The sequence below is a fragment of the Leifsonia sp. C5G2 genome (genome assembly GCF_013359685.1).
Taxonomy (GTDB): domain Bacteria; phylum Actinomycetota; class Actinomycetes; order Actinomycetales; family Microbacteriaceae; genus Leifsonia.
Genome location: NZ_JABFMV010000007.1, coordinates 57672 through 112464, shown reverse-complemented (window position 1 = coordinate 112464; position 54793 = coordinate 57672). Strand labels below are relative to the sequence as shown.

The 54793-nt window shown below is 71.3% G+C and carries 57 protein-coding genes and 1 pseudogene (2 of these 58 only partly in view); 27 read left to right on the top strand and 31 right to left on the bottom strand.

Annotated elements, in window-relative coordinates:
• Positions 1-125, top strand: the final stretch of a protein-coding gene (locus HNO83_RS11090) for a hypothetical protein (RefSeq protein WP_175337582.1). 337 nt of this gene lie to the left of the window's left edge; the window shows 125 of its 462 coding nt (coding positions 338-462); its start codon lies off the left edge, out of view; it ends in the stop codon at positions 123-125.
• Here the strand turns inward: HNO83_RS11090 and HNO83_RS11085 are convergent.
• On the bottom strand, positions 122-880 hold the full coding sequence (locus tag HNO83_RS11085; RefSeq protein WP_175337581.1) for a metalloregulator ArsR/SmtB family transcription factor: 759 nt from the start codon (positions 878-880) through the stop codon (positions 122-124). The genes HNO83_RS11090 and HNO83_RS11085 overlap by 4 nt on opposite strands.
• An 83-nt stretch (positions 881-963) precedes the next feature.
• On the opposite strand from HNO83_RS11085, the gene HNO83_RS11080 reads away from it, so the two are divergent.
• Positions 964-1422: an SRPBCC family protein gene (locus HNO83_RS11080; protein WP_175337580.1), complete on the top strand. Its 459-nt coding sequence runs from the start codon at positions 964-966 to the stop codon at positions 1420-1422.
• 22 nt (positions 1423-1444) lie between these two features.
• On the opposite strand, the gene HNO83_RS11075 is transcribed toward HNO83_RS11080, so the two are convergent.
• The 6 genes from HNO83_RS11075 to HNO83_RS11050 are packed head-to-tail and all read right to left on the bottom strand — an operon-like array spanning position 1445 to position 6790.
• Positions 1445-2074 (bottom strand): HAD-IA family hydrolase, encoded by a 630-nt coding sequence (locus HNO83_RS11075; protein WP_349627146.1) that lies wholly within the window; start codon positions 2072-2074, stop codon positions 1445-1447.
• A gap of 49 nt (positions 2075-2123) precedes the next feature.
• A complete protein-coding gene (locus tag HNO83_RS11070) occupies positions 2124-3299 on the bottom strand; it encodes an NAD(P)/FAD-dependent oxidoreductase (RefSeq protein WP_175337579.1) in 1176 nt (391 codons plus the stop codon).
• Between the two features lie 28 nt (positions 3300-3327).
• Positions 3328-4350 (bottom strand): Gfo/Idh/MocA family protein, encoded by a 1023-nt coding sequence (locus HNO83_RS11065; RefSeq protein WP_175337578.1) that lies wholly within the window; start codon positions 4348-4350, stop codon positions 3328-3330.
• Entirely contained in the window at positions 4347-5117 is a 771-nt protein-coding gene (locus HNO83_RS11060; protein WP_283810086.1) for an amino acid ABC transporter ATP-binding protein, read from the bottom strand. The genes HNO83_RS11065 and HNO83_RS11060 overlap by 4 nt, the downstream gene beginning before the upstream one ends.
• Positions 5114-5902 carry an amino acid ABC transporter permease gene (locus HNO83_RS11055; protein WP_020075997.1) on the bottom strand — a complete coding sequence of 263 codons (789 nt, stop codon included), beginning with the start codon at positions 5900-5902 and terminating at the stop codon, positions 5114-5116. Before HNO83_RS11055 ends, HNO83_RS11060 begins: the two co-directional genes overlap by 4 nt.
• A gap of 21 nt (positions 5903-5923) precedes the next feature.
• Positions 5924-6790, bottom strand: coding sequence for an ABC transporter substrate-binding protein (locus HNO83_RS11050; protein ID WP_175337577.1), 867 nt, complete (start codon positions 6788-6790; stop codon positions 5924-5926).
• A gap of 188 nt (positions 6791-6978) precedes the next feature.
• Between HNO83_RS11050 and HNO83_RS11045 the strand changes: the two genes are divergently transcribed.
• A complete protein-coding gene (locus HNO83_RS11045) occupies positions 6979-8061 on the top strand; it encodes a LacI family DNA-binding transcriptional regulator (protein WP_175337576.1) in 1083 nt (360 codons plus the stop codon).
• A 162-nt stretch (positions 8062-8223) separates the two neighbouring features.
• Here HNO83_RS11045 and HNO83_RS11040 read toward each other — a convergent pair whose 3' ends face one another.
• On the bottom strand, positions 8224-8439 hold the full coding sequence (locus tag HNO83_RS11040; protein ID WP_217498937.1) for a hypothetical protein: 216 nt from the start codon (positions 8437-8439) through the stop codon (positions 8224-8226).
• An 86-nt stretch (positions 8440-8525) separates the two neighbouring features.
• Between HNO83_RS11040 and HNO83_RS11035 the strand changes: the two genes are divergently transcribed.
• Positions 8526-9476 carry a GlxA family transcriptional regulator gene (locus HNO83_RS11035; protein WP_175337575.1) on the top strand — a complete coding sequence of 317 codons (951 nt, stop codon included), beginning with the start codon at positions 8526-8528 and terminating at the stop codon, positions 9474-9476.
• On the opposite strand, the gene HNO83_RS11030 is transcribed toward HNO83_RS11035, so the two are convergent.
• Positions 9449-9778 carry a hypothetical protein gene (locus HNO83_RS11030; protein ID WP_249776671.1) on the bottom strand — a complete coding sequence of 110 codons (330 nt, stop codon included), beginning with the start codon at positions 9776-9778 and terminating at the stop codon, positions 9449-9451. The two genes, HNO83_RS11035 and HNO83_RS11030, sit on opposite strands and share 28 nt — an antisense overlap.
• A 140-nt stretch (positions 9779-9918) precedes the next feature.
• The gene (locus tag HNO83_RS11025) at positions 9919-10092 is read right to left on the bottom strand and encodes a CsbD family protein (protein ID WP_115695598.1); all 174 of its coding nucleotides are present in this window, start codon (positions 10090-10092) and stop codon (positions 9919-9921) included.
• 173 nt (positions 10093-10265) lie between these two features.
• Between HNO83_RS11025 and treY the strand changes: the two genes are divergently transcribed.
• Genes treY through HNO83_RS11010 form a run of 3 tightly spaced genes read left to right on the top strand, consistent with a single transcriptional unit; the run spans position 10266 to position 14470 of the window.
• A complete protein-coding gene (treY, locus tag HNO83_RS11020; protein WP_175337574.1) occupies positions 10266-12521 on the top strand; it encodes a malto-oligosyltrehalose synthase in 2256 nt (751 codons plus the stop codon).
• Positions 12518-14218: a malto-oligosyltrehalose trehalohydrolase gene (treZ, locus tag HNO83_RS11015; protein ID WP_175337573.1), complete on the top strand. Its 1701-nt coding sequence runs from the start codon at positions 12518-12520 to the stop codon at positions 14216-14218. The genes treY and treZ overlap by 4 nt, the downstream gene beginning before the upstream one ends.
• Positions 14219-14266: 48 nt before the next feature.
• Entirely contained in the window at positions 14267-14470 is a 204-nt protein-coding gene (locus HNO83_RS11010; RefSeq protein ID WP_175337572.1) for a hypothetical protein, read from the top strand.
• Positions 14471-14580: 110 nt separating this feature from the next.
• On the opposite strand, the gene HNO83_RS11005 is transcribed toward HNO83_RS11010, so the two are convergent.
• The gene (locus HNO83_RS11005) at positions 14581-14907 is read right to left on the bottom strand and encodes a type II toxin-antitoxin system HicB family antitoxin (protein WP_175337571.1); all 327 of its coding nucleotides are present in this window, start codon (positions 14905-14907) and stop codon (positions 14581-14583) included.
• A 468-nt stretch (positions 14908-15375) separates the two neighbouring features.
• Between HNO83_RS11005 and glgX the strand changes: the two genes are divergently transcribed.
• Genes glgX through HNO83_RS10990 form a run of 3 tightly spaced genes read left to right on the top strand, consistent with a single transcriptional unit; the run spans position 15376 to position 20044 of the window.
• Positions 15376-17409: a glycogen debranching protein GlgX gene (gene glgX / locus HNO83_RS11000; protein WP_175337570.1), complete on the top strand. Its 2034-nt coding sequence runs from the start codon at positions 15376-15378 to the stop codon at positions 17407-17409.
• Positions 17409-18266 (top strand): serine/threonine-protein kinase, encoded by an 858-nt coding sequence (locus tag HNO83_RS10995; RefSeq protein ID WP_175337569.1) that lies wholly within the window; start codon positions 17409-17411, stop codon positions 18264-18266. Before glgX ends, HNO83_RS10995 begins: the two co-directional genes overlap by 1 nt.
• On the top strand, positions 18263-20044 hold the full coding sequence (locus HNO83_RS10990; RefSeq protein ID WP_175337568.1) for a glycoside hydrolase family 15 protein: 1782 nt from the start codon (positions 18263-18265) through the stop codon (positions 20042-20044). The genes HNO83_RS10995 and HNO83_RS10990 overlap by 4 nt, the downstream gene beginning before the upstream one ends.
• Before the next feature lie 78 nt (positions 20045-20122).
• Here HNO83_RS10990 and acs read toward each other — a convergent pair whose 3' ends face one another.
• From acs to HNO83_RS10975, 3 genes are all read right to left on the bottom strand, one after another.
• Entirely contained in the window at positions 20123-22102 is a 1980-nt protein-coding gene (gene acs / locus HNO83_RS10985; RefSeq protein ID WP_175337567.1) for an acetate--CoA ligase, read from the bottom strand.
• A gap of 138 nt (positions 22103-22240) precedes the next feature.
• The gene (locus HNO83_RS10980; protein ID WP_175337566.1) at positions 22241-24583 is read right to left on the bottom strand and encodes an ATP-binding cassette domain-containing protein; all 2343 of its coding nucleotides are present in this window, start codon (positions 24581-24583) and stop codon (positions 22241-22243) included.
• A 35-nt stretch (positions 24584-24618) separates the two neighbouring features.
• Positions 24619-25188 (bottom strand): dihydrofolate reductase family protein, encoded by a 570-nt coding sequence (locus HNO83_RS10975; RefSeq protein ID WP_175337565.1) that lies wholly within the window; start codon positions 25186-25188, stop codon positions 24619-24621.
• Positions 25189-25236: 48 nt separating this feature from the next.
• Here HNO83_RS10975 and HNO83_RS10970 point away from each other — a divergent pair, with 48 nt between their 5' ends.
• Positions 25237-26247 (top strand): PHP domain-containing protein, encoded by a 1011-nt coding sequence (locus tag HNO83_RS10970; RefSeq protein ID WP_175337564.1) that lies wholly within the window; start codon positions 25237-25239, stop codon positions 26245-26247.
• A 64-nt stretch (positions 26248-26311) separates the two neighbouring features.
• Here the strand turns inward: HNO83_RS10970 and HNO83_RS10965 are convergent, their stop codons facing one another.
• From HNO83_RS10965 to HNO83_RS10955, 3 genes are all read right to left on the bottom strand, one after another.
• Positions 26312-26929, bottom strand: a complete 618-nt coding sequence (locus HNO83_RS10965; protein ID WP_175337563.1) for a hypothetical protein — start codon at positions 26927-26929, stop codon at positions 26312-26314.
• Positions 26930-27118: 189 nt separating this feature from the next.
• Positions 27119-27610, bottom strand: a complete 492-nt coding sequence (locus HNO83_RS10960; protein ID WP_249776670.1) for a MarR family winged helix-turn-helix transcriptional regulator — start codon at positions 27608-27610, stop codon at positions 27119-27121.
• A 23-nt stretch (positions 27611-27633) separates the two neighbouring features.
• Positions 27634-29313: an MDR family MFS transporter gene (locus tag HNO83_RS10955; RefSeq protein ID WP_175337673.1), complete on the bottom strand. Its 1680-nt coding sequence runs from the start codon at positions 29311-29313 to the stop codon at positions 27634-27636.
• 135 nt (positions 29314-29448) lie between these two features.
• On the opposite strand from HNO83_RS10955, the gene HNO83_RS10950 reads away from it, so the two are divergent.
• The 4 genes from HNO83_RS10950 to HNO83_RS10935 all read left to right on the top strand — a co-directional run bounded on the left by HNO83_RS10950 (position 29449) and on the right by HNO83_RS10935 (position 33655).
• Entirely contained in the window at positions 29449-30099 is a 651-nt protein-coding gene (locus HNO83_RS10950) for a TetR/AcrR family transcriptional regulator (protein ID WP_175337561.1), read from the top strand.
• Between the two features lie 66 nt (positions 30100-30165).
• The gene (locus HNO83_RS10945; protein ID WP_175337560.1) at positions 30166-30837 is read left to right on the top strand and encodes a phosphatase PAP2 family protein; all 672 of its coding nucleotides are present in this window, start codon (positions 30166-30168) and stop codon (positions 30835-30837) included.
• A 217-nt stretch (positions 30838-31054) separates the two neighbouring features.
• On the top strand, positions 31055-33157 hold the full coding sequence (locus tag HNO83_RS20600; protein ID WP_175337559.1) for a sigma-70 family RNA polymerase sigma factor: 2103 nt from the start codon (positions 31055-31057) through the stop codon (positions 33155-33157).
• Positions 33158-33373: 216 nt separating this feature from the next.
• A complete protein-coding gene (locus HNO83_RS10935; protein WP_175337558.1) occupies positions 33374-33655 on the top strand; it encodes a hypothetical protein in 282 nt (93 codons plus the stop codon).
• On the opposite strand, the gene HNO83_RS10930 is transcribed toward HNO83_RS10935, so the two are convergent.
• On the bottom strand, positions 33656-34714 hold the full coding sequence (locus HNO83_RS10930; protein ID WP_349627145.1) for a S1C family serine protease: 1059 nt from the start codon (positions 34712-34714) through the stop codon (positions 33656-33658).
• A gap of 212 nt (positions 34715-34926) precedes the next feature.
• On the opposite strand from HNO83_RS10930, the gene HNO83_RS10925 reads away from it, so the two are divergent.
• From HNO83_RS10925 to HNO83_RS10915, 3 genes are all read left to right on the top strand, one after another.
• On the top strand, positions 34927-35136 hold the full coding sequence (locus HNO83_RS10925) for a hypothetical protein (RefSeq protein WP_249776668.1): 210 nt from the start codon (positions 34927-34929) through the stop codon (positions 35134-35136).
• 103 nt (positions 35137-35239) lie between these two features.
• On the top strand, positions 35240-35404 hold the full coding sequence (locus HNO83_RS10920) for a hypothetical protein (protein ID WP_175337556.1): 165 nt from the start codon (positions 35240-35242) through the stop codon (positions 35402-35404).
• A gap of 279 nt (positions 35405-35683) precedes the next feature.
• Complete coding sequence (locus HNO83_RS10915; RefSeq protein ID WP_175337555.1) at positions 35684-37990, top strand: ATP-binding protein; 2307 nt, start codon at positions 35684-35686, stop codon at positions 37988-37990.
• 24 nt (positions 37991-38014) lie between these two features.
• Here HNO83_RS10915 and HNO83_RS10910 read toward each other — a convergent pair whose 3' ends face one another.
• From HNO83_RS10910 to HNO83_RS20595, 3 genes and pseudogenes are all read right to left on the bottom strand, one after another.
• Complete coding sequence (locus tag HNO83_RS10910) at positions 38015-38572, bottom strand: RNA polymerase sigma factor (protein ID WP_175337554.1); 558 nt, start codon at positions 38570-38572, stop codon at positions 38015-38017.
• A gap of 66 nt (positions 38573-38638) precedes the next feature.
• A complete protein-coding gene (locus tag HNO83_RS20345) occupies positions 38639-39175 on the bottom strand; it encodes a UDP-N-acetylglucosamine 2-epimerase (RefSeq protein ID WP_249776667.1) in 537 nt (178 codons plus the stop codon).
• A pseudogene (locus HNO83_RS20595) lies at positions 39117-39632 on the bottom strand (UDP-N-acetylglucosamine 2-epimerase); the annotation flags it as partial. The pseudogene HNO83_RS20595 and the gene HNO83_RS20345, both read right to left, overlap by 59 nt.
• A gap of 148 nt (positions 39633-39780) precedes the next feature.
• Here HNO83_RS20595 and HNO83_RS10900 point away from each other — a divergent pair.
• Positions 39781-40065, top strand: coding sequence for a GNAT family N-acetyltransferase (locus HNO83_RS10900; RefSeq protein ID WP_175337553.1), 285 nt, complete (start codon positions 39781-39783; stop codon positions 40063-40065).
• On the opposite strand, the gene HNO83_RS10895 is transcribed toward HNO83_RS10900, so the two are convergent.
• From HNO83_RS10895 to HNO83_RS10880, 4 genes are all read right to left on the bottom strand, one after another.
• Entirely contained in the window at positions 40025-40396 is a 372-nt protein-coding gene (locus HNO83_RS10895) for a hypothetical protein (RefSeq protein ID WP_249776666.1), read from the bottom strand. The genes HNO83_RS10900 and HNO83_RS10895 overlap by 41 nt on opposite strands.
• A 61-nt stretch (positions 40397-40457) precedes the next feature.
• A complete protein-coding gene (gene lplAB, locus HNO83_RS10890; RefSeq protein WP_175337552.1) occupies positions 40458-41507 on the bottom strand; it encodes a lipoate-protein ligase LplAB in 1050 nt (349 codons plus the stop codon).
• A gap of 34 nt (positions 41508-41541) precedes the next feature.
• On the bottom strand, positions 41542-41757 hold the full coding sequence (locus HNO83_RS10885; RefSeq protein ID WP_175337551.1) for a hypothetical protein: 216 nt from the start codon (positions 41755-41757) through the stop codon (positions 41542-41544).
• Between the two features lie 148 nt (positions 41758-41905).
• Entirely contained in the window at positions 41906-42781 is an 876-nt protein-coding gene (locus tag HNO83_RS10880; RefSeq protein WP_175337550.1) for an alpha/beta fold hydrolase, read from the bottom strand.
• 73 nt (positions 42782-42854) lie between these two features.
• Here HNO83_RS10880 and HNO83_RS10875 point away from each other — a divergent pair, with 73 nt between their 5' ends.
• The 6 genes from HNO83_RS10875 to HNO83_RS10850 all read left to right on the top strand — a co-directional run bounded on the left by HNO83_RS10875 (position 42855) and on the right by HNO83_RS10850 (position 48062).
• Positions 42855-43286 carry a MarR family winged helix-turn-helix transcriptional regulator gene (locus tag HNO83_RS10875; protein WP_175337549.1) on the top strand — a complete coding sequence of 144 codons (432 nt, stop codon included), beginning with the start codon at positions 42855-42857 and terminating at the stop codon, positions 43284-43286.
• A 5-nt stretch (positions 43287-43291) separates the two neighbouring features.
• Positions 43292-44590: an MFS transporter gene (locus HNO83_RS10870; protein ID WP_175337670.1), complete on the top strand. Its 1299-nt coding sequence runs from the start codon at positions 43292-43294 to the stop codon at positions 44588-44590.
• A gap of 85 nt (positions 44591-44675) precedes the next feature.
• On the top strand, positions 44676-46100 hold the full coding sequence (locus tag HNO83_RS10865; RefSeq protein WP_175337548.1) for an amino acid permease: 1425 nt from the start codon (positions 44676-44678) through the stop codon (positions 46098-46100).
• A gap of 70 nt (positions 46101-46170) precedes the next feature.
• Positions 46171-47133, top strand: a complete 963-nt coding sequence (gene pip, locus HNO83_RS10860) for a prolyl aminopeptidase (protein WP_217498935.1) — start codon at positions 46171-46173, stop codon at positions 47131-47133.
• Positions 47121-47795 (top strand): nucleoside/nucleotide kinase family protein, encoded by a 675-nt coding sequence (locus tag HNO83_RS10855; RefSeq protein ID WP_175337546.1) that lies wholly within the window; start codon positions 47121-47123, stop codon positions 47793-47795. Before pip ends, HNO83_RS10855 begins: the two co-directional genes overlap by 13 nt.
• A 9-nt stretch (positions 47796-47804) precedes the next feature.
• A complete protein-coding gene (locus HNO83_RS10850; protein WP_175337545.1) occupies positions 47805-48062 on the top strand; it encodes a glutaredoxin family protein in 258 nt (85 codons plus the stop codon).
• Between the two features lie 3 nt (positions 48063-48065).
• Here the strand turns inward: HNO83_RS10850 and HNO83_RS10845 are convergent, their stop codons facing one another.
• A complete protein-coding gene (locus HNO83_RS10845; protein WP_175337544.1) occupies positions 48066-48692 on the bottom strand; it encodes an MBL fold metallo-hydrolase in 627 nt (208 codons plus the stop codon).
• A 121-nt stretch (positions 48693-48813) separates the two neighbouring features.
• Here HNO83_RS10845 and HNO83_RS10840 point away from each other — a divergent pair, with 121 nt between their 5' ends.
• Positions 48814-49785 (top strand): aldo/keto reductase, encoded by a 972-nt coding sequence (locus HNO83_RS10840; RefSeq protein ID WP_175337543.1) that lies wholly within the window; start codon positions 48814-48816, stop codon positions 49783-49785.
• A gap of 31 nt (positions 49786-49816) precedes the next feature.
• Positions 49817-50677, top strand: a complete 861-nt coding sequence (locus HNO83_RS10835; RefSeq protein ID WP_175337542.1) for an aldo/keto reductase — start codon at positions 49817-49819, stop codon at positions 50675-50677.
• Between the two features lie 72 nt (positions 50678-50749).
• On the opposite strand, the gene HNO83_RS10830 is transcribed toward HNO83_RS10835, so the two are convergent.
• The 5 genes in view from HNO83_RS10830 to HNO83_RS10810 are tightly spaced (at most 54 nt apart) and all read right to left on the bottom strand, a layout consistent with a single transcriptional unit that may run on beyond the window.
• Positions 50750-51628 carry a LysR family transcriptional regulator gene (locus tag HNO83_RS10830; protein WP_175337541.1) on the bottom strand — a complete coding sequence of 293 codons (879 nt, stop codon included), beginning with the start codon at positions 51626-51628 and terminating at the stop codon, positions 50750-50752.
• A gap of 47 nt (positions 51629-51675) precedes the next feature.
• On the bottom strand, positions 51676-52386 hold the full coding sequence (locus tag HNO83_RS10825; RefSeq protein WP_175337540.1) for a winged helix-turn-helix transcriptional regulator: 711 nt from the start codon (positions 52384-52386) through the stop codon (positions 51676-51678).
• A gap of 4 nt (positions 52387-52390) precedes the next feature.
• Positions 52391-52846 carry a VOC family protein gene (locus HNO83_RS10820; RefSeq protein WP_175337539.1) on the bottom strand — a complete coding sequence of 152 codons (456 nt, stop codon included), beginning with the start codon at positions 52844-52846 and terminating at the stop codon, positions 52391-52393.
• Between the two features lie 54 nt (positions 52847-52900).
• Positions 52901-53560 (bottom strand): MOSC domain-containing protein, encoded by a 660-nt coding sequence (locus HNO83_RS10815; protein WP_175337538.1) that lies wholly within the window; start codon positions 53558-53560, stop codon positions 52901-52903.
• Positions 53561-53572: 12 nt separating this feature from the next.
• On the bottom strand, positions 53573-54793 hold the 3' portion of the coding sequence (locus HNO83_RS10810) for a peptide MFS transporter (protein WP_175337537.1). Its footprint extends 264 nt past the window's final position; the window shows 1221 of its 1485 coding nt (coding positions 265-1485); its start codon lies beyond the right edge, outside the window — the gene reads right to left on this strand; it ends in the stop codon at positions 53573-53575.

Below are 54793 nucleotides of genomic sequence, written 5' to 3'. Positions count from 1 at the left end.
CGCTCGACTTCGTGCGGCTGATCCGCTCGGGCGAGCTCGCACCCGCCGACGCGGAGGCCTGGGTGCGGTCGACGATCTGCGGCGGCGGCACGGCGACGCCACCGACGCTGCGCGGTAGGGACTAGCCGACCAGCTCCCCCAGGCGATCGAGCTGCTGGCTCCAGCCGGGCTCGAGTCCCGCGAGCATCGGCGCCATGTCGGCGTCGGCCCCCTCCGCGGTGATGCGCAGGCGCAGCGACGTGCCGTCGCCCACGGGCTCGATGGCGACATCCACGACCACCTCGAAGTAGGGTCTGCCGCTCGCGTCGACCGGCGACAGGTCGAAGACGATACGTCGCCCCGGCTCGACGTAGCGCACGACCCCGGCCGACGCGTACTCCGCACCGTCGCCCTCCCGCAGCACCAGCTCGACCAGCGCGCCGGGGTGCGGCGCGATCGAGCAGCGGACGACCTCGAAGTGCCGGGGAGCCCACCAGCGCACCGCCTCTCGCTCGTCGGTCCACGCCCGCCACACGGCTTCCTGCGGCGCGGCGAGGGCGCGTTCCAGCTGGATGCCTGCCATAGACCCGGCGGAGCGGACGGCGGCCGCGTACTGGCGAAGCGCGACGTCGTCGGGAGTGGCGGCGGCGAGGCCGCCCAGCCAGCCGGAGAGCTCGCCCAGCGCCTCCCGGTCGAGCCGGGCGAGGCGACGGCGGCCCAGGCGCTCGATGCTGACGACCCCGACGGTCTCGAGCAGTTGCAGATGCTTCGTGGTCTGCGGTTGCAGTGCGCCGATCGCGGCGGCTACCTCACCGACCGTCCGCGGTCCGGCGGCGAGCAGACTCAGGATGCGGAACCGCGTCGGCTCCCCGATCGCGGCCAGCGCCTGCTGAACATCCATCGCGACTCCCTCTTGACACATTCGTCACCACGAATATAACGTCTCGCTCGTACTGGACGCAAACCGAACGAAAGGACACAACCATGAAGACCATCGAGCGCACCATCCCCGCCCCGCCCGAGACCGTGTGGGAGCTCTGGACCACCGCCGACGGCATCTCACGCTGGTGGGCCCCGGACGGCTTCCGCACCGATGTCGCCAGCATCGACCTGCGCCCGGACGGCGAGCTCGTCTACACCATGACCGCCGAAGACCCGGCCCAGGTCGCCTTCCTGGAGCAGAACGGCCTGCCGCTGAGCACCCAGGCCAGGAAAGTCTTCACCGAGCTCCGGCGGCCTGCGCGGATCGCCTATCGGTCGGTCATCGACTTCGTGCCGGACCACGAGCCGTACGAGCAGCTCACGGTCGTCGACCTGGAACCGGCCGGCGACGGCACCCGCGTGGTGATGCAGGTGGAGGAGCTGCACGACGACGTCTGGACCGAGCGGCTCCTCACCGGCCGCGCCAACGAGCTCGACAATCTCGCACGACTGGTTTCCTGACGGCCGGGCGAGCCGCGTCGGATCAGCGCAGCAGCGCCCGGAATCCGGTGTAGTCCGCGAGCCGCGCCAGCCCGTCGGTCGTCGGCGACGCGTGACCGCCCACGACGACGGCCCGGGCGCCGGAGGCGACGGCGGCGGCGAGTCCGGCCTCCGCGTCCTCGAACACGACGCACTCCCCGATCGGGACGCCGAGCAGCTCGGCCGCGCGGCGGTACCCTTCGGGGTCGGGCTTGCCGCGGGTGACGTCCTCCGCCGCCACCAGAACCTCGGGCACCGGGACGCCGGCCGCGCGCAGCCGCGCGACCGCGAGTTCGCGGGACGCACTCGTCACGACGGCCACGGGCGCCCCGTCGGCGATGAGCCCCTCCAGCAGCCCGACGGCCCCGGGGATCTGCACGATGCCGTCGGTCCTCGTCACCTCCTCGGCGAGCAGGGCGGCGGCGAGCTCCCCGCGCTCGGCCTCGCCCAGCTCGGGGAGGAAATGCGCGATCGTGTCGACGGCCTGCCGTCCGTGCGCGTGGGCCAGCAGCGTCGCCGGGTCGATGCCGTGCCGCTCGCCGAACGACGTCCACACGGCCTCCACGACTGGGGTGGAGTCGACGAGCGTGCCGTCCATGTCGAACAGGAAACCGGCCGCCTCGATACTCTCCACGCTCCGAGCTTAGGAGACGGGAGGGGACGAGACGGCCGGCTCGGCGTGCCTACTGCTCGGCGACCGGCGCCCACGCCCCCGTCGGCACGGCCTCGGCCGCGGCCTCGGTCTCGAAGCGCTCGAGGCGGAAGGCCTCCAGCACCGGCGACGGGGAGCCGGTGACGATCTCCTCGGCCGCCAGCTCACCGAGCGCGAGCCCGAGCGTCGCACCCGAGTGGGTGAACAGGGCGTAGAGGCCCTCGATCGACGGCACGGGACCGGCGACCGGGTCGCCGTCGCCCGGGATGGGCTTCAGGCCGGCGCCGATGCAGTCGGCCTCCAGCCGCGGGTTGCCCGCGAGCACCTTCGAGGCCTCGTCGAGCAGACCCTGCACCGACGCCTCGGGCACGGTGATGGTGCCGTCGTCGGCGATCTGCACCGACTGCTCCGCCCAGTCGGCGTCGAGCACGAGCCGCCCGTCCGGCGTCGGCCGCACCGCGACCCGCGGGGTGTTGAGCACGGTCCTGTGCTCGACGTCCACCGGCTTGGTGAACACGACGAAGGCGGCGGGCGTCGCGTCGGGGACGGTGACACCGAGTCGCGCCAGCTGCGCGGGAACCGACGGACCGGTCGCCAGCACGACGGCGTCGGCCGCCAGGCGGGTGCCGTCGCCCAGCACGACGCCGACGGCCACGCCGCTCTGCACATCCACTGTCGCCTCGCCGGCGTGCTCGACGACCTTCGCGCCGGCGGCGGTCGCCTCCGCGATCAGGTCGGTGATGAGGTCCGGGAGGCTGACCCAGCCCTCCCCCGCGTTGAAGATGGCGCCCTCCTCGGCCACGGCGGAGGCGTCGACGTCCGGGGCGATCCGGGCGACGTCGGCACGGTCGACCCAGACGCTGTCGTAGCCTTTGGCGCGCTCGAACTCGAACGTGCGACGGAAGCTCTCGCCCTCGGCGGCCCACTTCAGCGCGCCGTCGAAGCGCAGGTAGTCGCGGCTGCCCGGGTGCTGCTCGCGCCAGGTGCGGTAGCGGTCCAGCGCCACCAGGCGCAGGTAGTGGTAGGCCGCGCTGCGATCGCCGGACGAGTTCAGCCACGCGATGGAGCGGCCGGAGGCGCCGTCCGCGAGGGCGCCCGCGGTCACCAGGGTGACCTCCACGCCCTGCCGGGCGAGCTGCGCCGTGGTGGAGGCGCCGAGGATGCCGCCGCCGAGGACGACGACATGGGTGGGTCGGGAGTGGGACATGGTGGTGCTTCCTTCTTTCCTAGTTCGTTCAGTGCGCCGCGGCGTACGCCCGGGCCGACCCGATCAGGTCGAGCACGGCGAGCGGCCCGGCCGGGTCGACGGGCAGCGGCGCCCGGCCGCGCAGTGCGGCGGCGAGCTGCCGGTAGAAGCCGGCGTAGTCGCCGGGAGCGAGCGGGAGCTCGCCGGGGTGGGCGTCGGTCCCGACCCGTGCGGGATGCTCGGCGCGGCCGAGGCGCGGATCGCCCGGGCGCATGCCGCCCAAGAGCTGCCCCTCCTGCGGGTCGAGGCCCCACGAGACGAACCCGCCCTCCGAGCCGAGCGCACGGAAGCGCGGGCCGACGAGGGGCGCGACCGCGCTCATCCAGAGCTCGCTCGTCGTGCCGGAGGCGTGCTCGAGGACGACCAGCGCGTCATCGTCCGCGCCCCCGCCGCGGCGGTTGCGCACCTCGGCATGGCTCACACTCGCCGGGCCGAACAGCAGCAGGGCCTGGTCGATGAGGTGGGCGCCCAGGTCGAACAGGATGCCTCCTCCCTCCTCCGCGCCGGTGGTCGACTTCCAGGAGTCGTCGACCGAGGGCTTCCACCACTCGAATCGCGACTCGAACCGCCGGACGTCGCCGAGCGAGCCGTCGGCGACCAGCTGCTGCAGCGTCAGGAAGTCGCCGTCCCAGCGCCGGTTCTGGAAGACCGTGAACGGCACGCCTGCGGCTCGGGCCCGCTCGACCAGGGCGCGACCGGATGCCACGTCCGGTGCGAACGGCTTGTCGACGACCGTCGCGACCCCCGCATCGATCGCCGCCTCGGCGTGCGCGACGTGCAGCAGGGTGGGCGAGGCGACGACCACCAGCTCGAGTCCGGGATGCGCGAGCAGCGCATCCACATCGTCCACCGCTGTCGCGTCCGGATGGTCGGCGGCCAGCCGGTCGGCCTGCGAGGTGACGACCGCGGCGAGTTCGAACGCCGGGTCCGCCGCGAGGAACGGCGCGTGGAACACCCGCCCGGCGACGCCGTACCCGATCAGGCCGACACGGATCGCGCGCTCGTCGCTCACAGCACCTCCGACAGGAAGCGCTGCAGCCGCGGGCTCTGCGGCCGGTCGAACAGGTCGTCCGGACGCCCGGCCTCCACGACCCGGCCCTCGTCCATGAAGACGACCTGGTCGGCCACCTTGCGGGCGAAGTTCATCTCGTGGGTGACGACGACCATCGTCATCCCGCGACGGCCCAGGTCGGCCATGAGGTTGAGCACACCCTTCACGAGCTCGGGGTCGAGCGCGCTGGTGACCTCGTCGAAGAGCATCACCTCCGGCTCCATCGCGAGGGCGCGGGCGATCGCGACGCGCTGCTGCTGGCCGCCGGAGAGGTCGCGCGGGCGGTGGTCCATCCGCTCGCCGAGCCCGACCTCGATCAGTCGCTCCTCGGCGATCCGCTTCGCCTCGGCCTTCGGCATCCGCTTGACGCTGCGCAGCGCGAGCATGACGTTCTGGAGCGCGGTGTGGTCCGGGAACAGGTTGAAGTGCTGGAAGACCAGGCCGATGCGCCGGCGGAGCACGTCGGGCTTCGTGCCCAGGATGCTCTCGCCGTCGAGCCGGACGTCGCCGCCCTTCGGCTCGTGCAGCCGGTTGACGCCGCGGAGCAACGTCGACTTGCCCGAGCCGGACGGCCCGATCACGCAGGTGGTGGTGCCCGGCGCGACCGAGATCGACACACCGCGGAGCACATCGATGTCGCCGTACGCCATCGTCAGGTCGACGAGGTCGAGGGCGGAGCCGCGGAAGTCGGGCGTCTGCTGGGCGGGGAGGGGCGAGGTGTACGTCATGTGTTGCTCCCGAGGGTGATCGGCGCGGGAGGCTGGACCTCGTCCAGCTCGTCCAGGCCGCTCTTCGGCGGCGCCGGCTTCCGGCGTCCGGTGCGGAAACGGTTGTCGAAGTAGTTGACCAGGTGGGTCAGCGGGACAGTGATGACCAGGTAGAACAGACCGGCCAGCACCAGCGGCGACAGGTTGCCGGTGAGCACCGCGGCGTCCTGACCGACGCGGAACAGCTCCCGCTCGCCGACCAGCAGGCCGAGGAAGTACACCAGGCTGGAGTCCTTCACGATCGCGATGAACTGGTTGACCAGCGCCGGCAGCACGCGGCGGATGCCCTGCGGCACCACGACGAGCGCCATCGCCTTGGCGTAGCTGAGGCCGAGCGCGCGGCACGCCTCCAGCTGCCCGCGGTCGACGCTCTGGATGCCTGCCCGGAAGATCTCGCCGATGTACGCGGCGGCGATCAGGGACAGGGCGAGGATGCCGAGGGGGTACGGCGACGGCCCGAAGATCGACTGCGAGAACCGTGCGAAGCCCTGCCCGATGAGCAGGATGGTGAGGATCGCCGGCAGGCCGCGGAACACGTCCGTGTAGATGCGGGCGGGGATGCGCAGCCAGCGGGAGGTGGAGATCCCCATGACGGCGACCACCATGCCGAGCACGACGCCGATGACGGTCGCCGCGATCGAGATGATCAGCGTGTTGACGAGTCCGACGCCCAGCAGCTGCGGGAAGACCTGCAGCATCGAGGGGATGTCGAAGAAGGTGTGCGTGATGGTGGTGAGCCAGTCCATGGGGATCTCCCTGCGGGTCTCCTACTTCGAGGGGGTCGGCGTCGAGGACTGCTCCGCCTTGGGCAGGTACTGCTTCGGCATCGGCGAGCCCGGGAACCACTTCTGGTAGAGCTTCTTCCAGGTGCCGTCCTCCATCGCCTCGTGCAGTCCCTTGTTCAGGGCGTTCTTGAGGGCCGGGTTGCCCTTGGCGATGGCGAAGCCGGCGGGGGCGTCGAACGACGGGATGTCCTCGGCGTCCTTGAGCGCCGGGTACTGCGTCACGTAGCTCTTCGCCGCCTCGTAGTCGAGGAAGTGCGCATCCACCGAGCCGCTGTTGAGGGCGGAGACGGCGGCGTTGTTGTCGGGGAAGCGGACGAGGCTCGCCTTCGGGAAGTTCTTGACCGCGTACGCCTCCTGGAGCGTGCCCTGCACGACGCCGAGGCGCTTGCCGTCGAGGCCCTTGACGTCGTCGATGCCGCTGGTCTTGGTGGTGAGGACGGTCAGGTAGCCGGCGAGGTAGCCGTCGGAGAAGTCGACCGTCTTCTTGCGCTCGGCGGTGATGCCGATGGCCGCGACGCCGACGTCGAACTGGTGGTTGGCGACCGCGGCGAGCAGGCCGGAGAAGTCCTGGCCCGTGAAGACCGGCTTGCCGATGCCCGCGCGCTTGGCGACGTCGGTGAAGAGCTCGACGTCGAAGCCGGTGAACGTGCCGCTCGCGTCGGTGAAGGTGTAGGGCTTGGAGTCGCCCAGGCTCGCCACGCGGACGGTTCCGGCCTCGATGAGACCGTACGGGTTGTCCTTGGTGGCCGAACCGGAGGCGCCGCCTGCGCTGCAGGCCGCGAGGACCAGGGCGGCGGAGGCCGCGGCGGCCAGCAGTGCTGCCGGCCGGAGGAGGGTGCGTCGTTTCACTGCGGGTGTCCAATCGTGTGGGGGCTGGTCGGCGAGAAACAGGACGTGCGATCCTCGTCGATCTCTTGGTTGCTGAGACCGGTCTCTGACGATTACGCTGAGACCGGTCTCAGTTGGTTTTCTGGGACGCTACAACACCTCTCCCGGATTCGTCAACACGGGATGTGCGAAACAGGAAGGGCTCACGGATGTCCCCACGCCCCGCATCGCGGCGCGCCGTCACCGTCGCCGACATCGCCCGCGCGGCGAAGGTCTCCAAGGCGACGGCGGCCCGCGCACTCGGCGACTACGGCCAGGTGAGCGACGCGGTGCGCTCACGCGTGCTCGCCGCCGCGGAGGAGCTCAACTACCGCCCGAACGCGCTGGCCCGCTCGATGAACACGGGCCGGTCGAACACGATCGGCGTGGTGGTCGGCGACATCGAGAACCCGTTCTTCGCGCACGCGATGCGCGGCATCTCCGATGTCGCGAGCGCCGCAGGCTATGACGTCATCCTCACCAACTCGGACGAGGACGTGGACGCGGAGGAAGCGGCCGTCGACGTGCTCCTCGACAAGCAGGTGGATGCGCTCATCGTCGCGCCCGCATCCTCCGCCCACGTCTCGCACCTCGCGACCGTCGCCGCGGCCGGCCGCCCCCTGGTGCTGCTGGACCGCCGCGCGGACGGCCACCGCTACGACTCGGTCACGGTCGACAACCGCACCGCTGCGGCCCGCGCCACCGCCGAGCTGCTCGCGGAGGGGCACCGTAGGATCGCGTTCGTCTCGACGCAGCCCTACCCGGAGCCGGCCTACGTCCCCGGCGGGACGATCACCATGTCCAGCGTGGCCGACCGCGTCGACGGCGTGATGCAGGCGCTCACCGATGCGGGCGTCCCGTCGCCGGAGCGCGGCATCCGGCTCGACGCCAGGCGGCGGGGCGTGGATGTGGTCACCCGCGAGCTGCTACTGGGCGACGAACCCGCGACGGCGATCATCGCATCGGACAGCCTCATCGCCATGACGGTGTTCCAGACCATCCGCACGCTCGGCCTGCGCATCCCCGAGGACGTCTCCCTGATCGCCTTCGACAACGCGGACTGGACCGGCATCACCACGCCGCCGCTGACGGTCGTCGAGCAGCCGATCTACGAGCTCGGCGCCGCTGCCGCGCGGCTCGCGCTGCAGCGCATCCACGGCGAGCGCGTCGACGACGAGTCCGTCGTCTTCGACGCCGCCCTCATCCGTCGCGCCTCCGTCGCCGCCCCGACCCCTATCCCCGCCGATTCGTGACGAACGGGCGCCATTCGTCACGAACAGGTCCCATTCGTGACGAGCCGCAGCCCCACGATGCGAGAAGGAGGCGCCGGAAGTCGGGCGTGGGCTCCGCCGATTCGTGACGAACGGCGACCGTTCGCGACGAACGGCGCCGATTCGTCACGAATCGTGGAGCGGTCAGCGGCCGGTCTCGCGGGCGGACTGCGCCGCGCGCAGGTCGCTCAGCGCGCGGTCGCTCTCGCGGGTGACGGATCCGCCGCGGGCGAGGATCGCCGACGGCAGCCACTCGCTGAGGAGGAAGCGCCGCTTGGCGACCGGCCGGCCGCCGTTCGTGCGGGCCGGGCGAGCCACCCAGCCGTGGTCGATGCCCTGTGTCCACGTCGTGTTTGCCATGACCTTTACGTTACGGGCGTAAAGATTCGGACACGAGCTGGCTTTCGGTCTACCTTCGCAAACATTCGGCCACTACACTGGCGGCCATGATCCGATCCGTCGCGGTCCCCCTGATCGACGACTTCGCCATGTTCGAGTTCGGCGTCGTCTGCGAGGTCTTCGGACTCGACCGCAGCTATGCCGGGCTCGAGCCGTTCGACTTCCGGGTGTGCACCATCGATCCGCAGACTCCTGTGCTGAGCCCGACCGGCGTGACCCTCACCGCCCCCTACGGCCTCGAGGCCATGGAGGATGCCGACCTGATCGCGGTCCCCGCGGCGACCGTGCGCGACGAGTACCCGCCGGAGTTCCTGGATGCGCTCCGCCGCGCCTACGACCGCGGCGCCATCCTGCTCAGCGTCTGCTCCGGCGCCTTCGCCCTCGGCGCCGCCGGCCTCCTCGACGGCCGCGACGTCACCACGCACTGGCGTTACGCCGACGAACTGCAGCGCCGCTTCCCCGAGGCCCGCGTCGACCCCGACGTGCTCTTCGTCGACGACGGCCGCATCATCACCAGCGCCGGAACCTCCGCCGGCATCGACGCCAGCCTCCACCTGGTCCGCCGCGAGCTGGGCAGCGCCGTCGCCAACACGATCGCGCGCAACATGGTCGTCCCGCCGCAGCGCGACGGCGGCCAGCGGCAGTACATCGACAAGCCGGTCAGCGACTGCGAGGACGACACCTTCAGCGAACTGCTGGACCAGCTGACCGACCGGCTCGATGAGGCGCACACGGTGAGCAGCCTGGCCGAACGCGTCCACATGTCGACCCGCAGCTTCTCCCGCCGGTTCGTCGCCGAGACCGGGGTGCCGCCGATGCAGTGGCTCACGACGCAGCGCATCCTGCACGCCCGCCTGCTGCTGGAGACCACCGACCTGCCCATCGACGAGGTCGCCCGCCGCTGCGGCTTCGGCAGCGCGACCCTGTTGCGCCATCACTTCGACGCGGAGGTCGGGGTCCCGCCGACGCGCTACCGGGCGGCCTTCGCGCGCACCTGAGCGCCCGCCGCCGAATGATGCAGCCGCGCGGACACGCGTCTACCCGCGCCGAGCCGCGCTCGCCCGGGCGCCAGATCCTCGCCGCGGTAGTGCCGCAGCAGGCGGCGGTTGCGCACGGTCAGCTGCGCGCAGACCTCCACCGTGACGAGCCCGCACACGATGACGCCCCAGGCGCGCGGGTTCTCCCCCTGCGTCGGGATCGCGATGCACAGCGCGACGGTGGCGGCCAGGGCGAGGGCGGTCAGCGCGCCGCCGATCCACACCCTCCGCCACGCCCGTGCGCGGTCCGCTCGGTCTCCCATGACCGGGAAGTTACTCCGCGCGGGCGGTGAACGATAGACGAATCTCCGATGAACGGGCGGTGAAGCCGGTCGCGGAGCGCTCCGCGCACGAAGAAGCCCCCGCCCGGCGGTCCGGACGGGGGCGGCTTCGATCCCGCGCGTCAGTGCTTGAAGGCGTCCTTGATCTTCTCGCCGGCCTGCTTCACGTCGGCCTTGACCTGGTCGCCCTTGCCTTCGGCCTCCAGGCGCTCGTCGCCGGTCGCCTTGCCGGTGGCCTCCTTGGCGTTGCCCCCGAGCTTCTCGCCCGCGTTCTCGATCTTGTCGTCGAGTCCCATGACGTCCCCTTTCGTGGTCCGGTTGTCTCCGACGCTCCCACCGAGTCCGGCACCCGTCTACCCCGTCCCATCCGGCCGAGATGTCAACCCGGGACCGCCGGGCCGCCAGTAGTGGGCTCGGCTCGCTATTTCAAGGCCTACACGCGCCCCATCGTCTCCCGGACAATGAGACGGTGAGCACCTACCGCCTCCAGATCTCCCCTGCCTTCACTCTCCGCGATGCCGCCCAGGTGCTCGACCACCTCCAGCGCCTCGGCGCCGACTGGGTGTACCTGTCGCCCCTTCTGGAGGCCGAGCCCGGCTCAACCCACGGCTACGACGTCGTCGACCACAGCCGGGTCGACGAGTCGCGCGGCGGGCCGGAGGCGCTGCGCGAGTTCTCCGAGGCCGCCCACGCCCGCGGGCTGAGGGTGCTCGTGGACATCGTGCCGAACCACATGGGCGTCGCCACCCCGGCCGTGAACGCCTGGTGGTGGGATGTGCTGCAGAACGGCCAGGAGTCGCGCTTCGCCTCCTTCTTCGACATCGACTGGGAGTTCGGCCGCGGCCGGCTGCGGCTGCCGGTCCTCGGCGACGGCCCGGACGAGGAGGACGCCCTCCGCGTCGAGGACGGCGAGCTGCGCTACTACGACCACCGGTTCCCGATCGCGCCGGGCACCGAGGGCGGCAGGCCGCGCGAGGTGCATGCGCGCCAGCACTACGAACTCATGTCGTGGCGCCGCGCCGACGCCGAGCTCAACTACCGGCGCTTCTTCGCGGTGACCACCCTTGCGGGCCTGCGCGTCGAGGACCAGCCGGTGTTCGACGACACCCATCGCGAGATCGGCCGCTGGCTGCACGAGGGCCTGGTGGACGGGCTGCGCGTCGACCATCCGGACGGACTGCGCGACCCCGCGCAGTACCTCGAACGGCTTCGCGCCCTGGCCGGCGACGCGCCGATCTGGGTCGAGAAGATCATCGAGGGCGACGAGCGGATGCCCGACTGGCCCGTGCAGGGCACGACCGGGTACGACGCGCTCGCGGTCGTGGACCGCGTCTTCGTGGACGCGTCCGGCGAGGGCCCGCTGACCGCGCTGGCGGGCGAGATCGACGAACGCGAGGAGAGCCAGGACTGGACCGAGCTGACGCACCGCCGCAAGCGGGCCGTCGCCGACGGCATCCTCCGCTCCGAGGTGCTGCGGGTCGTGCGCGAGCTGGGCGAGGGGACCGACGAGGAGACGGCCGACGCCGTCGCCGAGCTCGCCGCCTGGTTCCCGGTGTACCGCAGCTACCTCCCCTTCGGCGCGGAGTACCTGGAGGAGGCGCGCCTGGCCGCCGCCGAGTCCCGGCCCGATCTCGTCGAGGTCATCGCCCGCATCACCGACCGCCTCGGCGAGCGGTTCGAGCAGACGACCGGCGCCGTGATGGCGAAGGGCGTCGAGGACAACTCCTTCTACCGCTTCACCCGCCTGGTGTCGCTGACCGAGGTCGGCGGCGACCCGTCCGAGTTCGCGATCTCACCGGAGGAGTTCCACCGCAGGCAGGTCGACCGGCAGCGCCGCCTGCCCGAGTCGATGACCGTGCTGTCGACCCACGACACCAAGCGCGGGGAGGACACGCGGGCCCGCATCCACGTCCTCGCCGAGCTGCCCGGCCGTTGGGAGCGGTTCCTGCGCACGGTCCGCGAGCGGGTCGGCTTCGGCGACGGCTCGCTCGAGAACCTGCTCTGGCAGTCGATCGTCGGCGCCTGGCCGGCATCGCGCGAGCGGCTTCAGGACTACGCCATCAAGGCGGCGCGCGAGGCCGGCGCCTCGACCGCGTGGACCGATCCCGATGCGGACTTCGAGGCGCGCATGGCCGCCGCCGTCGATGCCGCCTTCGACGACGACCGGGTGCGGGCCGAGGTGGAGGCGATGTCCGCCGTGATCGACGGTCCCGGCGCGAGCAACGGTCTGGGCGCGAAGCTGCTGCAGCTCGCCGCCCCGGGCATCCCGGACGTCTACCAGGGCTCCGAGCGCTGGGAGCGGTCGCTGGTCGACCCGGACAACCGGCGTCCCGTCGAGTTCGACGTGTCGGCCGGGCTGCTCGCCCACATCGACGAGGGATGGCTCCCGGACATCGACTCCTCCGGCGCCGCCAAGGTGCTGGTCACGGCGAAGGCGCTGCGCCTGCGCCGCGACCGGCCGGAGCTGTTCACCGGCTACCGCCCGGTCTACGCGGAGGGCTCGCGCGCCGGGCACCTGGTCGGCTTCGACCGCGGCGGCGCGATCGCGCTGGCCACCCGCCTGCCCGTCGGGCTGTCCGCGACCGGCGGCTGGGCCGAGACGACGCTCGACCTCGGGGAGGAGCCGATGCGCGACGAGCTGACGGGCCGCGAGTTCCGTGGCCGGGTCGCCGTCGCGTCCGTCTTCGAGCGGTACCCGGTCGCCCTGCTGGCGGTCGTCCGATGAGGGCGCGCGATCGCCGGTTCGGCGTCTGGGCTCCGAACGCCAGGACAGTGGATGTGGTGCTCGGCGACCTCGGTACGTTCCCACTGACCCCGGTCCCGGCCTCCGCTTCCGCCCCGGCCGGCGGCTGGTGGGAGCTGGCCGAGTCCCCCGTCCTGCCCGACGCGCCGCTCGACTACGGCTACGTCGTCGACGGCGAGGGCCCGTTCCCCGACCCGCGCTCGCTCCGCCAGCCGGCCGGCGTGCACGAGCTCAGCCGCGAGTTCGACCCCCGGGAGCACGCGTGGACGGACGGTGCCTGGGAGGGCCGCGACCTGGCCGGCGCGCTCATCTACGAGCTCCACATCGGCACCTTCACACCGGAGGGAACGCTCGACTCGGCGATCGGCCGGCTCGACCACCTGGTGGAGCTGGGGGTCGAGGCCGTCGAGGTGCTGCCCGTGAACGCGTTCAACGGCACGCACAACTGGGGCTACGACGGCGTGCTCTGGTACGCCGTGCAGGAGCAGTACGGGGGTCCGGCCGCGTACCAGCGGTTCGTGGAGGCCTGCCACGCCCGCGGGCTGGCCGTGATCCAGGACGTCGTCTACAACCACCTGGGCCCGAGCGGCAACTACCTGCCGAAGTTCGGCCCGTACCTGGGCCAGGGCGCGAGCACGTGGGGCGTCAACGTGAACCTCGACGGGCCGCTCTCCGACGAGGTGCGCCGCTACGTCCTCGACAACGCGGAGTACTGGCTGCGCGAGCAGCACGTCGACGGCCTGCGGCTGGACGCGGTGCACGCCCTGCAGGACCACGGCGCCACCCACCTGCTGGAGGCACTCGCCGTGCTCGCCGACGAACTGGCCGGAGAGACCGGGCGCCCGCGCACGCTGATCGCGGAGAGCGACCTGAACGACCCGAAGCTGATCCGGGCCCGATCCCACCACGGCTACGGGCTGCACGCCCAGTGGGACGACGACGTACACCACAGCATCCACGCCAACCTGACCGGCGAGGACACCGGTTACTACGCCGACTTCGCCGACCCGGATGCCCTGGTGAAGGTGTTCCGGCGCGGCTTCTTCCACGACGGCACCTGGTCGAGCTTCCGTGAGCGGTTCCACGGCCGGCCGCTCGACCCCGACATCCCGTTCACCCGCCTCGTGGTCTTCAGCCAGGACCACGATCAGATCGGCAATCGCGCCGTCGGCGACCGCCTGACCGCCACGCTCGACCCGGGCCGGCTCGCCGTCGCCGCGGCGCTCACCCTCCTCGGCCCGTTCACGCCGATGCTGTTCATGGGCGAGGAGTGGGCGGCCTCGACGCCCTGGCAGTTCTTCACCTCGCACCCGGAGCCGGAGCTCGGCAAGGCGACGGCGGAGGGCCGCATCGCCGAGTTCGCGAGGATGGGCTGGGACCCCGCGGTCGTTCCCGACCCGCAGGACCCGGAGACGTTCCTGCGCTCGAAGCTCGACTGGTCGGAGCTCGACCGCCCCGAAAGCGCCCGGATGCTGGACTGGTACCGCACCCTGACCGGCGTGCGGCGGACGATCCCCGCCGATGTCCCGGCGACGGAGGTCGCCTACGCCGAGGGGGTCTTCCGGTTCCGCCGCGGCGACCTGCTCGTCGAGGCGAGCCTGTCGGGCACCGGGCTCGGCGAGGCGCCGGCGGGCGCCGTCGCGGCCTTCGACAAAGCGGTGCGGGTGAGCCGAGACTAGGTGCCACATGGTACGGTCAGGTACCACCTGGTACTAGGAGGCTGGAAGATGGCGATGAACCTGCGGTTGGACACTGCTCATGAGGAGCTGCTCGAGGCGCTTGCGCAGCAGGAGCACCGCACCAAGACAGAGGTCGTGAAGCTCGCTCTCGAAGAGCGGGCTGCTCGACTCGACAAGAGCGCGCGCACTCGAGCGATCATGGACCGCATCCTCGAAGAGGACGCGGCGCTCCTCGACGCCCTCTCCCAGTGACCGAATACCCGCAGAACTCCGCTCAGACCACGATCGACCGCATCGTCGAAGAGAACTCGGGGCTCCTCGACCGCCTTCGGGATGCGTGAGGCCGGCTCAGCGGACCCACCTCACGATGCGAGCCGCGCGCTCACCAGCCGATTGAGGCTGACATGCTCCTCCGCCGCCTGGATGGCGAGGCTGCGGTGCAACTCCGGGGGGATGCGCACCTTGAACTCACCGCTGTAGCGCCGCTCGGAGAAGGGCTCGGGTACGGGCTCGCCCGCACGCTCCATCTCTTCGATGACGTCCTCTACGAGGTTGACCACGCCCTGCAATGCGTCGGCCTGGGTCGACGCGAGCCAGGAGAGGGAGGGGAACTCTGCGACCTGACCGACGAACTCGCCGTCCTCCGCCGACCAGATCACTCGATATGTGTAGTGCGTGAAATCGCTCATTGTCCTTCACTCTCCCATCGCTCGATCGCCATCAGCACCTGTACGACCTGGTAACGCTTCGCGTGGCCGTGGTCGTTCTGAATATTCACCCGAGGGTCACCCCTCCACGGCATCGAGAACACCATGTGGCTCGTTCCCCGTTGTCTCGGCTGGCCGAAGTACGCGGTGCAAACGCGAACCAGGTCGTCGAAGCGGACGTTTCCCGGACTCTGCCTCATGCGCGTGAGGAGCTTCGCAACATTCGGCACAGTTAATGGTGTCACTATTGACACCACTGCGCAAGCGATGTGTCCCGAATCAGCCTCCTTCGCCCCGCGCCTAACGGCCGCGCCCCTCCGTGTCAATGCCTGGAGGGGCGCGCCGGATCACAGGTATCGTGGCGGTCTACCCGATCGGAGACACCGTGTCCCTGCCCTGTCCCCCTCTCCGCTGCCCGCGCAGCAGCTCCGCCGCCGAGGGAGTGGACCGATGACCGCCTCGACGCCGTATCCGCTCGGCCTGACGCTGAAGGAGGGCGGCGCCAACGTCGCCGTCTACAGCGAGAACGCCGACCGGGTGATCGTCAGCATGTTCGACGGCCGCGGGCGTGAGACGCAGACGGCCCTTCCCGAGCGCACGGGTCACGTCTTCCACGGTTTCGTCCCCGGCCTCGTGCCTGGCGTCCGCTACGGTCTGCGGGTCGACGGCCCGTGGGACCCGGCGAACGGCCTCCGCTTCTCGCCGGCGAAGGTGCTGCTGCCGCCGCAGGCGCGCGCCGTCACCGGCTCCTGGGACAACACGCAGGCCGTCTTCGGCCACCAGCTCGGCCGCCCGAAGCGGCGCAGCGATACGAACGGCGCACGTCACGTCGCCCTCGGCGTCGTCATCGACCGCCGCGACTTCGACTGGGGCGACCACGAGCGCCCCCGCACGCCGCTGAGCGAGACGATCATCTACGAGCTCCACGTGAAGGGCTTCACGAAACTCATGGAGTGGGTGCCGGAGGAGTTCCGGGGCACGTATGCGGGCCTCGCCCACCCCGCGGCCATCGAGTACCTCAAGAACCTCGGCGTGACCGCGGTCGAGCTGCTGCCCATCCACCAGTTCGTCCAGGATGCGCACCTGCTCGAGAAGGGGCTGCGCAACTACTGGGGCTACAACTCGATCGGCTTCTTCGCGCCCCACAACGAGTACGCGGCCACCGGTGACACCGGGCACCAGGTCGACGAGTTCAAGGGCATGGTGAAGGCGCTCCACGCCGCCGGCATCGAGGTCATCCTCGACGTGGTCTACAACCACACCGCCGAGGGCAACGACCTCGGCCCCACCTACAGCTTCAAGGGCATCGACAACCCGTCGTATTACCGGCTGGTGGAGGGGGACGCCGCCCACTACTTCGACACCACGGGGACAGGCAACAGCTGGAACGTCAGCCATCCGGCGGCCCTGCAGGTCATCATGGACTCGCTGCGCTACTGGGTCGAGGACTTCCACATCGACGGCTTCCGGTTCGACCTGGCGACCACGCTGACCCGGCAAGGCGGCGACGCCAGCCTGCACAGCGCATTCCTCACCCTCATCCAGCAGGACCCGATGCTCGCGCAGGTGAAGATGATCGCCGAGCCGTGGGATGTCGCCGGCTACCAGCTGGGCGGCTTCCCGGCGGACTGGTCGGAGTGGAACGGCAAGTTCCGCGACGACGTGCGCGATTTCTGGCGCGGCGAGCCCGGGGTGCTGTCGACGCTGTCGCAGCGCGTGCTCGGCAGCCCCGACATCTACGAGGACTCGCGGCGCGCCCCGCTGTCGAGCGTCAACTTCGTCACCGCGCACGACGGCTTCACCCTGGCCGACCTCACCAGCTACAACGAGAAGCACAACGAGGCGAACGGCGAGGACAACCGCGACGGGGAGTCCGACAACCGCTCCAGCAACTACGGCGTCGAGGGCCCGACCGACGACGAGGGGATCAACGCCTTCCGCACCCGGCAGCGCAAGAACTTCCTCGCCACGGTGCTCCTCTCGGCCGGCGTGCCGATGATCCTCGGCGGCGACGAGATCGGCCGCACCCAGCAGGGCAACAACAACGCGTACTGCCAGGACAACGAGATCTCCTGGTTCGACTGGCAGAACGCCGACTGGGAACTGCACGAGTTCACGTCCAAGCTCATCCGGCTGCGGCGCAGCGAGCCGGCCCTCCGCCCGGAGTGGTACCGGCACGCGCCCGACGTCGGCGGCCCCGACGTGGTGTGCATCGTCCGCGCCGACGGCGAGCCCTTCGCCGACGAGGACTGGTCCGACCCGGAGGCGCGCTCCATCGCGTTCGAGCTGCGGCATGAGGGCGCGGACTCGTTCCTGCTCATGCTGAACGCCGCGGGCAACGGCGTCGAGTTCGTCCTGCCCGACGCCCCCGGCGGCGACTGGGAGCTGGAGCTCTCCAGCGACCCCGGGCTCGCTCTCGGCGACGGCGCGCGCGTCATCCTCGGCGAGTCCGCCTTCGCGCTGCTGCGGTCGCGGAACGGCTGATGCCCGAGTCCACCATCCCGGCGCTGCTCGGACGTTACCGGCCGCAGCACGTCATCGGTCGCGGCGGGGAGGCCAGCATCTTCCGCGCGACCGACGAGCTGCTCGGCCGGGAGGTCGCGATCAAGCTCTACCGCTCCGGCGGTGAGGAGGAGATGGCGCAGTACCGCACCGAGCAGGCCGCGCTCGCCAAGCTCAGCCACCACGGGATCGTGTCTCTCATCGACGCCGGCATCGACTACACGTCCCCGAAGGACCCGCGGCCGTTCCTCATCATGGAGCTCGTCTCCGGCACCGACCTCGCGGCCACCCTGGCGCAACGGGAGCTGTCCCTGGAGGAGATCGCCGAGATCGCCTACGACATCTCCGAGGCACTGGAGTACGTGCACGCGAACGGCGTCGTGCACCGGGACATCAAGCCGTCGAACATCATGCTGGTCTCCTACGGCACGACCACCTTCCGCGCCAGGGCGCGGCTGACGGACTTCGGCATCGCCAGCGGCATCGCCTCGGTCCCGTCGCAGCCGGACGAGGGCAAGACGACCGGCACGGCGGCCTACCTCTCCCCCGAGCAGGCGATGCGGCAGCCCGCGACGTCGGCGAGCGACATCTACTCGCTCGGGCTGGTGCTGCTGGAGTGCTTCACCCGGACGGTGGCCTTCCCGGGCGCGGCGGTCGAGTCCGCGATGGCGCGCCTGGAGCACGAGCCGCCGGTGCCGGACGGGCTCCCCGACGAGTGGACGGGCATCCTCCACGCCATGACCTCGAGCGACCCCGCCGCGCGGCCGACGGCGGCGCAGCTGACCCCGGTGTTCCGGGAGGCGGTCATCTCGGCGGCCGGCCTGCAGCAGAGGGTGTGACGACGAGCGAGACGCCGAGCGCCGAGGGGGCCGCGATCGAGGATCACGCCGCCCTGGGCGACGGGCGTACGGTCGCGCTGATCGACCGGTCGGGCACGGTGGACTGGCTCCCCATCCCGAGCCTCGACTCCCCTCCCGTGTTCGCCACCCTGCTCGATTCGCAGAGGGGCGGGCGGATGGTGCTGCGGCCCGTCGCCGACTTCACCACGCGCCGGCGCTACCTGCCGGGCACGAACGTCCTGGAGACCACCTTCACCACCGCGAACGGCGCCGTCCGGGTCACGGATGCGCTCGTGACCGGCGTCGCCGGCCGCCTGCCGTGGCTGGAGCTCGCCCGGCGCATCGAGGGCGTCTCCGGCACCGTGGTCATGGACTGGTCGGTCGAGCCGGGCACGGTGCTCGGAACCTCGAGCCCGTGGGCCCAGCACATCGACGGCAGCCGCATCCTGCGCATCGGGACCGTCAACATCGGCGTCACCGGTCTCGCGGACGCGGAGGAGGACGCCGATGCGCCCCGGTTCGGCGGCCGCATCCGCGTCGCCGAGGGCAGCAGGCGCACCCTCACCGTGGTCGCGACCGACGACGAGCCGCTGCACCTCCCGCAGCCGGACAACGTCGACATCGGCATCGACCGGACGGTGGGCAACTGGGAGCTCTGGTCGCGCACGTTCTCGTACGACGGCCCGTGGGCGGACGCCGTGCAGCGCAGCGCGCTCGCGCTCAAGCTCCTGCTCTACGCGCCGACCGGCGCGATCGCCGCGGCCGCGACGACCTCGCTGCCCGAGACGCCGCGCGGCGGCAAGAACTGGGACTACCGCTTCGCCTGGGTGCGCGACACCGCGTACACGCTGCGCTCCCTCGCGCGGTTCGGGCTGCGCGAGGAAACGCACGCGGCGATCTCCTGGCTGCTGCGCGCGGTGAAAGGCGACCCCGGTGGCCCGCGCGTCCTCTACGGGCTGCGGGATGCATCGTCGGCCGAGCCGCAGACGCACGACGTGCCCGGCTGGCACGGCATCGGGCCGGTGGTGACCGGCAACCGTGCCGCCGGGCAGCTGCAGCTGGGCGTCTACGGCGACCTGCTCAGCGTCGCCCTCGCCTACGCGTCGGCGGGCAACGTGCTCGACGTACCGACCCGGCGCCTGGTGTCGGACGTCGCCGACCACGTGTGCGACGTCTGGCGGCAGCCGGACTCCGGGATGTGGGAGCTCACCGAGCTGCGCCACCACACCTCGTCGAAGATGGGATGCTGGCAGGCGCTCCAGGCGGCGCAGCAGCTCGCCGCGCTCGGCCAGGCCGACGGCAACCCGGCGCGCTGGCGGCGGGAGGCGGACTTCATCCACGACTGGGTGGACGAGCACTGCTGGTCGGAGCGCCTGGGCGCCTACACGACGGTGGCCGGCGAGGACGAGCTGGACGTGTCGGTGCTGCTGCACGCACCGAGCGGCTTCGACCGCGGCGAGCGGATGCGGTCGACGATCGACGCGCTGCGGCGGGAGCTCGGCAGCGGCCCGCTGCTGTATCGCTTCACGGGCGCGGAGGCCGAGGGCGAGCGTCCATTCGTCGCGTGCTCGTTCTGGCTGGCGTCGGCGCTCGCGTGCATCGGCGACATCCCTGCCGCCACAGAGCTGATGGACGACCTGGTCGCCCGGGCCAACGACGTCGGGCTCTACGCCGAGATGATGGGCGGCGACGGCACCTTCTGGGGCAACTTCCCGCAGGCGCTCTCGCACCTCGGCCTCATCGACGCCGCCCTGACGATCGCCGACCTCCGCCGCTGACCCTGCTGCCCCCGAGATTCGTGCCGAATGCGCGCTATCGCCGTCTCAAAGCGAACATTCGTGCCGAATGTACGCCGGTCAGCGGGAGCGCGTCGCGAGCGTCGCGGCGATGGCGTGCGGCACGGTCTCGTCCTGCAGGGAGGTCGTGTCGCCGAGCGGACGGCCGTCGAACAGGTCGACCAGCAGGCGGCGCATGATCTTGCCCGAGCGCGTCTTCGGGAGGTCGCCCACCACCACGACGTGCCGCGGCTTCGCGATCGCCCCGATCTCGCGCGTGACCTGCTCGCGCAGCTCCGCCTCCCCCGGCGCCGCGCCCGACGGCACGACGAACGCCGCCACCGCCTGCCCGGTGGTCGCGTCGCCCACGCCGACCACGGCCGCCTCGGAGACACGGGGATGCGCCACCAGCGCCGACTCGATCTCGATCGTCGAGAGGCGGTGGCCCGAGACGTTGATCACGTCGTCGAGGCGGCCGAGCAGCCAGAGATAGCCGTCCTCGTCCACGGCCGCGCCGTCGCCGGCGAGGAAGTATCCGCGGTCGGCGAACGGCTGCCAGTACGAGTCTCGGTAGCGCTCGGGGTCACCCCACACCGTGCGCGACATGGCCGGCCACGTCCCGTCGATCACGATGGAGCCGCCGGACCCGCGCGGCACGTCGTCGCCGCGCTCGTCGACCACCCGCACCGTCACGCCCGGGATGGCGTTGGTCGCGGAGCCCGGCTTCAGCGCGGTCACGCCCGGCAGCGGCGCGACGATGGCGGCGCCCGACTCCGACTGCCACCAGGTGTCGACCACCGGCGCGCGTCCGGCCCCCAGCTGCTCCCGGAACCAGACCCACGCCTCCGGGTTGATCGCCTCGCCGACGGTGCCGAGCAGGCGGATGCTGGACAGGTCCCACCCGTCGCCCACACCCTCCGGGAACCAGGTCATCAGCGTCCGGATCAGGGTCGGCGCGGTGTAGTACGTCGTCACCCCGTAGCGCTCGATGATCTCGAAGTGCCGGCCGGTGTGCGGGGTGTTCGGGGTCCCCTCGTAGATGACCGAAGTGGCGCCGTTCGAGAGCGGGCCGTACAGCACGTAGGTGTGCGCGGTCACCCACGCGAGGTCGGCGGTGCACCAGTAGACGTCGTCGTCCTTCGCGTCGAACAGCGCCCAGTGGCTCCACGACGCCTGCGTCAGGTAGCCGCCGGTCGTGTGGACGACGCCCTTCGGGCGGCCGGTCGTACCCGAGGTGTAGATGATGAACAGCGGCGTCTCGGCGTCGAAGAACTCGGGGTCGTGGACGCTGGAGGCGGTGTCCACCACGTCATGCCACCAGACGTCGCGGCCGGGCGTCCAGGGGATGTCGGGGGTCAGCTCGCCGGTGCGCCGCACCACCAGCACGTGCTCGATGGCGTTGTCTCCGGCGACGGCCGCATCCGCGTTCGCCTTCACCGGGACGGCGGCGCCACGACGGAACTGCCCGTCGGAGGTGACCAGCAGTTTCGCGCCGGTGTCCTCGACGCGGAAGCGCAGTGCCTCCGCCGAGAAGCCACCGAAGACGAGCGAGTGGATGGCGCCGACGCGCGCGATTGCGAGGGTGATGACGACGGTCTCCGGGATGACGGGCAGGTACACGACGACGCGGTCGCCCTTGCCGATCCCGAGCGCCGTGAGCGCGTTCGCCGCGCGCGCCACCCGCCGCTGGAGGTCGGCGTAGGTGATCGTCTCGCGGTCGCCCGGCTCGCCCTCGAAGTGCAGGACCACCCGGTCGCCGCGACCGGCGGCGACGTGGCGGTCGACGCAGTTCACGGCGGCGTTCAGCTTTCCACCCGCGAACCACTCGGCGCGAGGGATGCTGAGCTCGCCGTCCGCGCCGACGGTCGCCGGTTCCCACGTGTGGGCGGTGTGCCACGGTTCGGCCCAGTCCAGCCGCGCCGCCTGCCGCTCCCAGAACGCCACCGGGTCGGCGGCCGCCTCGGCGTACACCGACGCATCGACGTTCGCCTGCGCGGCGAACTCGGCCGGTGGCGCGTACAGCCGGTTCTCGCGGCCGAGGTTCTGGATGGGCGTGCTCACCCTCCGACGCTACCCAGCCTCCCGCGCGCGCTCCTCCCGTCGCGCAACGATCCGTAACCCAGCCATCAGCTCCTGAGTTATTCGAGTCGAACGAGCCGAAATGCTCGAGAAACTCAGGAGCTGACGGTGGCGGGGAGCTCAGGCGCCGACGTAGCGGGCGAGGTGCTCACCGGTGAGGGTGGAGCGTGCGGCGACGAGGTCGGCCGGCGTGCCCTCGAAGACGATGCGGCCGCCGTCGTGACCGGCGCCGGGGCCGAGGTCGATGATCCAGTCGGCATGAGCCATCACGGCCTGGTGGTGCTCGATGACGATCACCGACTTGCCGGAGTCGACCAGGCGGTCGAGCAGCCCGAGCAGCTGCTCGACATCGGCGAGGTGCAGGCCGGTCGTCGGCTCGTCGAGCACGTAGACGCCGCCCTTCTCGGCCATGTGCGTCGCCAGCTTGAGCCGCTGCCGCTCGCCGCCGGACAGCGTGGTGAGCGGCTGGCCGATCGTCAGGTAGCCGAGCCCGACATCCGACAGCCGCTCCAGGATGGCGTGCGCGGCCGGCAGCTTCGCCTCCCCGGCGGCGAAGAACTCGACCGCCTCGGAGACCGGCATGGCCAGCACCTGGCTGATGTCGCGGCCGCCGAGCGTGTACTCCAGCACCGAGTCGTCGAAGCGGCGCCCCTCGCACACCTCGCACACGGTCGAGACGCCGGCCATCACACCGAGGTCGGTGTAGATCACGCCCGCACCGTTGCAGTTCGGGCAGGCGCCCTCCGAGTTCGCGCTGAACAGGGCCGGCTTCACGCCGTTGACCTTCGCGAACGCCTTGCGGATCGGCTCCAGCATGCCGGTGTACGTCGCCGGGTTGCTGCGCCGCGACCCGCGGATCGCGGCCTGGTCGACGGCGACGACGCCCTCGCGCGGTGCGACGGAACCGTGGATGAGCGAGCTCTTGCCCGACCCGGCCACCCCGGTGACCACCACCAGCACGCCGAGCGGGATGTCGACATCCACCCCCTGCAGGTTGTGCTCGTCGGCGCCCCGGACCTCGAGAGCGCCGGTCGGAGTCCGCACCCCGTCCTTCACGCGCGCGCGGTCGTCGAGGTGCCGACCCGTGAGGGTGCCGCTCGCGCGCAGCCCGTCGACCGTCCCCTGGAAGACGACCTCTCCACCGCCTGCGCCCGCCCGCGGCCCGAGGTCGACCACGTGGTCCGCGATCGCGATCGCCTCCGGCTTGTGCTCGACGACCAGCACGGTGTTGCCCTTGTCGCGCAGCTGCTGCAGCAGTCCGTTCATCCGCTGGATGTCGTGCGGGTGCAGCCCGACCGTCGGCTCGTCGAACACGTAGGTGATGTCGGTGAGCGACGACCCGAGGTGGCGGATCATCTTGGTGCGCTGCGCCTCGCCGCCCGACAGCGTGCCGGAGGGCCGGTCGAGCGACAGGTAGCCGAGCCCGATCTCGACGAACGAGTCGAGCAGGTGCTGCAGGTTGCGCAGCAGCGGGGCCACGGACGGCTCGTCGAGCGACCGCACCCAGTCGGAAAGGTCGGTGATCTGCATGGCGCACGCGTCCGCGATACTGACGCCGCCGATCTTCGACGAGCGCGCGGCCTCGCTGAGCCGCGTTCCTCCGCACTCCGGGCAGGCCGTGAAGGTGACGGCCCTCTCGACGAAGGCGCGGATGTGCGGCTGCATCGCATCCACGTCCTTCGACAACATCGACTTCTGCACCTTGGGCACCAGGCCCTCGTAGGTCAGGTTGATGCCGTTGATCTTCACCTTCACCGGCTCGCGGTAGAGGAAGTCGTGCCGCTCGGTCTCGGAGAACTCCCGGATCGGCTTGTCGGCGGGCAGGAAGCCGGACTCCGAGAACATCCGCACGGACCAGCCGTCGGCGGTGTAGCCCGGGATGGTGATGGCCCCCTCGGTCAGCGACTTGCTGTCGTCGAACAGCTGAGCGAGGTCGATGTCGCTCACCGTGCCCATGCCCTCGCAGCGCGGGCACATGCCGCCCAGCTGGGAGAACTCCCTCTTCTCCGTCTTGCCGCCGACGGTGATCGCACCGGCCCCGGTGACCGACGGGATGTTGAACGAGAAGGCCTGCGGCGAGCCGATGTGCGGCTGCCCCAGGCGGCTGAACAGGATGCGCAGCATCGCGTTCGCGTCGGTCACCGTGCCGACCGTGGAGCGCGCATTGGCGCCCATCCGCTCCTGGTCGACGATGATGGCGGTCGTCAGCCCCTCCAGTACGTCGACGTCGGGCCGCGCCAGCGAGGGCATGAACCCCTGCACGAACGCGCTGTACGTCTCGTTGATCATGCGCTGCGACTCGGCCGCGATGGTGCTGAACACGAGCGAGCTCTTGCCCGACCCCGAGACACCGGTGAACACGGTGAGCCGCCGCTTCGGCAGCTCGACGCTCACGTTCTTCAGGTTGTTCTCGCGCGCCCCCTCGACGCGGATCAGGTCGTGGCTGTCGGCTGCTGAAGTCATGTCGATTCCCTCCGTCGAGCGCTGCCCACGCTATCTCAGGAGGATGCCGCTGCGGGGCGGACGCTGTACCGCAGCCGCGCGAACTGCCCGACCGCCGAGGCCGCCTCGAGCCGGAGCCGGTCGGACTCGACCCGTCGAGGGAACAGCGGAGCGCCCGCCGTGAGCGCAACGGGCGCGATGGAGATCGCCAGCTCGTCCAGAGCGCCCGCATCGAGGAACTGGCCCGCCAGATCGCCGCCGCCGACCACCCAGATGTCGCCGTCGCCCGCCGCCTCACGGATGGCCGGAAGGCTGTCCGCAACCGAGCGGGACACGAACCGGATGTCCGCGCCCTCCGGCGCCGGCAGCTCCCGGTGAGTGAAGACGAACGTCGGCCGGTCGCCGTGGAACTCCCGCCACTTCTCCGGCTGCTCCAGGATGCCGGTCTCACGCAGCACCCACTCGTAGGTCGTGCGCCCCTCCACCATCACCGACGCGTTCGCCGGGACCAGCCCCTCGGCCGGCTCCTCGCCTCCCTCCACCGCGAACAGCCAGGCGAGCGAGTTGTGCTCGTCCGCGATGAATCCGTTGATGGTCGCCGCCGTGTCGAAGATGATCCGCCCCATGCCAGGGACGGTACCGGCCACCACCGACACGGTGGGAGCATGGGGCGCATGGATGCCGTCGACGCCCTGAACGAGATCGCCTTCTGGCTGGAGCGGGAGCTCGCGCCGAGCTTCAAGGTGCAGGCCTTCCGCCGCGCCGCCGCCACCATCGACGGCCTCGGCCAGGAGGAGCTCGCCGCCCGCGTCGCCGACGGCCGCCTCAAGCGCACGAAGGGGATCGGCGACCGCACCTTCCAGGTGATCGCGCAGGCCGTCGACGGCGAGGTCCCGGGCTACCTCGCCGACCTCCGCGAACGCAACGCCGCGCCGCTCGACACCGGCGGCACGGAACTGCTCGCCCTTCTGCGCGGCGACCTGCACAGCCACACGGAGTGGTCGGACGGCACGGTGCCGATCGAGGTGATGGCCGCGGCAGCCGCCACTCTCGGCCGCGAGTACCAGGCGATCACCGACCACTCCCCCACGCTCACGGTCGCGAGCGGCCTCAGCGCCGAGCGGCTGGAGCAGCAGCTGGATGTCGTCGCGGGCCTCGACACCGGCGAGCTGACCCTGCTCACGGGCATCGAGGTGGACATCCTGGAGGACGGAACGCTCGATCAGACGCCGGAGCTGCTCGACCGGCTCGACGTCGTCGTGGGCAGCGTCCACTCGAAGCTCCGCTCCGACCGCCGCACGATGACCACGCGAATGCTCGGCGGCATCCGCGACCCGCACACCAACGTGCTCGGGCACTGCACCGGCCGTCTGGTGCAGGGATCGCGGGGCACCCGCCCGCCGTCCGAGTTCGACGCGGACGCCGTCTTCGCCGCGTGCGTCGAGAACCAGGTCGCCGTCGAGATCAACTCGCGGCCGGAGCGGCAGGACCCGCCGGACGACCTCATCCAGCGCGCCCTCGACGCCGGATGCTTCTTCTCGATCGACACGGACGCGCACGCCCCCGGCCAGCTCGACTTCCTGGCCTACGGCGCCGCACGGGCCGCCGCCAACGGCGTCCCCGCCGACCGCATCATCACCACCTTCCCCCTCCCCCGCCTCCGAACCTGGCTAGCCAAGGGCTGAGGTGCTCGCAGATGCTCGCGACACGCCGGGCGCGCGCGCAACCGCGAGCACCTCAGCGGAGGGGTCAGAAGCCCCAGGCGGAGGCGGGCGCCTGCACGATCTCGACCGGGCGCGTGCTCCAGTGGGTTCCGTTGCCGTAGTGGCTCGTCGCCCAGGGGCTCGCCCAGATGGCCGCGGCGGTGGTGTCGGCGGAGGTGCCCGCCTGCAGGCCGGCGACGATGCCCGGGTAGCCGCGCTGCAGGTTCTTGGCGCAGTACTCCGCGGCCGTGATCAGGTCCGGGTAGCTGCCGAGGCCGGCGCCACCACCCGATCCGTAGCCGTTGTTCAGGGGGTTGTTGCGGTTCCACCAGTCGGGCGGACCGTTCTCCTGCCGCATCCAGCGCAGCATCACAGTCACGTTCGCGTCGGTCTGCGGCCAGCCGCCGAACTTCAGAACGAGCTTGGCCCAGGACTCGTTCGTCCCGACCCGGGCGAGAGACTGGATCCCGTCCGTCGCCCCGATGCTCTCCCGGCTCACGACGGGCGCGGCGATCGTCGCGTCCACCAGCAGGTGCTGGTCGGGCGGTGCGACCTCCGCGGGTGCGACCGTCGTCGACGGGGCGACCAGCAGCGTCGAGGCGAGCGCCTCGTCCGTCGGCACGATCGAGAAGCCGCACACCAGCCCGATGACGGCGAGGGTCACACCGACCCGGTGATGCAGCGGCAGCAACGGCCGTCGGGGCCGCCGCGGCAACCGGATCCGCACCCGCTGCGTCGGCACAGCGGCACGACGGCCTGCCGAGCGGCGGCCGCGGGGGCGGAGGGGGGCGGATGCGGGCTGCATACCCGACGAAGGGTACCAGCGTCCCGCTGAATCGCCACCCTGAGCGGGCTAGCCGGCGACCTCGTTCAGCCGCTCCAGCAGCTCGGCGAGCCGCCGGACGTCGTCCTCGCCCCAACGCCGCAGGCTGCGGTACAGGTTGGCCTGGTCGGCCGCGCGCACCTCGTTCACGCGCTCGATCGCCTCCGGCGTCGCCGCGAGGAAGCTCGCCCGCCGGTCGGCCGGGTCCGCCCTCCGCTCGACGAAGCCCATGTCTTCGAGGATCTTCACCTGCCGGCTGATCACGCTCTTGTCCGTGTACAGCATCGCGGCGAGCGCACCGGCGTGGATGGGGCCGCTGCGCACGATCGTGCTGAGCAGCTTGTACCCGACCGGCTGCAGGTCGGGGTGGATGCGCGACGCTCGCTCCCGCATCGAGGTGCCCACCTGGTTGAACAGCCGGGTGAACTGCTCCTCCACCTCGGCGATGGCCGCGTCGGTGCCCGCACCCGCGGGCGGAAGGGTGGCGGCGTCGCCCGCCGCCACCCGTCCCGTGTTCTCCATGGCCGCGATCATAACGCGGTCCGCTATCGGCGGTTCTCAGGGGCGGTCACGTCGCCGCCCGCCCGGATCGCGGCGACCGAGCCGGTCGCGGGTGCGCCGATCAGCGCCTCGGCGACCTCGACCGCGTTCTCCTCCGCGGCCTCCAGCCGGCCCTCGCCCGCCTCCTTCTCCTTCATCCGCTCGATCGCGGTCTTCGTGCCGAGCTTCACGTTCGGCAGGAAGACGATGGCGACGATGCTGACGATCGCGAGCGGAACGGCGATCAGGAAGATGTCCGCGACCGCCTGGCCGTACACCGACTCGACGATGGTGCGGATGCCGGCCGGCAGGTGGTTCACCTGGGGCAGCTGGCCGCTCTGCAGCGACTTGAGCGCCTCGATCCCCTTCGTGCCGTATTTGGCCGCGGCGGCGAGCAGGTCGCCCTTGCGGTCGCCCATCGAGTTCACAACGGTCGTGCCGAGCACGCTGCCCATCACGGAGACGCCGATGGTGCCGCCGAGGCTGCGGAAGAAGGCGACGTTGGAGCTGGCCGCGCCGAGCTGCTCGGGCTGGACCGTGTTCTGCACGATCAGCACGAGGTTCTGCATGACCATGCCGACGCCCGCGCCGAGGATCAGCATGTAGACGGAGACGAGGACGTAGTTCGTGTCGAACTCGATCGTGCTCATCAGGTACAGGCCGACGGCCAGCAGCACCGAGCCGGCGATCATGTAGCCCTTCCACCGGCCGAACCGGCTGATCAGGTTACCGACCACCATCGACGACAGCAGCAGCCCGAAGATCATCGGGAGCGTCAGCAGGCCCGACTCGGTCGGGGTCGCTCCGCGCGCCAGCTGCATGTACTGGCCGAGGTAGACCGACGTGCCGAACATCGCGACACCCACCGAGATGGAGGCGATCACCGCGAGCGTGAAGGTGCGGTTCTTGAACATCCCGAGCGGGATGATCGGCTCCTTCGCCACGAGCTCGGTGATGACCATGCCGATCAGCAGCGCGACGGCGATGCCGACCATCCAGAACGTCTGCGCGCTCCACCAGTCGAAGTCCTTGCCCGCGAGCGACACCCAGATGAGCAGCAGCGAGACGCCGCCGGCCAGCAGGACTGCGCCGAGGTAGTCGATGCGGACCGTGCGCGCCGGGCGCTTGGGCAGCTTCAGGGTGAACTGGAGCAGGATGATCGCGACGATCGCGACGGGGACGCCGACGAAGAAGTTCCAGCGCCAGCCGATCGAGTCGGTGAGCAGACCGCCGATGAGCGGGCCGCCGACCGTTCCGACCGCCATGATGCCGCCGAAGAGGCCCATGTAGCGACCGCGCTCCCGCGGGCTGATGATGTCGGCCATGATGATCTGGCTGAGCGCCGTCAGCCCTCCGGCCCCGAGACCCTGGACCACACGGAAGCCGATGAGCATGTTGGTGTCCTGCGAGAAGCCGGCCAGCGCCGATCCGAGCACGAAGAGCACGAGGGCGAGTTGGATGAGCAGCTTGCGGTTGAACAGGTCGGCGAGCTTGCCCCAGATCGGGGTGGACACGGTGGTGGCGAGCAGCGTGCTCGTCACCACCCAGGTGTAGGCGGTCTGGTCGCCGTGCAGTTCGGAGATGATCCGCGGCATCGAGGTCGAGACGACCGTGCCCGCGAGGATCGAGACGAACATGCCGAGCAGCAGCCCGGAGAGGGATTCGAGCACCTGGCGATGCGACATCGCCGTGGGTGCTTCGTCTCTGGTGAGAGTGGTGGACATGTGGATCCTTCGCGCAATTGGTTGACGACGATCAACCATATATAATTAGATGACCATAGTCAACTAACAGAGTGCGTCGCTGCAAAATTTCCGATCATGCAAAAGTTTCTCTCCCCGTCCGAAGGCCTCCGCGAGCGCAAGAAGGCACAGGTCAGAGCCGACCTCGAACGCGCCGCGCTGGAGCTCGCCCTCGAGCGCGACCTCGACGAGGTGACCGTCGACGAGATCTGCGCGCGCATCCCGGTCTCGCACCGCACCTTCTTCAACTACTTCGACACCAAGGAGGACGCGCTCTTCGACGTCCGCCGCGCCTGGGGCGACCCGGAGTGGTTCGCCCGGCGCCTGGACGAGGCGTATGAGGGGAGCGTCGTCGGCGCCGTCGTCGCCGCGCTGTTCCCCGAGGAGGAGGCGGGAGGCGACCAGGGGATGCGCGAGGCGCGCATGCTCATCGCCGCACGCCATCCCGGGCTGATCCGGCGGAAGGCGCGCCGGCTCGACGAGCTGCGCGCCGGCCTCGTCGCGGCGGTCGCCGCGTTCGTCACCGAGCGCGATCCCGCCTCGGCGGAGGCCGCATCCACTCTTGGCATCGACCCCGACGCCCAGGCGGAGCTGCTCGTCGTCGCGTGCGTCGGCGCCGTCCGCATCGCGGTGCGCGAGTGGGCGGAGCAGGGCGCCTGCGGCTCGGAGGCGGAGGTCAAGGCCCGGGCGGTGGCGGTCGCCCGCGCACTCGCCCCGGTGCTGGGCTGAGCGTCCTCACACCCGAAACGGGTTCATCTCCAGGCTGACGGGGCCCGCATTCCGTACTCTCGGAGCATGCAGACCCGTCGTGACCGAGCCTGGGCACTCAGCCGACCCGTCCACTGGATCGTCTGGACCGTCGTGCTCTTCGCACTGACGATCGCCCTCGGGTTCGCGGCGAAGGCCCTGCCGGCGCTCCGCTTCGCCGGCCTCGACGCCGCGGTGAACCGGGTCAACTCCCCCCTGCTCGACACCGGGGCCCTCGTGCTCGACCGGCTCGACCACCCCGTCGTGGTCGCCGTCATCCTGGTGGTCGTGTTCGTCGTGCTGCTGCCGCTGGCGGGCTGGCGCAGGGCGCTCGGGGTGTGCGTCGTCACCGGCGCCGCCTGGCTCACCACCCTCGTCATCAAGTACGTCGTGGCGCAGCCGCGGCCGTCGACGGGCGACCTGACCCACCTGCTCCACGTCTCCCCCGCCACGCTGAGCTACCCGAGCGGTCACGTCGTCTTCGCGACCGCTCTCGTCGCCGCGCTGGCGACGGTGTGCCGGACGACCACCGCGCGGACGCTCGTGCTCGTGATCGGCGGCCTCCTCGTCGTGGCGGTCGCGTGGTCACGGCTCTACGTCGGCGTGCACTACGGCACGGACGTCGTGGGTGGCGTGCTGAACGGCGCGGCGGGAGCCGTGCTCATGGTCGGGCTCTGGGACCTGGCCACGCGGCGCCTGGCGCCGCGACGCGTCTCTTAACGGGCACCGGCGGTCTCCGCCGGCAGGTGCGGGACGGGATCGCCTGCGCACGCGATCCCCTGAGGTGCAGCGCGTCCGGGTAGGCCCGTCAGGTCGGGCTGCGCAGTGCGGTCTCTGCGGATGACGTCGTTCTTTCTCCGGAATGCGTCATGAACCCGCGACGACGGTCGTCCACGTAGTTAAGACGCCCGCACTGCCCGTAAGGACCCGAAACCTTATGAACCGTCGATTCGACGACCTCTCCGACGCCGAACTCCTCGCCCTGGCGCGCGAGGGGGACGGCCCCGCCTACGGAATCCTGTTCAAGCGCCATTGGCACGCAGGCCGCGGCATGGCCGCCTCCGTCACCAGCCGGTTCGAGGCCGACGACCTCGCCTCCGAGGCCTTCGCCCGCATCCTCAAGGCGGTCGAGAAGGGCAACGGACCGAAGACCGGCTTCCGCTCGTACCTCGCCACGACCATCCGCAATGTCGCCATCGACTGGTCGCGCCGCAAGAGCACGCCCAACATCGAGGACGCCGATGTGATCGAGGACTGGACGTACAGCGAGGTCACCGCCCTCGAGCGCATCGAGCGCGAGACGATGGCGAAGGCCTTCTACGACCTGCCGGACAGCTGGCAGGAGGTGCTCTGGTACACCGAGGTCGAAGACATGGCGCCGCGCGAGGTCGCCCCGCTGCTCGGTCTCACGCCCAACGCCGTCTCCGCGCTGGCCGTCCGTGCGCGCGAGGGCCTCCGGCAGTCGTGGATCAACGCCCACCTCGCGGAGGTCCCCGCCGACGAGCCCGAGCACGCGTGGGTGCTCTCCAAGATGGGTCCGCACGTGCGCGGCAGGCTCTCCCGCACCGACCGCGCAAAGGTGGAGGAGCACCTCGACGCGTGCCCCTCCTGCGCCGACGCAGCGAAGGAGGCCGGCCGGGTCGGCTCGCGGCTCGCCATGGGCATCCTGCCGCTGTTCCTGGGGATCGCCGGGGCGGCCGCCTACACCGGGTGGACGAGCGAGTCCTCCGGGGCCGCGGTGGCGGCGACGCTCTCCGGCACGCAGGCCGTCCACGTTCCCGCGACGACAGCGCCCGCGGCCAGTGCCGTGCCGTCCGGCGCGATCCACTCGGTCCGCGTTGTCGCTCGATTCCGCGACCTCGTGAGCGCGGGAGCCTCGGCGTCGGGCACCGGTGCCGCCGCCGTCGTCGCGGTCGTCGCCGCGGCGGCCCTGACGACCGGCGCTGTCATCGCCGCGCCGCAGTCGAGCATCGCCGACGGGTCCACGACGAGTCAGCCGGCATCCCTGGCGGACGATCGCTGCCCCGACAAGCAGCGGAGCTCCGACGGCCCCGAGACGCCGTTCGCGCTGGAGGTATCCACCTCCGAGGAGAACCGGCCCGGCACCGCTACCGCTTCACCGTCTCCGGTCCTGGCGGAGACGGCAGACAGCCCGGCCTCCCCCGCTCCGCCGCCGGCGACGCCGCCACGCGCCGGCGTCCAGCCCGGCACCGAGCCGGAGCCGACCGTCCCGCCGGAGCCGCGCGCGGATCCCGAGGCGCCCGTCCCGCCGGAGTCGCCCGTCGAGCCCGAGTCGCCCGATGCCCCCGCCGGGCCCGAGCCGCCGGGCACCCCGGTGAACCCGGAGGAGCCGGTCGACCCGCCCACCGAGCCGCCGGCCCCTCCGACACCGCAGGAGGAATCGTGCGACGCGATGATCCGGCTGGTGCCCGCCGATCAGACGGTGTTCGGGTACCGGCTCGACGATCCTGCGGGCTCCACGTCGGCCACCGACCTCGTCCACGGCCGCACGGGCCGCTACGCGGGCACACCGGATCAGCCGGGCTGGACTCTTGCGGACTCGACTCTGCGTCCGTCGACCGACGAGTTCTCCGTTCAGATCCGGTTCAAGACGTCCATCGGCGGCGGTCGCCTGATCGGGTTCAGCTCGGCGATGGAGGCGGACTCGCAAGACTTCGACCGGCACCTGTTCCTGACCGACGACGGCCGGGTGGCGTTCGGGGTCTGGCCCGGGACCGTCCGCGTCATCTCGTCGCCGCAGACGTATCTCGACGACGCCTGGCACCAGGCGACGGCGACGCTGTCGGCCGACGGCATGAAGCTCTACGTCGACGGCGCCTTGGTGGCACACGATCCGTCGGTGACCCGGGGTCAGTCCTTCTCCGGGTTCTGGCGCATCGGCTACGAGAGCATGCACAACTGGGGGCCATTGCAGCCGGCGAACTGGACCTTCGGCGGAACACTCGCGTACGCCGCCGTCTACAGCACCGCACTGACTCCCGAGCAGATCGCGGCGCAGTGGCGGTACTGCTCCGGTTGACCGGCTGCGCCGTCCCGATCGCGTCATAGCGACGGCTCCGCCTCGTCTACCTCGGTAGGGACGCATTTTCGGGTTTCGCGTTTCCCCGGAGCAACTCCTTTCGCATGTTGTCTCCCGAGTGGCCCGGCCGGCTCGTCCACATCCAGCCGCCGGGTCACTCCCTCCCCCATAGCCGTCGTGGTGGCGGCTGCCGCATCCGACGATCGAGAGGACGAGATGAGGGCCACCTGGAATCCCCGCGAACGCGCGATCGGGCTCGTCAGCGCGACCACCGACGGATGGCGCGGCGAGCTCGTCACCCCCCTGATCCCCCGCGACCCCTCCTCCCCTCTGAGGTCGGCCCTCCTCAACGAGCGGGCGGAGCGTCTCGGCGAGCTCCGCGCGCTCGACTTCCGCGTCTACGACACCGTGCGCATCGAGGAACTGGGCTCCGGCGACACCTACCGGATCATCGACCGCTTCAAGGCGGCCGCGGAGATGGCGGACCGCTCGGCCTGATCAGCCGCTCCCCAGCGTGACCGTGGTCCTGTCCGTCTTGCCGTCGCGCACGTAGGTGACCTTCACCTCGTCGCCCGGCTTGCTGGTGAGTTGCTTCGCCGTCAGGTCGTCGACGCTCCCCACCGGTGCGCCGTCGACCCGGGTGATGATGTCGCCCGGCTCCAGCCCCGCCTGGTCGGCCGGACCACCCGGCACCACGGCCTGCACGTAGAGCCCCGGCTCCCCCTCGCCGTTCGCACCGGGAACGACGGGGCTCACCGAGAGCCCGAATGTCGGGTAGACCACCTTGCCGGTCTCTATGATCTGCTGCGCGATGGGCATCGCCACGGCCTGCGGAACGGCGAACCCGATGCCGACGCTTCCGCCGCCGGCGGCCCCCGACTCCCCCGGCACGGTCGCGATGGCCGAGTTGACGCCGACGAGGCGGCCGTCGCAGTCCACCAGTGCACCGCCCGAATTGCCGGGGTTGATGGAGGCGTCGGTCTGGATCGCGTCGGCGAGCACGGCGTTGCGATCGCTGTCGCTCTGGACGGGCACCGTACGCCCGAGCGCGCTCACCACTCCGGTCGTCACCGTGCTGGACAGGCCGAGCGGAGCGCCGAGCGCCACGACCGGCTGCCCCACCTTGAGCGCCGCGGAGTCGCCCTGCCGGATCACCGGAAGGCCCGATCCCTGCACCTTGATGACCGCGATGTCGGCGCGCGGCGACCGGCCGACGAGCTTCGCCGGGTGCGTGCTGCCGTCGTTGTAGAGAACGACGATCTCCGCCCCCTCCGCTGCGGGGGCGATCACGTGGTTGTTGGTCAGGATGTAGCCGTCGGCCGTGATGATCTCGCCGCTCCCTGTGCCGCCGGAGCCGTCCCCCGCACGGACCCCGATGGTGACGATCGACGGCAGCACGTCCTCCGCGACCTTCTCGGCGTCGCAGACGGATCGGGAGTCGCCCGGCGCCTGCCCTGACAGCGCACCGCGCGCGACCGGGGCCGCATTGCGCAGTGCCAGGCCGCCCAGCACCCCCGCGCCGACCAGGATGACCGCCCCGAGGATCGCGAGGAGCACGATCGCCCACGCAGGAAACCTCCCGGCCCGTCCGGTTCTGTTCTCGCCTCGTGACACGATCGGATCCCCCTCCACGCGGTGCTGCGACCAGAGTGATGGCTCACCGCCGCGCTTGGCTAGTCAGTTCGGGGACCGCCGGGAGCCCGCAGAAAGCGCCAGAGGGACGTGCCGATGCGGCCGGCCCTCACTAATGTAAACGCATGGATTCCGGCATGGGAGTGTTCACTGCCTATCTCGTGCACACCGCTCCCGGCTCGGAGGACCGTGCCGTCGAACTCCCCCTCGTGACGCCCATGCCGCCGTCGCGTGTGCGGCTTCCCGACCGCGAGGATCCGGCTCGCGTGCTGGTCTACGAGCTCGTCACCGCGGAGGACTGGCCGCGCGAGGCGACCTACCGGTTCCGCGGGGCGGAGGATCGCTGACCGGCCGCCCCACCTGGGCCGCGGCTGCCTAGCCAGGGCGAGCCGCGGACGGCAAGCTGGCCCAAAGAGCGGGCTCCCGGCGGCTGGGGAGGAGGTGCTGAGCGTGAGCGACGAGGGCGCGACGGCTCCGCGGCCGGGACAGGAGTGGTGGAGGAACGCCCTCAGCCACCCGGACGTCGAGGGAGTCGACATCGCGGACGGGCTGGTCCGCGTCCGGCTGCGGTCGGGCATCGAGCTGGAGTGGCCGCGCGACGACGTGGCCGTCTGACCCCCTGTCGCCCGCCACCCCACCGGTGGTGCGCGACACCTGCCGAGGCACCATCGCGTCCGGTCCTGTCTTTCGCCGACCGTCGTGCACTGGAAGCATCGCAGCGCAACACACAGACGCGCGGACGGCGCTCGGACGCACGAGGTGGAGGGCCGGCCGCGCGAAACCCGAAACGCGATCGCGGCCCTCCACCCTGATGGGAGGGAAGCTCTCGCCCGAAGAGCTTCCACTGGAAGAGACGCGGGCGCGACCGCATTCGTGATGTGACAGGTGGAGGGAATGACCGGAACCGGCGGACCCGGGGGTGCAGCGCACGGCCTCCCGGTGCGGTTCGACGCGCTGATCGGGCGACGCGAGGAGGTGTCGCTGATCCGCCGGCTGCTGCTGTCGTCGGTGCGTCTGGTCACGCTGACCGGCGCGGCGGGGGTGGGGAAGAGCAGGGTGGCGATCGCGGCGACCGAGGGCCTCGCCCGCGCGGTGCCCGGCATCTGGTACGTGGATGCGCGCGGCCGCGGAGACGAGATCGCGGCGGCGATCGCCTCCGAGCTCAAGGTCGATTCCGGCAGAGATCCGCTGGCCGCCGTGATCGCCGCCCTCTCCGCCGCCGATGCCCTCCTGCTCCTCGACGACGTCGACGAGGTCGTCAGGGAGACGTCCGCCGCCGTGGACGCCCTGCTCGCCGCCTGTCCAGGCGTCAAGGTCCTCGCGACGAGCCGGGAGCCTCTCACCTCGACGGCCCAGACGCTCGTCGCGATCGGCCCGTTCGCCGATCGCGGGCTGACGTTGGCGAGCGACGCCGTGCGCCTCTTCGCCGACCGCGCCGGCACCGGCGACGCGCATTTCGTGATCGACGCAAGAACATTGCCCGATGTGGTGCGGATCTGCGAGGCGAGCTCCGGCGTCCCGCTCGCGATCGAACTGGCGGCCGCCCAGCTGCAGTTCATGGATGTGCGGACGCTCGCGCACCGCGTCGATCACCAGCTCTCCGCGCTCGAGCCGGCGGATCCCGCGTCCCGGTCGCTGCGGGCCGCCGTCGAGGACAGCTGGGAACGGTGCGGCCCGCTCGAGCGGAGGGTGTGGAGCGACCTGTCCGTGCTGGCGCCCGGCTGGGATCTGGCACTTGGCGAGGCCATGGCCGCCCTCGGCGCCACAGGCCCACGGGAGGCGACCGCGACGGTGAAGCAGCTGATCCGCCGGTCGGTCGTGCACCGCCGCCGGGTCGGCGACACCGTGCGCTACGAGCTGCTCCCCGCCATCCGCGAGTTCGGTGCCGAGCATCAGGAGCGCCCGGTCGAGGCGCAACGCCATTTCGTCGCCTGCGTGATCGCCCGGCTGCACGAAGCGGAGGACGGCTGGTTCTCGGCAGGGCAGAGGGAGATCATGCTCCGCCTCGGAGGCGACCTCCCCAACATCCGCCGCGCGATGACCACCGCGGCCGCTCTCGGCGACGCCGACCGCGCCGTGGAGACGGCGGTGACCGCCTGGCGCCAGGCCTGGACGATCCACGGCAGCGCGGACGAGCTCGCGCGGTGGCTGGGCCGAGCGCTCGAATCCGGGACGCCGTCGCCGCTCTGGAGGAGCCTGGGGCACGCGCTCCGCGCCGCGGTCTACAGCCGGACCGGCAAACCCGGACTCGCGCGCAGGGAGCTGATACAGGCTCTCCAGGCGCGGGATGCGGCGGCCGGGACCGGCGACCAGGGCACGGCGCGCGAGGCCGACATCGCCGCGCGGAGTGCCGCGGAGACGCTCGAACGGGACGACGCGGCGGCGGTGGCGATCCTCCGTGACCTCATGGACGACCTGGGCGAGGAGGCGTACCGGTTCGGCCGGCTCAACACCCCGCAACGTCTCGCCGCCCGGCTGCGGGCGCTCGGCGAGGGCGCGGAGGCCGCTCAGGTCGAGGCGGCGATCACCGAACGAGCGCTCGTGGCAGGCGACCGCTACGAGCGGTCGTTCCTGCGGACGGCGCGGGCCACGGCCGCCGCAGCGGCAGGCGACTACGACGCGTGCGAGCTGGACGCGCGCGACGCTCTCGTGCTCAAGCGGGGCCTCGGAAACGGGCTCGGCATCGCCCACGCGCTCGAGCTGCTCGCCGAGGTCGCGCGAGAGCGCGCGGATGCCGCCCGCGGCGCCAGCCTGCTGGGCGCCGCGGCAGCGCGGTGGCGCGACGCCGGAGCCGTCAGGGCGAGCTATCCGCCGTACTTCCTCGATTCCGCCCCGACCGAGCGGGCGCTGCGCCGGCGGCTCGGCGATGCGGCGTTCGGCCGCGCGTTCGACTACGGCGCCGCGCTGACCGAGGACGAGAGCATCGGCTTCGCGCTGCACGGGATCGTCGAGACCCACCTCCGGGCGGCCGTGCCCCTGGCCGCGCGGTCGGTCCTGACCCCGAGGGAGACGGAGGTCGCATCGCTCGTCGCCGACGGGGAGACGAACCGTTCGATCGCACGGCGCCTGTTCGTCTCCATCCGCACCGTCGAGACGCACGTGCAGAACGCCCTGGTGAAGCTCGGCCTGCGGTCACGCACGGAGCTCGCCGTGTGGTTCCGTGAGCAGCCCGGGACCGCTCGCCCGGAGGGCGCGGCCTGAGCGCGCGCCCTCCGGGGCGGACACTCACGCGGCGAGGGCGAGCTCCTCGCCGTGGGTGGCGAGGGCGGCACGCAGCCCGGCCCTGGCGCGGGCGGCGAGCGCCGTCGCGCCGCCGAGGCTCACCCCGAGCAGGCGGGACACGGTTTCGAGCGGCAGCTGCTGCAGAACCGTCAGCACGAGCACGTGCTGCCAGCGCTCGGGGAGGCTCCGGAACGGCCGTTCGAGGTCGCCGAGGTCGCTCACTTCGAACCGGTAGCTGCCCAGCGCGCTGTCATCGGGCAGCGGCACGAGCGTGGCGCGTGCCGCGCGGGCACCCCAGGTGGCGGCGACATTGCGGATGGCCGTCCGGAGGTAGTGGGCGAATCCCTCGGTCGGGCCGTTGCCGTTCCGCAGCGACGTGAGGACCTTGGCGAACGCCTCCTGGACGATGTCGTCGGCGTCGAAACGCGACGTGGTGCACCGGGCGACGTGGTGCGCCCAGCCCTGGTAGCGGGACCACAGCTCGCCCAGGGCGGCCGGGTCGCCGCCGCGCACACGGTCCAGGAGCTGCAGGTCGGTGGGGCGGGCGGCGTCGACGGTCATTCTCACTCCTCGGCTGGTGGATGACCCCAGGCTCGTGTCCGCGGCCGGTCCGCCGGATCCGTACGACTACCGAGCAGCTACCGATTCCCGCCGGAGGGGCGTCACGAAGTCGGGGAGGCGCGTCCCGCATCCGAGCAAGTGCGCGAGGGCGGCGACGACGCGCTCGGCGGCCCGCCCGTCGCCGAAGGGGCTCGCTGCTCCCGCCATCGCCGCATGCAGGACGGGGTCGGTGAGCAGTCCGGACGCCGCCTCCACCATCCGCTCCACCCGTGTCCCGATGACCGCGGACGTTCCTGCGAGCACGCCCTCCGGTCGCGCAGTGGTGTCGCCGAGCACGAGGACGGGGACGTTCCGGCTGGGAGCCACCTCCTCGATGCGGGTGCAATCGGTCAGGACCAGCACCGAGCGCCCGATCAGCTCCAGGAGCGCGTCGAACCGCGGCTGACCGAGCGAGTGGATGTTCGCAGTGCGCCCGAGGTCCGGCCCGAGCCCGGCGTGCTGCGCGAGGTCCGGTCCCCCCCGAGAGCACGAACGCGTGGCTGGGGAACCGCGTTGCGAGGATCCGGACCGCCGCGCCGAGCCGGCGCAGCGGTGCACCGGCATGCTCCGGCCGGTGCACCGCCACGAGCACGATCGGCTGCTCCGCGGCCGTCGCCGGGTCGGCCGGCAGCAGCGGTGCCACGGCATCGACCAGGGTGTCGCCGGTGACGACGATCCGGTGCTCGGGAACGGACGCGCCGAGCAGCACCCGGGCAGCGTGCTCGGTCGGCGCCAGGTGCAGCCGCGAGAGCCGGTCGAGCTCCCGGCACGCGGGCTCCTCCGCGGCCCCCGCGGCCGGGGCGTTCCCGCGGCGTCCGGCCGAGAGGTGGGCCACCGGGACTCCGAGCCGGGAGGCCGCCCGCACCGCGGCGAGCGCCCGCGGCGACGGCGATTCGACCAGGACCGCGTCCGGGCGCAGCGACCCGACCAGCGATTCCGCGTCGTCCCGCGGCTCCGGGGTCACGTCTCCGACGGGGCGAAGGAGCTCGGACGAGTGCAGCGCGCGGACGACGGGCTCCATCCTGATCCAGACGTCGGGCGAGTCGTGGACGGTCATGATGGTGCGCATGGGCGGGCTCCTCTCGGCGAAGGCGGCGATGCCCTCACCCGTAAAGACGTGCGTCCGCCCTTCCGCCTGACGCGATCCACATGCGGGGTAGCGTTGCGGCATGAGCTTGAGCGTCGAGAACCAGCCGGACCAGTCCCGCTACGCCCTCCTCCAGGACGGCGAGGTGATCGGCGTCGCGGAGTACGACCTGCGCGACGACGCCATCGTCTTCACCCACACCGAGGTCGACGAGGCGAAGCGGGAGAAGGGGATGGCGTCCACCCTCGTGCAGACGGCGCTGGACGACGTGCGCGACCACTCGGACCGACGGGTCGTCGCCTCCTGCCCCTACGTGCGGAGCTGGCTCAGCGAGCACCCCGACTACGCGGGGCTGCAGAAGCGGTAGCGCGGCCGTCCTCGCTCGGAGCCCGGCCCTCGACCCGCCGGCCGTCGCCCGCTCCGCCGAGGTCCAGCGTGATCTTCCCGCCCTGCCAGCCTTCGTCGCCGCCGTCGCCGGGCAGCGGCGCCGGCGCGGGCAGGAGTGACTGCCGGTCCATCTCCTGCTGCGCCTCGTGGCGGGCCGGCGCGAAGATCTCGTCGAACGAGCCGCCGATGGCCCCGCTCATCGTGCCGGAGCCCCGCTGCGCCTTGTTCGAGAGGTCGATCCAGCCGAGCTTCACAGCCACGACGATGACGACGATGAACGCCGCCACGATCCCCACGACCCACCAATTCACGCCATCCAGGGTACCGGAGCCCCTGTGGACTGCCTGAGAGCGGGACGTTCGGGCGCCGGGATCAGGGCACCCGGTAGAGCCACTCCTCAGTCTCGAACTTCTCGGCGACCAGCTTCTCGGCGGCCGCGTACTCGGCGTCGGTGAGGTCGCCCTCCGTGGCGCCGTACAGGTTCTTGAAGGTGAGCTTCATCTGCTCGATGATCTCGGCGCGGCTGAGGCCGGTCTGGCTGCGCAGCGGGTCGACGCGCTTGGCCGCGGAGGTGATGCCCTTGTCGCTGATCTTCTCGCGCCCGATGCGGAGCACCTCGGTCATCTTCTGGCCGTCCATGTCGTAGCTCATGGTGACGTGGTGCAGTACCGCGCCGGAGCCCAGCCGCTTCTGCGCGGCTCCACCGATCTTGCCGGACGGGCTCGTGATGTCGTTGAGCGGCTGGTAGACGGCGTCGATGCCGAGGGATTTGAGCGCGACGATCGCCCACTCGTCGAGGAAGGCGTAGCTGTCGGCGAAGCTCATGCCCTGCACGAGGTCGGCGGGCGCGTAGATCGAGTAGGTGACGACCGATCCGGCCTCCATGAACATCGCGCCGCCGCCGGAGATGCGCCGGACCACCTGGATGCCGTACTTGGCGGCGTTCTCCGGGTCGACCTCGTTCTTCACCGATTGGAAGCTGCCGATCACCACGGCCGGCTCGTCCCACTCCCAGATGCGCAGGGTCGGCCCCCGGCGTCCCTCCCCCACCTCGTTCGCGAGCACCTCGTCGAGGGCGAGGTGCATCTGCGGGGAGACCGCCTTCGCGTGCACGATCTGCCAGTCGTAGTCGCGCCAGCTGGTCGCCTTGGCGAGCGCCCGCCGCACGGTCACGGCGACGGCCTCCGGCGAGAAGCCGAGCAGACTGGCCCCCTCCGGCAGGGCGTCCTTCACGGCCGCGGCGATGGTCTTGGCGTCCGCCTCGGCGGGGAGACCGTTCACGGCCTCGTCGATGGCTTCGAGCGCCGTGTCGGGCTCGAGGAAGAAGTCGCCCGCGAGCTGGAAGTCCGCGATCCGGCCGTCGACCACCTCCAGGTCGACGACGACGAGCTTGCCACCGGGGACCTTGTACTCACCATGCATACGCCCACCCTACGTCCGCCGGCGGGCGCGTCGCTCAGTGCGGCGGCGGGCTCCCCTTCTCGTCGCCGAACTCGTCGATCATCTTGTCCGGGCGGTGCGCGAGCGTGACCCCGAACCCGATGAGCAGGATGACGAGGATGAGGCCCACGATGAAGATGAGCCCGGTCAGCAGGTTCGCGCTTCCGCCGACGGTGGCCGGATTGTCGATCGGCGCGAACCGCGACAGCCCGAGCAGGATGCTGATGCCCATGACGACCCTCCCGAGCCCAGTGTCCGCGCTGCGGCCCCCGCTGCGCTAGACAGTTCCCGCCGCCGCGACTGCGGCCTCCCGGAACGTTTGCGCCCGCTCGCGCACCCGCAGTCGTTCCGGCAGGCCGCAGTCGCAGAGCGGGCGGCGGTCAGTCGCGGGCGGGGAACCGCTCCGCGAGCCACGCCGTCAGGTCGGCGAAGACCTCCTCGCGGTTGGTCTCGTTGAAGATCTCGTGGCGCGCTCCGTCGTAGACGATCGTCGTCACGTCGCTGAGCTTCGACCGCGTCCGGTACGAGTTCTCCAGCTTGCGGGCGCTGGCGGGTCCGCCGAGCGGGTCCTCCGAGCCGACCTGGATGAGCAGCGGGAGGTCGTTCGGGAGGGCGCGGGCCGGCCGGCCGAGCAGCCGGGCGGCGTCCGCCATCCCGAACAGCTTCTGCAGCGGCGTGAGCGTGGTCAGCGGGTCGTCGATGAAGGCCTGCGCGACCGCGGGGTCGCGGCTGAGCCACTCGGCGCCGGTCGTGCCGAGGTGGGCGTGCCGCTTGTTGAGGTCGCCGCCGTTCATGGACCCGAGCACGCGGTACGCCGTGCCGGAGAGCACCGCGGCGTCGTAGTCCTCGCTGTGGTGGTTGAGCAGCATCTGACCGATCAGGGACCCCCAGCTGTGCCCGACGTAGACGAGGGGGAGGTCCGGGTTCTCCTCGCGGACCAGCCGGGTGAAGGCGTGGACGTCGCGGACGGCGGCGCGCAGCCCTCCCGGCCCGAGCCTCCCGAGCTTCGTCGCGTCGCCGTTCCACTGCTCGAGCCCGGTGCGGCCGTGCCCGAGGTGGTCGTCCGCATAGACGGCGTAACCGTTCGCGGCGAGGTGCTCGGCGAGCGGCCGGTACCGTCCCGCGTGCTCCCCCACACCGTGGGCAAGCTGCACGACGGCGGCCGGCCTCGTGCCTTCCGGGGTGGGCGCGTACACATCGAAGTGGATGCGGGTGCCGTTCTCGTCGTCGAACGTCCGGCCCTGCTGAGTCTGCACGGGCTCATTCTGGCGTACGCCGTGGGCGAAGGGGGGTTTGGTTAGCGAGGCTAATTTGTTAGGCTAACTATGTATGACCGGACGACTGTCGACCCATGACCTGAGCAGCGCACTGCGCATCGCGGTGGCGCGCCTCTCCCGGCGCCTGCGCGCCGAGAAGGAGGACCACGAGCTCAGCGACGCGCAGACGGCGATCCTGGCCTTCCTCGCCCGGGAGGGATCCGCCACGATCGGCGGCCTCAGCGAGTTCGAGCGGGTCAAGCCGCCGTCGATGAACCGCACGGTCAACCGGCTGGAGGAGGCCGGGTACGTCGCACGGACGGCCGACGACACCGACGGCCGCAAGGTGGTCGTCGTGCCCACCGACCGCGGGCTGGCGCTGGTCGCAGAGACCCGCAGACGCCGGGACGCCTGGCTGCACCAGCGCCTGCGCACGCTCACCGCCGAGGATCGCGCCACCCTCGCCGAGGCCGCACGGATCATGCGGGAGCTCGCCGACTCGTGAGTTCCATGTTCCGCTCCCTCGCCGGCGTCAACTACCGCATCTGGGCCGCAGGCGCGATCGTCTCCAACGTCGGCACGTGGATGCAGCGCACCGCCCAGGACTGGATCGTCCTGACCCAGCTGACCCACAACAACGCGTCCGCGGTCGGCCTGGTCATGGCGCTGCAGTTCGCTCCGCAGCTGATCCTGCTCCCGGTCACAGGATGGGCCGCCGACCACCTCGACCGCCGCAAGCTCCTGATGGCCACGCAGGGTGCGATGGGCGCCCTCGGTCTCGGACTCGGCATCCTGACGGTCACGGGCACCGTGCAGCTGTGGCACGTCTATCTGTTCGCGCTGCTGCTCGGCGTGGTGGCCGCCTTCGACGCGCCCGCCCGGCAGACCTTCGTGTCGGAGCTCGTCGCCGGCCCCAACCTGTCGAACGCCGTCGCCCTCAACTCCGCCTCGTTCAACGCGGCCCGCCTGATCGGGCCGGCCGTTGCCGGCCTGCTCACCGCGGCGGTCGGTGCCGGCTGGGTGTTCCTCATCAACGCGGCGACCTTCGGCGCCGTGCTGATCTCCCTCGCGCTGCTGCGGCGCGAGAAGCTGTACCGCACCGAGCGGGCGAAGCGCTCCCGCGGCAGCCTGGTGGACGGCTTCCGCTACGTGCGGCGGCGGCCCGACATCCTCGTCATCCTCGTCATGGTCTTCCTGATCGGGACGTTCGGCCTCAACTTCCCGATCTTCATCTCGACCATGTCGGTGAGCGTGTTCCACCAGGGCGCGGGCGAGTACGGCATCCTGTCCTCGATCATGGCCATCGGCTCGGTCGTCGGCGCACTGCTCTCCGCCCGCCGCGACCGGCCGCGCATCTCGCTGCTGTTCGCGGGAGCCGCGTTCTTCGGCTTCGGCTGCGCCCTGGCGGCCGTGATGCCGACGTACTGGCTGTTCGCCGTCGCGCTGATCGTGATCGGCGTCTCGTCGCAGACCCTGATGACCACGGCGAACGGGACCGTGCAGATGACGACCGACCCGGTGCTCCGCGGACGCGTGATGGCCATCTACATGGCGATCTTCATGGGCGGCACCCCGATCGGCGCACCGATCGTCGGCTGGGTGGCCGACACCTTCGGCCCCCGCTGGGCGCTCGGCGTCGGTGCGGCGAGCGGATTCGCCGCGGCCCTCGTCGGCGTCTTCTACCTGGTGAAGTACCGCGGGATGCGCCTCCGCTTCGCCGGCCTGCGGCCGCGGGTCACCCTCGCCCCGCGCGAGACCGTGCGCGAAGAGCTGGAGGAGACCGAGGTGACGGCGACCCGCACCTCCTGAGCCTCCGTGCGCCGCACCGCGACACGATCCGCCACCCCGCCTCGTCTATCCGGGTGACAGCACTCTCACGCACCTGGATGTGACCATGACGCCACCCGCGAGCTCCGGCCTGCAGAGCAACCTCAAACGACGCCACCTCGCCATGATCGCGATCGCGGGCGTCATCGGCGCCGGCCTGTTCGTCGGGTCCGGCGCCGTCATCCGGCAGGCCGGCCCCGCCGCCATCCTGTCGTACGCGTGCGCCGGCGCCATCGTCGTCCTCGTGATGCGGATGCTGGGCGAGATGGCGGCGGCCAATCCCGACAACGGCTCGTTCTCGACCTACGCCGACCGTGCCATCGGGCGATGGGCCGGGTTCTCCATCGGATGGCTGTACGCGTGGTTCTGGATCATCGTGCTCGGCATCGAAGCGACGGCCGGCGCTGTGATCCTGAACCGCTGGGTGCCGGAGGTTCCGCAGTGGACGTGGGCGCTCGGGCTGATGATCGTGCTGACGCTGACGAACGCCGTCTCGGTACGGTTCTTCGGCGAGTTCGAGTTCTGGTTCGCCGGGATCAAGGTCGTCGCCATCGTCGCGTTCATCGTCGTCGGCGTCCTCGCCATCGCCGGACTGCTGCCGGGTGTCGCCTCGCCGGGGATCGGCAACCTCGTCGGACACGGCGGCTTCTTCCCGAACGGACCGGCCGCCATGTCCACGGCCATCCTCGTCGTGGTCTTCTCCGTCGTCGGAGCGGAGATCGCCACCATCGCCGCCGCGGAGTCCCGCGACCCGGCGACCGCCGTGCGTGGAGCCGTCCGCTCGGTCACGTGGCGCATCCTGGTGTTCTACATCGGGACGATCACGGTCGTCGTGACCCTTCTCCCCTGGAACGACGCCTCCGTCGCACAGAGCCCGTTCGTCGCCGTCATGGAAACCCTGCACCTTCCTGCGGCGGCCGTCGTCATGGACATCGTCGTCCTCACCTCCGTGCTGTCCTGCCTCAACTCGGGCATGTACACCGCGAGCCGCATGCTGTACTCGCTCTCGTCCCGCCGCGACGCCCCCGCGGGCCTGTCGCGCACCACCCCGTCCGGAACGCCGCGCACCGCCGTCATCGCCGCGTCCCTCGTCGGATTCCTCACCGTCGGGCTGAACGCCCTGTGGCCGGACACCGTGTTCCTCTTCCTCGTGAACTCGTCGGGGGCGATCGCCCTGTTCGTCTGGCTGGTGATCGCGATCTCGCAGCTGCGCATGCGGCGTGCTCTGGAAGGCTCCGGAGCGCCGCTCCCGGTGCGCATGTGGTGCTTTCCCGTGCTCACCTGGCTGACCATCGCCATCATCGTGGCGCTGTTGATCGGCATGGCCCTCCTCGACGACACACGGAGCCAGCTGATGCTGTCCGGCGCACTCGCTCTGGTCTGCGTCGCCATCGGAGTGTGCCGGTATCGGGGGGCGCGTGCGCCCCTGCCGATGGCCGACAGAAGCCCCGACGGGGATGCGCTCGTCCCGGACGCGGCGGAGGGGTCGTGAGGCCGTCGACCGCCGCCCGACGCTGAGCGGTGCCGCCTCGCGGCCGGCAGCGGTGCGATACGGTGCGGGGATGTTCCCCGTGACCCCGCCCCACGCGCACGGCTTCGTGCGGAACCCCGACGGCGACAGCGTCTACTGGGAGACCAGCGGCGACCCGCAGGGCCTGCCCGCGCTGTGGCTGCACGGCGGCCCCGGCTCCGGCCTCGGAACCGGCAACTACCGCAAGCGCTACGACCCCGAGGTGTTCCGCATCGTCGGCATCGATCAGCGCGGCTGCGGCCGCAGCACCCCGCTCGTCGTGGACGCACTGGACCGGCTGCCCGCGAACACCACCGAGGGCCTGATCGCCGACATCGAGCTCGTGCGGGAGGAGCTGGGCATCGACCGCTGGCTGGTCACCGGCGGCTCGTGGGGCTCGACCCTCGCACTGGCGTACGCGCTGGAGCATCCCGACCGCGTGGCCGGCATCGTGCTCGGCGCGGTCACGACCACCGGCCGCGACGAGGTGGACTGGATCACCGAGACGATGGGCCGCGTCTTCCCGGAGGCGTGGGAGGCGCTGGAGCGCGCGTCCCACCGCCGGCCCGGCGAGCGGGTGGTCGAGGCGTACGCCCGGGTGCTCGCCACCGGCACACCCGAGGAGCGCACGCGCGCCGCCGAGGCGTGGGAGGCCTGGGAGACGACCCACGTCTCCCTCGACCCCAACTTTGTGCCCGGCCCGATGTTCGACGACCCGGTGCAGCGCGAGGTCTTCGCCACCCTCGTCACGCACTACTGGGCGAACCTCGCCTTCCTCCCCGGCGAGCGCGCCATCCTGAACCGGGTGGACGAGCTGGCGCACATCCCGGCCGTGCTGATCCACGGCCGCCACGACGTCAGCGGGCCGGTGATCACCCCGTGGATGCTGCATCGGCGCTGGCCGGCCAGCCGGCTCATCGTCGTCGAGGGCGAGGGCCACGGCGGCCCGGAGTCGATGCGGATCATGGCGGAGGCGATCAGCGGGTTCGCGCGGCAGGGACAATGGGAGGCGTGACCTCCTCCCCCGGCCTCGCCCCGCTCGCCGACCGCGCCCTCGCGCTCCTCCGGGAGGGCGGCCGCGCGATCGTCGGCGTCGCCGGGAGCCCGGGCTCGGGCAAGACGACCCTGGCGCGGTCGGTGGCGCACCGGGTGAACGAGCTCGCGGGCGCCGGGACCGCCGTGCACCTCCCGATGGACGGCTTCCACCTCGCCAACGCGACCCTGGACGCGCTCGGGCGCCACGACCGCAAGGGCTCGATCGACACGTTCGACGGCTGGGGCTTCGCCGCCCTGCTGCAGCGGGTGCTCACCGAGACCGGGAACCCGGTGTACGCGCCCGCGTTCGAGCGCACGGTCGACGAGCCGGTCGCCGGGTCCGTCGCCGTCGAACCGGGGACGCGCCTGGTCGTCGTGGAGGGCAACTACCTGCTGGTCGACGCCGACCCGTGGAGGCGCATCCCGCCGCTCCTCGCCGAGTCCTGGTTCGTGGCGACGCCGCAGGAGGAGCGGATGCGCCGCCTCGTCGACCGGCACACGCGCCACGGCCGCACGCCGGAGGCCGCCGCCGCCTGGGCGCGGGACGTCGACGGCGCGAACGCGGTGCTGATCGAGCCGTCGCGTTCCCGAGCCGACCTGATCGTCGACGGCACCACCGGACTCCCAGCCGGCGACGCCTAGCCTGGAGCGATGACCTCCCCGACCCCTTCGTTCGACCGCGTGACCGTCTTCGGCGCCGACTGGTGCCGCGACTGCATCCGCTCCAAGTCCCTCCTCGACCGCCTCGGCGCCGACTACGAGTACGTCGACCTGGTGGCCCGCCCCGAGGAGGCCGACCGAGCACGCGAGATCAGCGGCCGCACCAACATCCCGGTGATCGTCTTCCCCGACGGCCGCCACCTGGTCGAGCCGACCGATCCGGAGCTGGAGGCCGCGCTCCGCGGCTGAGAGTCAGCCGAGTCGCCCCGGCGCCCCGTGACCGGGCAGGACCAGACGTGGACGCGATGCCGCGATCGCGGTCAGCGTCGCGTCGGCCTGCGCGCGATCGGAGATGAGGAAGCCCGGGAAGTGCACGAGGCGTCCGTGCGAGAGCCGGGCGGCGTCGCCGATGAACGCGACCCCGCGCCAGCGCACGAGGTGGTGGCCGGGCGTGTGACCCGGCGCCGGAACCGCGACCGCACCGGGGACCACCTCGGCCTCGGCGTCGTCCGGAAGCTCGGTCAGCCGCGGCAGGTCGGTGCGTCCCAGCCAGCCGACCCGCATCATGGCGCGACGCGTCCGCGTCGGTGGGGGCACCTCGCCGCGCAGGATCCGCGCGTCAGCCGCGCCGAGCCACACCGTCGCGCCGGTCGCGCGCTGCACGGCGGCCGCCGCGCCCACGTGGTCGGGGTCGTAGTGCGTGAGCACCACGTCGGTCAGCCGCGGGATGCGCGCCCCCGACAGCTCTGCGACGACCTTCGCAGCGCCGGAGGCCAACCCGCTGTCGACGAGCACCGACCGGTCGCCGTCCTCGAACAGATATGCGTTGCCGGCCCGCGCCGCCTCGACCCGGTACAGCCCCTCGATGACCTCGCGCATGGTGGGATGCTAGCCCCGCGGCCGCTCCAGGCGAAGCCCGACGGATTCATCGTCGCCGCCGCGCAATCCCATCCACATCCCCTGTTGGACATCCCTCTGGTCGCGGCGGAGAGTGGCGAGCATGGAGTACACACACCTGGGCCGGTCCGGCCTGAAAGTCTCGCGCATCGTGCTCGGCACCATGAACTTCGGGCCGCAGACGAGCGAAGACGATTCCCACCGGATCATGGATGCGGCGCATGAGGCCGGCGTCAACTACTTCGACACGGCGAACGTCTACGGGCAGCACCGCGGCCGCGGGGCGACCGAGACGATCGTCGGCAATTGGTTCGCGAAGGGCGACGGGCGCCGTGAGCGCACCGTGCTCGCGACCAAGCTGTACGGCGACATGGGCGACTGGCCGAACGAGGGCAAGCTCTCGGCGCTCAACATCCGGCGCGCGCTCGACGCGAGCCTGAAGCGGCTGCAGACCGACTACATCGACGTCTACCAGTTCCACCACATCGACCGAGACACCCCCTGGGACGAGATCTGGCAGGGCATCGAGACCGCGATCGCGCAGGGCAAGATCCTCTACGCCGGCTCCAGCAACTTCGCCGGCTGGCACATCGCCACCGCGCAGGCGGAGGCTCGCAGGCGCAACCTCCTCGGGCTGGTCAGCGAGCAGTCCATCTACAACCTGCTCACCCGTCAGGTCGAGCTGGAGGTGCTGCCCGCGGCCCAGGCGAACGGCGTCGGCGTGATCGCCTGGTCGCCGCTGCACGGCGGCCTGCTCGGCGGCGTCATCCGGAAGCAGAACGAGGGCAAGCGCCGCCTGGAGGGCCGCGCTGCCGAGACCCTGGAGAAGCACCGCGACGCGATCGAGGCGTACGAGGCGTTCGCCGACGAGCTCGGCCACGAGCCGGGCGACCTCGCGCTCGCCTGGCTGCTGACCCGGCCGGGCGTGACCGGACCGATCATCGGCCCGCGCACGCACGAGCAGCTGGAAGGTGGCCTGCGCGCGCTCGACATCCACCTCGACGAGTCGGCGCTCGCCCGGCTCGACGAGATCTTCCCGGGCCACAAGCCGGCCCCCGAGGACTACGCCTGGTGACCCCGGGCACACGCAACGCGAAAGGACAAGCATGAGGACACGCACCATCGGCGACGTCGAGGTCTCGGCGATCGGACTCGGCGGGATGCCGATGTCGATCGAGGGACGCCCCGACCGGGAGCGCTCGATCAAGACCATCCACGCCGCCCTGGACGAGGGCGTCACCTTCATCGACACGGCGGACGCGTACCACCTGCACGCCGACGAGGTCGGCCACAACGAGGAGCTCATCGCGGAGGCGCTGCGCACCTGGGACGGCGACGCGGCGGCGGTGCTCGTGGCGACGAAGGGCGGCCACCTGCGGCCCGGCGACGGCTCGTGGACCGTGAACGGCCGTCCCGAGTACCTGAAGGAGGCCGCGAAGGCGTCCCTGCGACGCCTCGGCGGCGACGCGATCGGGCTCTACCAGTTCCACCGGCCCGACCCGGAGGTTCCCTACGCGGAGTCGGTCGGCGCGATCCGCGATCTGCTCGACGAGGGCGTCATCCGGATGGCCGGGATCTCCAACGCGAACCCGGACCAGATCCGGGAGGCGAACGATGTGCTCGGCGGCCGCCTGGTGTCGGTGCAGAACCAGTTCTCGCCGGCGTTTCGATCGAGCGAGCCGGAGCTGCGCCTCGCCGACGAGCTCGGCATCGCTTTCCTGCCGTGGAGCCCGCTCGGCGGGATCACCTCGGCGGGCGAGCTCGGCAGCCGGTTCGAGCCGTTCAAGGACGTCGCCGATGCCCGCGGGATCAGCCCGCAGGTGGTGGCGCTCGCCTGGCACCTCGCGCAGAGCCCGCACGTCATCCCGATCCCCGGCTCGTCGCGTCCGGAGACGATCCGCGACTCGGTGACCGCCGTCGAGGTCGAGCTCACGCCAGAGGAGCTCGCCGCCCTCAACGCCGCGTAGCCCGCACGCCCGCGCCCCCAGCCATCAGCTCCTGAGTTCTTCGACCGATCCGCGGCGATTCGGTCGAAGAACTCAGGAGCTCTTGGCCTGGGGGCGCAGCTGCGCGAGGAAGGCGGAGGCGGCCGGACTGGGCTGGTCGGAGACCGCCACGGCGACGGTCCAGTCCGGAGCGCCCTGCAGCGGGACGGCACGGAGAGCATCCGGCCGTTTGCGTGCGAAGCTCGTCGGGACCACCGCGACACCGAGGTTGTAGCCGACCAGATCCAGCAGAGGATGGACGTCGTTGACCTCCATCGCCGCCCGGTAGTCGAACCCGGCGGCCGCGAACGCCCGCCGCGCCAGCGCCTGCGCGCCCCAGCCCTCCTGGAAGCCGACGAGCGGCTCGCCGCGGAGGCTCTCCAGCGGGATGCTCTCCTTGCTCGCGAAGCGGTGCTGGGGATGGCAGAGCACCAGCATCTCCTGCGTGCTCAGCCGGCGCAGCCGCACGCCGGGGGGAGTGTACCCGGTGTCGACAACCAGGGCGACGTCGATGCGCCCTCCCGCCACGTCGTCCACCAGCTCCTCGGAGCCGGAGTAGCGCAGCCGCACCTCCACGCCGGGATTCGCGGTGCGGAACGACGCCAGTTCGGCCGGAAGATCGACCGAGCCGAGGCACGGCTCCGCGCCGATCGTCAGGCGCCCCCGCAGCAGGCCGCGCACGGCGGCGACGGCGTCGCGGGCGGCCGCCGCGCTCGCGAGCGTGCGCACCGAATCGGCGAGCAGGGCCTGGCCCGCGGCGGTCAGCTCGACACGCCGGGTGCTGCGGACGAACAGGGAGGTGCCCAGTTCCTGCTCGAGCGAGCGGATGGATGCGGACAGCCCGGACTGGGAGATGCGCAGCAGCTCTGCTGCGCGGGTGAAGTGGCGCTCCTCGGCGACAGCCACGAAGTGCTGCAGTTGACGCAGTTCCATTGAGTGATCGTACTGCTCAATGGCCGCTCGACGATAAGCGGGACCTCTCAGGCCGCGTGAGCGGCCGGCGACGACTCCGCCCCGGGCAGCGGCTCGATGTGGAACGTGCGACGGAACCGGTCGACGAGCTCGCGTCGTCCGGCCAGCACGACCACCGCCGGCTCCCCCGCGCCGAGCAGGTCGGCGAGACCTTCGAGCGGGATGTGGAACTCGACGACATCCTCCGGCGCGCCGATGTCGAGGCGGCGCTGCGGCTGGGGAAGGGCGTCCGGCCCGATGTCCATCACATCCAGCACCCGGCCGACGACCAGCGCGCTGACGGAGGCGTCGCCGGCGTGGACGACGTACTCGGTGGGCGGCAGCCGCTCGGCCTCCCGGCCTCGGAACGCCGCACGCAGCGTCACCCCCAGGGCGTCGGCCGTGAGCACCTCGCCCTCGGCGGGCTCGGCCGAGGCCGCCCAGCCCCAGCGCTCCAGTTCCAGCACGACGGGCTCGAGAGCGCGCCCGAGCGGGGTGAGATCGTATCCTCCGCGCACGGCGGGGACGCGGCGGATGACACCCGCCGCCTGCAGCTCTTTCAGCCGGTCGCTGAGGATGTTGGTCGGGATGCGTGGCAGCCCCGCCTTGAGGTCGCTGTACCGGCGCGCACCGCCGAGAAGGTCGCGGACGATGAGCAGGGCCCACCGCTCCCCGACCTTCTCGACGGCGCGGGCCAGTCCGCCGTACTGACCGAAGCCGCGGGGTGTGCGCGTCGCCATCGGGTCAGGCCGTCGCCTGAGCGCCGGCCCCCTGCTCGGTCATGAAGGCCTCCGGGCCCTTCTCAACGGCGGCGGGCTCCATGAAGAGGAAGGACAGGTTGTTGCCGTCCGGGTCCTCCAGGTCGCGCGAGTACATGAAGCCGTAGTCCTGCGCCGGCCGCGGCTCCGTGCCGCCGGCCTCCAGCCCGCGGCCCACGATGGCGTCGACCGCCTCCCGCGAGTCCTGGCTCAGCGCGACGGACGCGCCTGCCTGGGTGTGGGGGTCGATGATCTGCTTGTCGGTGAAGGTCGCGTAGAACTCGCGCGTCTGCACCATGAAGTAGACGGTGTCGCTGAGGACGACGCAGGCCGCGTTGTCATCGGTGAACATCGGGTTGATGCTGTAGCCGAGGGCCTCGTAGAAGGCCTTCGAGCGGTCCAGATCGTCGGTCGTGAAGTTGACGAAGATGTTGAGTGCCATGGTGTGCTCCCCTGGTCGTCCGGTTGGAATACGCCTAGCTTGCTCTTTGCAAGTTCACTTGTCAAGAACAAGTAAACGGCGTTTGCGGATCTTGGCGATGACCTCGTGGATCTCCGGCGCGAGGGTGAGCGCCCCCGCCCGCTCCGCCGCTTCGAGAGCGTCGGCCTGGGCCGCATCGGCCCCGGCGAAGAAGGACGCGACCGTGACGCCGTGCCCCGGACGCGACACGACGCGGACCTCGTCCCCGGCCCCCACGCCGCCGGACTTCACGACCGAGAGGTATGCGCCGGTGCGACCCTCTGCGGCGAAGCGCTTCACCCACTGCGGCTCGCGCATCCTCCGCTGGAAGGTCGCGCACGGTGTCCGAGGGCAGGTGACCTCGACCACGAGCTCGTCGCCGATGGCCCACCGCTCCCCGATCTCCGCGCCGTTCACATCGAGCCCTGAGGTGCGCAGATTCTCGCCGAACAGGCCAGGCGGGATGTCGCGTCCCAGCTCCGTCGCCCAGAACACGGCGTCTTCCTCCGCGTACGCGTAGAGCGCCTTCGTGGCTCCGCCGTGGTGCTTGCGGTCGGCCTGGACATCCCCGTAGAGCCCGAGCGGGCGTACGTGGAGCCGCCGCTCGACCGGACGCTTGTCGATCGCCGTCACGCCGATGCCGCCCGCGTCCTTCAGCAACTGCTCGACCCGGCACACCGCGAGAATCTCTGCCATCGACCCAGTATCTCAGCGCACGCCGCGCATCATCCTCAGCACCCAGGGGCTGACCAGCGCGAGCAGCAGCCCGATCACGACCGCGACCCCGCCGATGATGCTGAAGTACACCGCCTCGGTCTCGGGCGTGTACAGCTTGGCCAGCTGCCCGGCCATCGCGGTGCCGAGCGCGACCGAGAGGAAGTAGAGCGCCACCATCTGCGCCTGGAACGGACCCGGCGCGAGCTTCGTCGCCGCCGAGAGACCGGGCGGGGAGATCAGGAGTTCGGCGACGGTGAAGACGAACAGGATGCCGACGATCGCGAGCAGCGGCGTGCTGTTTCGGCCGCCACCGGCCCAGATCAGGAACAGGAAGAACGCCAGCCCCATCAGCACCGTGCCTGCCGCGAACTTGATCGGCGTCGACGGCTGCTTCTCACCCCACTTCGTCCAGATCGCCGCGAAGACACCCGACAGCACGATGATGAAGATCGGGTTGATCGACTGCACCCACGAGACCGGGAACTCCCAGCCGAACAGATCGCGGTTCAGCCGCTCGTCGGAGTAGATCGTCACCACCGTGAACTGCTGCTGGTACAGCGACCAGAACGCCGCATTGGTGATGAACAGCGGGATGAATGCCACCAGCCGGCTCCGCTCCACCCCGCTGACCAGCCTCGATGAGAACATCACGACGAAGTACACGATGGCGGCGACGATGGTGACCCCGATCACCCACAGCGCGAGATTGAACGCGTTGATGACGTTCGTCAGCACCAGCACGACGATCACCACGAGTCCGGCGACCCCGATGCCGATCACCAGTGGAAACCGCGAGCGCTCCAGCGGGTGTGGAACGTGCCGCGCCTCGTCCGGCAGCCGCTTGCGCCCGAGCGAGTACTGGATGAGGCCGATCGCCATGCCGACGGCGGCCAGCCCGAACCCCCAATGGAACCCGAGGGTCGACTGGAGCAGACCGGTCAGCAGCGGCCCGAACAGCCCGCCCAGGTTGATGCCCAGGTAGAAGAGGGAGAAGCCGGCGTCGCGACGCGGGTCCTTCTCCGAGTAGAGCGTTCCGACGATGCGGGTCGCGTTCGCCTTCAACCCGCCGCTGCCGAGCGCGACCAGCAGCAGACCGACGAGCACCCCGCCGACGCCCGGGATGAGCGCCAGCGAGATGTGGCCGGCCATGATGACCACCGCACTCCAGAACAGCACCCTCTCAGAGCCGAACAGCCGGTCGGCCAGCCATGC

Excerpts from the sequence above, each read along its gene's own strand:
- HNO83_RS11040 (WP_217498937.1), bottom strand. The coding sequence starts at position 8,439 with ATGGCAAACACGACGTGGACACAGGGCATCGACCACGGCTGGGTGGCT.
- HNO83_RS10865 (WP_175337548.1), top strand. The coding sequence starts at position 44,676 with ATGACGCCACCCGCGAGCTCCGGCCTGCAGAGCAACCTCAAACGACGC.
- HNO83_RS10830 (WP_175337541.1), bottom strand. The coding sequence starts at position 51,628 with ATGGAACTGCGTCAACTGCAGCACTTCGTGGCTGTCGCCGAGGAGCGC.
- HNO83_RS11035 (WP_175337575.1), top strand. The coding sequence starts at position 8,526 with ATGATCCGATCCGTCGCGGTCCCCCTGATCGACGACTTCGCCATGTTC.
- HNO83_RS10825 (WP_175337540.1), bottom strand. The coding sequence starts at position 52,386 with ATGGCGACGCGCACACCCCGCGGCTTCGGTCAGTACGGCGGACTGGCC.
- HNO83_RS11080 (WP_175337580.1), top strand. The coding sequence starts at position 964 with ATGAAGACCATCGAGCGCACCATCCCCGCCCCGCCCGAGACCGTGTGG.
- HNO83_RS10910 (WP_175337554.1), bottom strand. The coding sequence starts at position 38,572 with ATGACCGTCGACGCCGCCCGCCCCACCGACCTGCAGCTCCTGGACCGT.
- HNO83_RS10925 (WP_249776668.1), top strand. The coding sequence starts at position 34,927 with ATGGGAGTGTTCACTGCCTATCTCGTGCACACCGCTCCCGGCTCGGAG.
- HNO83_RS11060 (WP_283810086.1), bottom strand. The coding sequence starts at position 5,117 with ATGACGTACACCTCGCCCCTCCCCGCCCAGCAGACGCCCGACTTCCGC.
- HNO83_RS10875 (WP_175337549.1), top strand. The coding sequence starts at position 42,855 with ATGACCGGACGACTGTCGACCCATGACCTGAGCAGCGCACTGCGCATC.
- HNO83_RS10935 (WP_175337558.1), top strand. The coding sequence starts at position 33,374 with ATGAGGGCCACCTGGAATCCCCGCGAACGCGCGATCGGGCTCGTCAGC.
- lplAB (WP_175337552.1), bottom strand. The coding sequence starts at position 41,507 with ATGCATGGTGAGTACAAGGTCCCCGGTGGCAAGCTCGTCGTCGTCGAC.
- HNO83_RS20345 (WP_249776667.1), bottom strand. The coding sequence starts at position 39,175 with ATGCCGGTGCACCGCTGCGCCGGCTCGGCGCGGCGGTCCGGATCCTCG.
- glgX (WP_175337570.1), top strand. The coding sequence starts at position 15,376 with ATGACCGCCTCGACGCCGTATCCGCTCGGCCTGACGCTGAAGGAGGGC.
- HNO83_RS10840 (WP_175337543.1), top strand. The coding sequence starts at position 48,814 with ATGGAGTACACACACCTGGGCCGGTCCGGCCTGAAAGTCTCGCGCATC.
- HNO83_RS11025 (WP_115695598.1), bottom strand. The coding sequence starts at position 10,092 with ATGGGACTCGACGACAAGATCGAGAACGCGGGCGAGAAGCTCGGGGGC.
- HNO83_RS11055 (WP_020075997.1), bottom strand. The coding sequence starts at position 5,902 with ATGGACTGGCTCACCACCATCACGCACACCTTCTTCGACATCCCCTCG.
- HNO83_RS10815 (WP_175337538.1), bottom strand. The coding sequence starts at position 53,560 with ATGGCAGAGATTCTCGCGGTGTGCCGGGTCGAGCAGTTGCTGAAGGAC.
- HNO83_RS10995 (WP_175337569.1), top strand. The coding sequence starts at position 17,409 with ATGCCCGAGTCCACCATCCCGGCGCTGCTCGGACGTTACCGGCCGCAG.
- HNO83_RS10870 (WP_175337670.1), top strand. The coding sequence starts at position 43,292 with ATGTTCCGCTCCCTCGCCGGCGTCAACTACCGCATCTGGGCCGCAGGC.
- HNO83_RS10915 (WP_175337555.1), top strand. The coding sequence starts at position 35,684 with ATGACCGGAACCGGCGGACCCGGGGGTGCAGCGCACGGCCTCCCGGTG.
- HNO83_RS10955 (WP_175337673.1), bottom strand. The coding sequence starts at position 29,313 with ATGTCGCATCGCCAGGTGCTCGAATCCCTCTCCGGGCTGCTGCTCGGC.
- HNO83_RS10900 (WP_175337553.1), top strand. The coding sequence starts at position 39,781 with ATGAGCTTGAGCGTCGAGAACCAGCCGGACCAGTCCCGCTACGCCCTC.
- pip (WP_217498935.1), top strand. The coding sequence starts at position 46,171 with ATGTTCCCCGTGACCCCGCCCCACGCGCACGGCTTCGTGCGGAACCCC.
- HNO83_RS10855 (WP_175337546.1), top strand. The coding sequence starts at position 47,121 with ATGGGAGGCGTGACCTCCTCCCCCGGCCTCGCCCCGCTCGCCGACCGC.
- HNO83_RS10950 (WP_175337561.1), top strand. The coding sequence starts at position 29,449 with ATGCAAAAGTTTCTCTCCCCGTCCGAAGGCCTCCGCGAGCGCAAGAAG.
- HNO83_RS10850 (WP_175337545.1), top strand. The coding sequence starts at position 47,805 with ATGACCTCCCCGACCCCTTCGTTCGACCGCGTGACCGTCTTCGGCGCC.
- HNO83_RS10835 (WP_175337542.1), top strand. The coding sequence starts at position 49,817 with ATGAGGACACGCACCATCGGCGACGTCGAGGTCTCGGCGATCGGACTC.
- HNO83_RS10845 (WP_175337544.1), bottom strand. The coding sequence starts at position 48,692 with ATGCGCGAGGTCATCGAGGGGCTGTACCGGGTCGAGGCGGCGCGGGCC.
- HNO83_RS10970 (WP_175337564.1), top strand. The coding sequence starts at position 25,237 with ATGGATGCCGTCGACGCCCTGAACGAGATCGCCTTCTGGCTGGAGCGG.
- HNO83_RS10975 (WP_175337565.1), bottom strand. The coding sequence starts at position 25,188 with ATGGGGCGGATCATCTTCGACACGGCGGCGACCATCAACGGATTCATC.
- HNO83_RS10945 (WP_175337560.1), top strand. The coding sequence starts at position 30,166 with ATGCAGACCCGTCGTGACCGAGCCTGGGCACTCAGCCGACCCGTCCAC.
- HNO83_RS11085 (WP_175337581.1), bottom strand. The coding sequence starts at position 880 with ATGGATGTTCAGCAGGCGCTGGCCGCGATCGGGGAGCCGACGCGGTTC.
- HNO83_RS20600 (WP_175337559.1), top strand. The coding sequence starts at position 31,055 with ATGAACCGTCGATTCGACGACCTCTCCGACGCCGAACTCCTCGCCCTG.
- HNO83_RS11070 (WP_175337579.1), bottom strand. The coding sequence starts at position 3,299 with ATGTCCCACTCCCGACCCACCCATGTCGTCGTCCTCGGCGGCGGCATC.
- HNO83_RS11005 (WP_175337571.1), bottom strand. The coding sequence starts at position 14,907 with ATGAGCGATTTCACGCACTACACATATCGAGTGATCTGGTCGGCGGAG.
- HNO83_RS10885 (WP_175337551.1), bottom strand. The coding sequence starts at position 41,757 with ATGGGCATCAGCATCCTGCTCGGGCTGTCGCGGTTCGCGCCGATCGAC.
- treZ (WP_175337573.1), top strand. The coding sequence starts at position 12,518 with ATGAGGGCGCGCGATCGCCGGTTCGGCGTCTGGGCTCCGAACGCCAGG.
- HNO83_RS10820 (WP_175337539.1), bottom strand. The coding sequence starts at position 52,846 with ATGGCACTCAACATCTTCGTCAACTTCACGACCGACGATCTGGACCGC.
- HNO83_RS11030 (WP_249776671.1), bottom strand. The coding sequence starts at position 9,778 with ATGGGAGACCGAGCGGACCGCGCACGGGCGTGGCGGAGGGTGTGGATC.
- HNO83_RS10960 (WP_249776670.1), bottom strand. The coding sequence starts at position 27,610 with ATGGAGAACACGGGACGGGTGGCGGCGGGCGACGCCGCCACCCTTCCG.
- HNO83_RS11010 (WP_175337572.1), top strand. The coding sequence starts at position 14,267 with ATGGCGATGAACCTGCGGTTGGACACTGCTCATGAGGAGCTGCTCGAG.
- HNO83_RS11045 (WP_175337576.1), top strand. The coding sequence starts at position 6,979 with ATGTCCCCACGCCCCGCATCGCGGCGCGCCGTCACCGTCGCCGACATC.
- HNO83_RS10980 (WP_175337566.1), bottom strand. The coding sequence starts at position 24,583 with ATGACTTCAGCAGCCGACAGCCACGACCTGATCCGCGTCGAGGGGGCG.